The 52,829-nt window shown below is 74.3% G+C and carries 42 protein-coding genes; 24 read left to right on the top strand and 18 right to left on the bottom strand.

The genetic code is table 11. The features are described from left to right. The 11 genes from ACFP3R_RS33560 to ACFP3R_RS33510 form a co-directional block, all read left to right on the top strand. Positions 1–1,565: hypothetical protein (locus ACFP3R_RS33560; protein ID WP_380642266.1), on the top strand; the 1,565-nt coding region annotated here is incomplete at its 5' end. A 1-nt stretch (position 1,566) separates the two neighbouring features. Next, positions 1,567–4,416, top strand: coding sequence for an AAA family ATPase (locus ACFP3R_RS33555; protein ID WP_380642264.1), 2,850 nt, complete (start codon positions 1,567–1,569; stop codon positions 4,414–4,416). 384 nt (positions 4,417–4,800) lie between these two features. Further along, entirely contained in the window at positions 4,801–5,508 is a 708-nt protein-coding gene (locus tag ACFP3R_RS33550) for a helix-turn-helix transcriptional regulator (protein ID WP_380642262.1), read from the top strand. A gap of 196 nt (positions 5,509–5,704) precedes the next feature. Beyond that, positions 5,705–6,640: a 1-phosphofructokinase gene (pfkB, locus tag ACFP3R_RS33545; RefSeq protein WP_380642260.1), complete on the top strand. Its 936-nt coding sequence runs from the start codon at positions 5,705–5,707 to the stop codon at positions 6,638–6,640. 106 nt (positions 6,641–6,746) lie between these two features. Beyond that, positions 6,747–7,862 (top strand): mannitol-specific PTS transporter subunit IIC, encoded by a 1,116-nt coding sequence (gene mtlA / locus ACFP3R_RS33540; RefSeq protein ID WP_380642258.1) that lies wholly within the window; start codon positions 6,747–6,749, stop codon positions 7,860–7,862. A gap of 40 nt (positions 7,863–7,902) precedes the next feature. Next, positions 7,903–8,205, top strand: coding sequence for a PTS lactose transporter subunit IIB (locus tag ACFP3R_RS33535; protein WP_380642256.1), 303 nt, complete (start codon positions 7,903–7,905; stop codon positions 8,203–8,205). After that, positions 8,198–8,656 (top strand): PTS mannitol transporter subunit IIA, encoded by a 459-nt coding sequence (locus tag ACFP3R_RS33530; RefSeq protein ID WP_380642254.1) that lies wholly within the window; start codon positions 8,198–8,200, stop codon positions 8,654–8,656. The genes ACFP3R_RS33535 and ACFP3R_RS33530 overlap by 8 nt, the downstream gene beginning before the upstream one ends. Next, the gene (locus ACFP3R_RS33525) at positions 8,653–9,702 is read left to right on the top strand and encodes a zinc-dependent dehydrogenase (RefSeq protein ID WP_380642252.1); all 1,050 of its coding nucleotides are present in this window, start codon (positions 8,653–8,655) and stop codon (positions 9,700–9,702) included. Before ACFP3R_RS33530 ends, ACFP3R_RS33525 begins: the two co-directional genes overlap by 4 nt. A 50-nt stretch (positions 9,703–9,752) precedes the next feature. Beyond that, complete coding sequence (gene ptsP / locus ACFP3R_RS33520) at positions 9,753–11,423, top strand: phosphoenolpyruvate--protein phosphotransferase (RefSeq protein ID WP_380642250.1); 1,671 nt, start codon at positions 9,753–9,755, stop codon at positions 11,421–11,423. A 287-nt stretch (positions 11,424–11,710) separates the two neighbouring features. After that, entirely contained in the window at positions 11,711–12,664 is a 954-nt protein-coding gene (locus tag ACFP3R_RS33515; protein WP_380642248.1) for an HPr family phosphocarrier protein, read from the top strand. A 135-nt stretch (positions 12,665–12,799) separates the two neighbouring features. Next, entirely contained in the window at positions 12,800–13,009 is a 210-nt protein-coding gene (locus ACFP3R_RS33510; RefSeq protein ID WP_380642246.1) for a DUF5988 family protein, read from the top strand. Positions 13,010–13,137: 128 nt separating this feature from the next. Here ACFP3R_RS33510 and ACFP3R_RS33505 read toward each other — a convergent pair whose 3' ends face one another. Further along, the gene (locus ACFP3R_RS33505; RefSeq protein ID WP_380642244.1) at positions 13,138–13,806 is read right to left on the bottom strand and encodes an O-methyltransferase; all 669 of its coding nucleotides are present in this window, start codon (positions 13,804–13,806) and stop codon (positions 13,138–13,140) included. A gap of 215 nt (positions 13,807–14,021) precedes the next feature. After that, positions 14,022–14,891: an NAD(P)H-binding protein gene (locus ACFP3R_RS33500; protein WP_380642242.1), complete on the bottom strand. Its 870-nt coding sequence runs from the start codon at positions 14,889–14,891 to the stop codon at positions 14,022–14,024. Between the two features lie 305 nt (positions 14,892–15,196). On the opposite strand from ACFP3R_RS33500, the gene ACFP3R_RS33495 reads away from it, so the two are divergent. The 4 genes from ACFP3R_RS33495 to ACFP3R_RS33480 all read left to right on the top strand — a co-directional run bounded on the left by ACFP3R_RS33495 (position 15,197) and on the right by ACFP3R_RS33480 (position 19,990). Next, positions 15,197–16,087 (top strand): helix-turn-helix transcriptional regulator, encoded by an 891-nt coding sequence (locus ACFP3R_RS33495; RefSeq protein ID WP_380642240.1) that lies wholly within the window; start codon positions 15,197–15,199, stop codon positions 16,085–16,087. A gap of 80 nt (positions 16,088–16,167) precedes the next feature. After that, positions 16,168–17,358: an NAD(P)/FAD-dependent oxidoreductase gene (locus tag ACFP3R_RS33490; protein WP_380642238.1), complete on the top strand. Its 1,191-nt coding sequence runs from the start codon at positions 16,168–16,170 to the stop codon at positions 17,356–17,358. Positions 17,359–17,368: 10 nt separating this feature from the next. Next, complete coding sequence (locus tag ACFP3R_RS33485) at positions 17,369–18,319, top strand: sigma-70 family RNA polymerase sigma factor (protein WP_380642236.1); 951 nt, start codon at positions 17,369–17,371, stop codon at positions 18,317–18,319. A gap of 111 nt (positions 18,320–18,430) precedes the next feature. Next, positions 18,431–19,990, top strand: a complete 1,560-nt coding sequence (locus ACFP3R_RS33480; RefSeq protein ID WP_380642235.1) for an alkaline phosphatase D family protein — start codon at positions 18,431–18,433, stop codon at positions 19,988–19,990. A 34-nt stretch (positions 19,991–20,024) separates the two neighbouring features. Here the strand turns inward: ACFP3R_RS33480 and ACFP3R_RS33475 are convergent, their stop codons facing one another. The 3 genes from ACFP3R_RS33475 to ACFP3R_RS33465 all read right to left on the bottom strand — a co-directional run bounded on the left by ACFP3R_RS33475 (position 20,025) and on the right by ACFP3R_RS33465 (position 23,145). Then, positions 20,025–20,699, bottom strand: coding sequence for an HD domain-containing protein (locus ACFP3R_RS33475; protein ID WP_380642233.1), 675 nt, complete (start codon positions 20,697–20,699; stop codon positions 20,025–20,027). Positions 20,700–20,965: 266 nt separating this feature from the next. Next, a complete protein-coding gene (locus ACFP3R_RS33470; RefSeq protein WP_380642231.1) occupies positions 20,966–22,078 on the bottom strand; it encodes a fatty acid desaturase family protein in 1,113 nt (370 codons plus the stop codon). An 11-nt stretch (positions 22,079–22,089) separates the two neighbouring features. After that, the gene (locus tag ACFP3R_RS33465; RefSeq protein WP_380642229.1) at positions 22,090–23,145 is read right to left on the bottom strand and encodes a ferredoxin reductase; all 1,056 of its coding nucleotides are present in this window, start codon (positions 23,143–23,145) and stop codon (positions 22,090–22,092) included. Between the two features lie 83 nt (positions 23,146–23,228). Here ACFP3R_RS33465 and ACFP3R_RS33460 point away from each other — a divergent pair, with 83 nt between their 5' ends. Further along, the gene (locus tag ACFP3R_RS33460; protein WP_380642227.1) at positions 23,229–24,365 is read left to right on the top strand and encodes a PucR family transcriptional regulator; all 1,137 of its coding nucleotides are present in this window, start codon (positions 23,229–23,231) and stop codon (positions 24,363–24,365) included. Positions 24,366–24,503: 138 nt separating this feature from the next. Here the strand turns inward: ACFP3R_RS33460 and ACFP3R_RS33455 are convergent, their stop codons facing one another. Continuing rightward, positions 24,504–24,770 carry a GlsB/YeaQ/YmgE family stress response membrane protein gene (locus ACFP3R_RS33455; RefSeq protein WP_380642225.1) on the bottom strand — a complete coding sequence of 89 codons (267 nt, stop codon included), beginning with the start codon at positions 24,768–24,770 and terminating at the stop codon, positions 24,504–24,506. A 362-nt stretch (positions 24,771–25,132) separates the two neighbouring features. On the opposite strand from ACFP3R_RS33455, the gene rph reads away from it, so the two are divergent. After that, entirely contained in the window at positions 25,133–27,727 is a 2,595-nt protein-coding gene (gene rph / locus ACFP3R_RS33450) for a rifamycin-inactivating phosphotransferase (protein ID WP_380642223.1), read from the top strand. Positions 27,728–27,796: 69 nt separating this feature from the next. On the opposite strand, the gene ACFP3R_RS33445 is transcribed toward rph, so the two are convergent. Beyond that, complete coding sequence (locus ACFP3R_RS33445) at positions 27,797–28,942, bottom strand: alkaline phosphatase PhoX (protein ID WP_380642221.1); 1,146 nt, start codon at positions 28,940–28,942, stop codon at positions 27,797–27,799. Between the two features lie 204 nt (positions 28,943–29,146). Here ACFP3R_RS33445 and ACFP3R_RS33440 point away from each other — a divergent pair, with 204 nt between their 5' ends. After that, positions 29,147–30,463 (top strand): MFS transporter, encoded by a 1,317-nt coding sequence (locus tag ACFP3R_RS33440; RefSeq protein ID WP_380642219.1) that lies wholly within the window; start codon positions 29,147–29,149, stop codon positions 30,461–30,463. 18 nt (positions 30,464–30,481) lie between these two features. On the opposite strand, the gene ACFP3R_RS33435 is transcribed toward ACFP3R_RS33440, so the two are convergent. Next, positions 30,482–31,519 carry an NAD(P)-dependent alcohol dehydrogenase gene (locus tag ACFP3R_RS33435; RefSeq protein WP_380642217.1) on the bottom strand — a complete coding sequence of 346 codons (1,038 nt, stop codon included), beginning with the start codon at positions 31,517–31,519 and terminating at the stop codon, positions 30,482–30,484. Positions 31,520–31,610: 91 nt separating this feature from the next. Between ACFP3R_RS33435 and ACFP3R_RS33430 the strand changes: the two genes are divergently transcribed. Further along, entirely contained in the window at positions 31,611–32,210 is a 600-nt protein-coding gene (locus tag ACFP3R_RS33430; RefSeq protein WP_380642215.1) for a TetR/AcrR family transcriptional regulator, read from the top strand. A gap of 109 nt (positions 32,211–32,319) precedes the next feature. On the opposite strand, the gene ACFP3R_RS33425 is transcribed toward ACFP3R_RS33430, so the two are convergent. Then, positions 32,320–35,163 carry an ATP-binding protein gene (locus ACFP3R_RS33425; protein ID WP_380642213.1) on the bottom strand — a complete coding sequence of 948 codons (2,844 nt, stop codon included), beginning with the start codon at positions 35,161–35,163 and terminating at the stop codon, positions 32,320–32,322. Positions 35,164–35,377: 214 nt separating this feature from the next. Here ACFP3R_RS33425 and ACFP3R_RS33420 point away from each other — a divergent pair, with 214 nt between their 5' ends. Beyond that, positions 35,378–36,928 (top strand): S8 family peptidase, encoded by a 1,551-nt coding sequence (locus tag ACFP3R_RS33420; protein WP_380642211.1) that lies wholly within the window; start codon positions 35,378–35,380, stop codon positions 36,926–36,928. A 306-nt stretch (positions 36,929–37,234) separates the two neighbouring features. Here the strand turns inward: ACFP3R_RS33420 and ACFP3R_RS33415 are convergent, their stop codons facing one another. The 5 genes from ACFP3R_RS33415 to ACFP3R_RS33395 are packed head-to-tail and all read right to left on the bottom strand — an operon-like array spanning position 37,235 to position 43,315. Continuing rightward, positions 37,235–37,723, bottom strand: coding sequence for a DinB family protein (locus ACFP3R_RS33415; RefSeq protein ID WP_380642209.1), 489 nt, complete (start codon positions 37,721–37,723; stop codon positions 37,235–37,237). Between the two features lie 49 nt (positions 37,724–37,772). Then, positions 37,773–38,195, bottom strand: coding sequence for a hypothetical protein (locus tag ACFP3R_RS33410; RefSeq protein ID WP_380642207.1), 423 nt, complete (start codon positions 38,193–38,195; stop codon positions 37,773–37,775). Continuing rightward, the gene (locus ACFP3R_RS33405) at positions 38,192–42,556 is read right to left on the bottom strand and encodes a DUF6531 domain-containing protein (RefSeq protein WP_380642206.1); all 4,365 of its coding nucleotides are present in this window, start codon (positions 42,554–42,556) and stop codon (positions 38,192–38,194) included. The genes ACFP3R_RS33410 and ACFP3R_RS33405 overlap by 4 nt, the downstream gene beginning before the upstream one ends. After that, positions 42,553–42,861 (bottom strand): type VII secretion target, encoded by a 309-nt coding sequence (locus ACFP3R_RS33400; protein ID WP_380642204.1) that lies wholly within the window; start codon positions 42,859–42,861, stop codon positions 42,553–42,555. Before ACFP3R_RS33400 ends, ACFP3R_RS33405 begins: the two co-directional genes overlap by 4 nt. 4 nt (positions 42,862–42,865) lie before the next feature. Continuing rightward, a complete protein-coding gene (locus ACFP3R_RS33395) occupies positions 42,866–43,315 on the bottom strand; it encodes a YbaB/EbfC family nucleoid-associated protein (RefSeq protein ID WP_380642202.1) in 450 nt (149 codons plus the stop codon). A gap of 418 nt (positions 43,316–43,733) precedes the next feature. Here ACFP3R_RS33395 and ACFP3R_RS33390 point away from each other — a divergent pair, with 418 nt between their 5' ends. Then, the gene (locus tag ACFP3R_RS33390; RefSeq protein WP_380642200.1) at positions 43,734–45,206 is read left to right on the top strand and encodes a family 43 glycosylhydrolase; all 1,473 of its coding nucleotides are present in this window, start codon (positions 43,734–43,736) and stop codon (positions 45,204–45,206) included. 159 nt (positions 45,207–45,365) lie between these two features. Here ACFP3R_RS33390 and ACFP3R_RS33385 read toward each other — a convergent pair whose 3' ends face one another. Both ACFP3R_RS33385 and ACFP3R_RS33380 read right to left on the bottom strand, forming a co-directional pair. Further along, positions 45,366–46,169, bottom strand: a complete 804-nt coding sequence (locus ACFP3R_RS33385; RefSeq protein WP_380642198.1) for an AAC(3) family N-acetyltransferase — start codon at positions 46,167–46,169, stop codon at positions 45,366–45,368. Between the two features lie 491 nt (positions 46,170–46,660). Further along, positions 46,661–47,053: an SH3 domain-containing protein gene (locus ACFP3R_RS33380; RefSeq protein WP_380642196.1), complete on the bottom strand. Its 393-nt coding sequence runs from the start codon at positions 47,051–47,053 to the stop codon at positions 46,661–46,663. A 149-nt stretch (positions 47,054–47,202) separates the two neighbouring features. Between ACFP3R_RS33380 and ACFP3R_RS33375 the strand changes: the two genes are divergently transcribed. Together ACFP3R_RS33375 and ACFP3R_RS33370 are read left to right on the top strand one after the other, a co-directional pair. Further along, positions 47,203–48,156: an ArsR/SmtB family transcription factor gene (locus ACFP3R_RS33375; RefSeq protein WP_380642194.1), complete on the top strand. Its 954-nt coding sequence runs from the start codon at positions 47,203–47,205 to the stop codon at positions 48,154–48,156. Positions 48,157–48,729: 573 nt separating this feature from the next. Beyond that, positions 48,730–49,392, top strand: a complete 663-nt coding sequence (locus tag ACFP3R_RS33370; RefSeq protein ID WP_380642192.1) for a lytic polysaccharide monooxygenase auxiliary activity family 9 protein — start codon at positions 48,730–48,732, stop codon at positions 49,390–49,392. Between the two features lie 171 nt (positions 49,393–49,563). On the opposite strand, the gene ACFP3R_RS33365 is transcribed toward ACFP3R_RS33370, so the two are convergent. After that, positions 49,564–50,514, bottom strand: a complete 951-nt coding sequence (locus ACFP3R_RS33365) for a helix-turn-helix transcriptional regulator (protein ID WP_380642190.1) — start codon at positions 50,512–50,514, stop codon at positions 49,564–49,566. A 126-nt stretch (positions 50,515–50,640) separates the two neighbouring features. Between ACFP3R_RS33365 and ACFP3R_RS33360 the strand changes: the two genes are divergently transcribed. Next, complete coding sequence (locus ACFP3R_RS33360; protein WP_380642188.1) at positions 50,641–51,597, top strand: alpha/beta fold hydrolase; 957 nt, start codon at positions 50,641–50,643, stop codon at positions 51,595–51,597. Between the two features lie 7 nt (positions 51,598–51,604). On the opposite strand, the gene ACFP3R_RS33355 is transcribed toward ACFP3R_RS33360, so the two are convergent. Then, positions 51,605–52,582 carry a prenyltransferase/squalene oxidase repeat-containing protein gene (locus ACFP3R_RS33355; protein WP_380642186.1) on the bottom strand — a complete coding sequence of 326 codons (978 nt, stop codon included), beginning with the start codon at positions 52,580–52,582 and terminating at the stop codon, positions 51,605–51,607. Between the last annotated feature and the right edge of the window lie 247 nt (positions 52,583–52,829).

Genomic DNA, 52,829 nt, shown 5'->3' with positions numbered 1-52,829 from the left:
ACCGCGACCGGCTCGCCGCCGTGCTGCCGGCCGCGCCGCTGGTCGACGCCGAGTGGGCCGCCACCCTGCTGGTCCGGGTCACCGCCCGCCGCCGCGCCGCGGGGGACCACGCCGGGGCCGCGACCCTGCTGGCCGCGGCGCTGCGCGAGCCGATGAGCGCCGAGCGCAGGCTCGGCCTGCTGGTCGACCTGGGCGCGCTGGAGGTGGTCGACAACCCCCGCGCGGCCGACCGCAGGCTTCGCCAGGCCCTGCTGGAGACCGAGCCCGACGGGCCCACCGCGGTCCTGGCCGCCGACCTGCTGCACGCGCACGGCGACGCGCCGGCCGCCCGCCGCGTGATCGCCACCGCCCGCGCCCGCGGCGAGGCAGACGGCGCGGACACCACCGCCCTGGCCGCGATCGGCTGGCTGGCCGACAGCGACTGCACCCCCGACGCGCTGCACCCCGCCCGGACCTTCCCCGACCCGCCGACCGACTCGCCGGAGGTCGGCGAACCGGTCGGGGCCGGCGTCGCGGCCTGGTCGCTGGCGCTGCGGGGCGAGCACCGGCACCGGGCCCGCGCGCTGGCCCGGTGCGCCCTGGCCGGGCACGGGGAGGGACCCGCGCCGTTCGGGCACCGCCTGCACGCCTGCCGCGCGCTGCTGCACGCCGACGACATCGCCTCGGCGGTGGTCGGGCTGGACGCCCTGGTGGCCGACGCCCGCCGCCGGGGCGTGCCCGCGGTGGCCGCGGTCGCCCTGCTGCACCGCGGCTGGTGCGAGCTGCGCCGAGGCAACCTCGCCCAGGCGGGCGAGGACCTGGCGCAGGCCCGCGCGCAGCTGCCCGCCGGGTCGTGGCACCCGCGCCTCGCGCCCGCCGTGACCGCCCTGGCGGGGCAGGTGCTGCTGGCCCGCCACGAGGTCGACGACGCCGCGCGGGAGATGGCCGTGGCCCCGCCCGCCGAGGCCGACCGGGGCGCGGCGTGGGGGCTGTTGCAGTGCGCCCGGGGCGAGGCGGCGCTGGCGCTGGGCGACCCGACGACGGCGCTGCGCCGGTTCGACCGCTGCGGCCGGGTGCTGCTCGCCCGGGGCTGGGGCAACCCCGCGCTCGCGGCCTGGCGGTCCCTGGCCGCCGCCGCCCACGCCGCCCTGGGCGACCGCGACACCGCCCGCGCGCTCACCGCCGACGCCGTGGAGCGGGCCGTGCGCTGGGGCTCGCCGAGCACCCTGGCGCAGGTGTCCCTGTGGGCGTCCCGGGTGGACCGGGCGGGCGAGGCCGCCGGGATCGGTGCCGTCGGGCTCGGTGGAGGTACGGGGCCCGGAGGTACGGGGGCCGGCGGGGTCGGGGCCGCCGGGGTCGGGGCCGGGAGGGTCGGGGCCGGAAGGGTCGGGGTGGCCGGGATCGGCGCCGCCGGGACCGGGGTCGCCGGCACCGGGCCGGGCGCCGCGGCCGACCACAGCATCGCCGTGCTGGCGGGCGCGGGCCGCTCGGCGGGCGAGATCGCGCGGCTGCTGGACGTGCCGGTGGGCGCGGTGCACGGCAGGCTCTCCGCGTTCCCCACCCCCTCCTGGGCGTCGGGGCGTTGACGTGCTGGCCGAGCGGGAGGAGGCCCTCGACGCGGTCCGGCGGGGATTCGCCGCGGCGGTCACCGGTGAGCCGGGGCTGCTGCTGGTCACCGGCGTGCCGGGGGCCGGGCGGTCCGCCGTGCTGGCCGCGGCCGCGAACCTGGTGGAGGACGGGGCGCGACCGGCCCACGTGCTGCGCGCCGACGCGACGCCGGCCGAGTCGGGGTTCCCGTTCGGCGTGGTGCAGCAGCTCGTCCGACCCCTCGTCGCCGGCGCCGACCCGGCCGAGCACGACCGCTGGTTCACCGGTCCCGCCGAGGTGGTGCGACCGCTGTTCCTCGACGACGCCGCGCACACCGCGCCGCCCGCCGACGCCGTCCTGCCCGGCCTGCACGCCCTGGTCGCCCGGCTGGCCGAGGACCGCCCGCTGCTGCTCGCCGTGGACGACCTCCAGTGGGCCGACCGGTCCTCGCTGCGCTGCCTCGCCTACCTGGCCCGCCGGCTGGGCCGCGGCCGCGTGCTGCTGCTGGCCACGCTGGCCGACGGGTACGCGGTGGGCGAACAGGGCCTGGTGGACGACATCGCCACCTCCGCGCGCCGCGCGGTGCAGCTCGCCCCGCTGTCCGCGGCCGGTGTGCGCCGGGTGCTGGCCGCCGAGTTCGACGAGGAGGTCGACCCGGCGTTCGCCGCGGCCTGCCACGCGGTGACCGGTGGCAACCCGGCCGCGCTGCTGGCCGTGGCGCACGGCCTGCACGCCCGCTCGGTCCGCCCGACGGCGTCGGCCGCGGCGTCGGTGGCCGGGGCCAGCCACGGCCTGCTGCGCGAGCGCAGGCTGTTCCACCTGAGCACCCAGCCGCCGTCGGTGCGCGCGGCGGCGCGCGCGCTGGTCGTGCTCGGCGCCGACGGCGACACCGACACCGACCTGGTCGCCCGGGTCGCGGGCCTGGACGCGCTGGACTGCAAGAGCGCCGTGCACGCGATGGACCGCCTCGGCCTGCTGTCCTCCGTGGACCCGCCGCGCCTGGCCGATCCCGAGGTGGGCGTCGCGCTGGAGGCGACGATGCCGCTGCCGCAGCGGGAGGAGCTGCACCGGCACGCGGCCACCGTGCTGCACGACGCCGGCCACCCGGCCGAGCGCGTCGCCGAGCAGCTGCTCCGGATCACCCGCGGCTACCTGCGCTGGGAGGCCGACCTGCTGCGCGGCGCGGCGGCCTCGGCGCTGGCGCGCGGAGCGGGGGAGCGGGCCGTCCGGTACCTGCGCCGGGCCCTGCTGGCGGGACCGCCCGGCGGACCGGAGCGGGCCAGGCTGCTGGTGGACCTGGCCGCCGCCGAGCGCGGCACGGACCCGGCGTCCTCGGTCGGCCACGTCGCCCAGGCGCTGCCCGACCTGCCCGGCGTGCCGGAGGCGGCGGCCGCGGTGCTGTCGGTGCCGTTCGCGCTGGCCGCCCGCAGCCCGTCGGTGGCCGCCGTCCTGCGCACCCACGCCGCCGCGCCCGACCCGCGGCTGGCGGGCGCCAACCCGGACCTGGCGCTGCGCCTGGAGGCGCGGGGCCGCGCCCTGGACCGCTTCGGCAAGCAGGGCCTGACCGACGCGGTGGCCCGGCTGCGCGGGTTCGGCGTGGCCCGACCCCTGGACACCGGCGGGGGACGGGAGCTGCTCGCGGTCCTCGCCCACGCCGCCGCGGCCACCGCCGCGCTGCCCGCCACCGAGGTCGCCGCGCTCGGCTCGGCCCTGCTCGACCGCGAGCCGGCCGACCCCGCGCACGTGCACACCGCGTTGCCGCTCGCGGTGACCGCGGTGGTCGCCGCGGACGCCGGCGCGGTCACCGCGCCGTGGCTGGAGCGCGCGTGGGACGCGGCGCGGCGGCAGGAGTCCGCCGGGGTCAGGTCCGCGCTGGCCGCGCAGCGCGCCGCCGTGCTGGCCGCCACCGGCAACCCCGGCCGCGCCAGGGCCCTGGCGCTGGGCGTGCTCGACGGCGACGGCGCGGCGTGGCCGGAGGCCACCGCGACCGCGGTGCTCGCGCTGACCCCGATCGCCCTGCACACCCAGGACGGCGACCTGGCGCGCCGAGTGCTGGCCGCCGAGCACGACGCCTCGGACCCGCGGCTGGTCCTGTCGCACCTCGTGCTGCGCGGCCTGCTGGACGCCCTGCGCGGCGACGTCGTGGCGGCGCTGGACAAGCTGCTGGACTGCGGCGAGCGCGCCGCCCGCTTCGGCTGGACCAACCTCACCGCGCTGCCGTGGCGGGTGTGGGCGGCCGGGCTGCACCAGCGGCTCGGCGACCTGGACCGGGCCTTCGCCCTGGCCGAGCGCGAGTACGCGGCGGCCCTGGCCTGGGGCGCGCCGACGGCGGTCGGCCGCGCGCTGCGGTTGCGGGGCATGTTGCTGGGCGGCGCCGAGGGCATCGGCGCGCTGCGCGCGGTGGTCGAGCGGCTGCGCGCCGGCGGCGACCCGGTGGAGCTGGGGCGCGCCCAGGCGATGGTGGGCCGCCGGCTGGCGGGGCTGGGCGACCTGGCCGCGCTGCCGGTCGTCGAGGAGGCCGACCGGATCGCCCGCGCCGCCGGCGGGGTGTGGCTGGAGGGCAACGACGAGGCCGAGCTGAACGGGCCGGTGCTCCGGCTCCGCGCGTCCGGTGCCGCGGAGCTCACCCGCGCCGAGCAGTCGGTGGTCGCGATGGTCGTGCGCGGCTGGACGAACCAGCGCATCGCGGATTCGCTGGGCGTCACCCGGCGGGCCGTCGAGAAAAGCCTCACCGGTGCTTATCGGAAGCTGGGCGTCCGCGGTCGCTCGGTGTTGGTCGAGCAGTGGCGCGCGCTCGTGCCCGAGCTGCGGGCCGACGTGCTCGACGGGCGTGGAGAAGACGAGCGCTGAGGCCGAGCCTCGAAAGCTGTCAACAAATTGCGTTCATGTTGGTGTCACTGTGCGTGACAACATGCCGGGTTGACCTCACGTTCACAGTACAACCACGAGCTGTGTGGCCCGACAGCGCCGGTCGGGTTCGGTCCGCACGGCCGTTCGCCGGGTCCGTACCCGCTGACCGGGTGGTACCGAACCACTCCCTCGGACGAGTCGCCACCTCCGAACCGACCTGCCCGACCACCACGGTTTTAAGTCCGTATGGTTGTGGTTCTGTTGATTTCGGTGTGTGTGGTCCATATCATGTTACGTGTTGCTTTCCTCCGGTTTGTCTGCCGGTAAAGCCCTCGGCGCTTGCCGTCGATCTTCGTCTCGGAACTTGGGAGGAATGGTTTTCCGATGACCACGGATATGGCCGACATCGCGACCCAGGACGTGCCCGAGACGTTTCCGGAGTGGCCCTCGGACGGTGGCCGTCCCGACGGTGGCCGCGGCGTCTACCGGTCGTTCTTCGAGCGCTCGGGGATGTGCGTGGCCCACCTGAACCGCTCGCTGCGCATCCTGGAGGCCAACGCGGACTTCTACCGGCAGTTCGGCCGGGGCCCGGCGGAGCTGTCCGACCGGGAGTTCTGCGACCTGCTGCACCCGAGCGTCCGCGAGCGGCTGGGGCAGCAGCTGTCCCGGCTGGCCGACGGGCAGCGCCCGCGCTTCGCGGACCGGGTCGTGGCGCTGCGCCCCGGTGACAGCGCCCTGTCCGGGGAGCTGACCGGGTTCGCCGTGCACGGCGGGGCGGGCCGCGTCGACAGCGTCATGGTGCTCGTGCGCCCGGAGAAGTCCCCCGACGACGGGCACCTGGTGTCCGGCAAGGCCAAGGTGCTGACCGCGATGGACGCCCGCATCCTGGAGGGCGTGGCCGCCGGGGTGTCCACGGTGCAGCTGGCCGCGACGCTGTACCTCAGCCGCGGCGGCGTCGAGTACCACGTGTCCACCCTGCTGCGCAAGCTCAAGGTCAAGAACCGCCCGGCCCTGGTCTCCAAGGCGTACTCCATGGGCATCTTCGGCGTGGGCTCGTGGCCTCCCCGCGTGCTGCCCGACTACGTCAAGTAGCACTCCCGGCGCATGACGTGTGGGTTCCTGTGGCTTCGGGTCGGCGGTGTTGCGCCTGCGTAGCGGTGGTTTGGCTAGGGAAACCCCTAGCTTCTCCGCGGTGGTCCTTGTGTAAACAACACAAACGGATCTAAAGTCACTCAAACCAAACCGCCGAACTGGTGGCGGTGCCGGAGAGGCTTCGAGGTGGTGTGAAGTGTTCCTGACCGTGACGGCCAACCCCAGCGTGGACCGCACAGTCGAGGTCGACCGGCTGACCAGGGGCGACCTGCACCGCGCGTCCGGGGTGCACGTGCAGCCCGGCGGCAAGGGGATCAACGTCGCCCGCGCCCTGGTGCGCAACGGCTGCAAGGCCCGCGCGGTGGTACCGGCCGGTGGCGCGGAGGGCGACCAGCTCATCGGCCTGCTCACCGGCTACAGCATCGAGGTCGTGCGGGTCGCCGCACTCGGCCCGGTGCGCAGCAACATCACCATCGTCGAACCGGACGCCACGGTGACCAAGCTCAACGAGGCCGGAGCCCGGTTGAGCGGTCCCGAGCTGGAGGCGTTCTGCGACGCGGTGCTGGCCCACATGCCCGGCGTGGACTGGGTGGTCGCGGCCGGGAGTCTCCCGCCCGGCGTGCCCGACACCTTCTACGCCGACCTGATCAGCCGCCTCGCGCCGTCCGGCGCGAAGGTGGCGGTGGACACCAGCGGCCCCGCGCTGCTGGCCGCGGTGGAGGCCGGACCGACCCTGGTCAAGCCCAACCTGGAGGAGTTGGCCGAGGCGGTCGACCGTCCACTGCGGACTTTGCGGGAGGTCGTCGACGCGGCCGGGGAACTGCGTTCCCGGGGCGCGGAGGCGGTGTTGGCCAGTCTCGGCGGGCAAGGCGCCGTGCTGGTCGACGGCGAGGGCTCCTGGCACGCCGAGGCGCGGGCCGAGGCCCGCAGCTCGGTCGGCGCCGGGGACGCGCTGCTCGCCGGGTTCCTCTCCACAGGGGGAATTGGCCCTTCCGCACTGGCCACGGGCGTCGCTTGGGGAGCGGCGGCCGTTTCGTTGCCCGGCAGCACCATGCCGGGCCCGGAAGACGTGCGCGCACACCGGGTGGTGGTGCACCCGGACATCGAGTGGGACCGCCGGATCGACGTCTGATCCGCCGGCACCCGCCGGTCGCCGATGCCGGGCGAGGACGCCCGGCTCCCGCCGCCGCAGCGACGGCGTTCTCCCAGTCCCTCCAGCAGTAGTGGAAGTGTCAACGATGACGAGCAACGACACCCAGGCCCCCGAAGACACCCAATCCCGCGGCCAGCGCGCGCGGGTGGGCATCCAGCGCTTCGGTGGCCACCTCGCCGCCATGGTCATGCCCAACATCGGCGCGTTCATCGCGTGGGGCCTGATCACCGCGATGTTCATCCCCACGGGGTGGATCCCCAACGCCACGATCGGCGAACTCGTCGGTCCGATGATCACGTACCTGCTGCCGACCCTCATCGGCTACACCGGCGGCCGGCTGGTCCACGGCCAGCGCGGCGCGGTGGTCGGTTCGATCGCCACCTTCGGCGTGATCGTCGGCGCGGACATCCCCATGTTCCTCGGCGCGATGATCGTCGGCCCCCTCGGCGGCTACCTGATCAAGCTGTGGGACGAGAAGGTCGGCGTCAAGGTCGCGCCGGGCTTCAAGATGCTCGTCGACAACTTCAGCGCCGGCATCATCGGCGGCGCGCTCGCGGTCGGCAGCCTGTTCTCCATCGGCCCGGTCGTCGAGGGCATCACCAAGGCGCTCGGCAACGGCGTGCAGTGGATGCTCGACGCCGGCCTGCTGCCCCTCGTGTCGCTGATCGTCGAACCCGCCAAGATCCTGTTCCTCAACAACGCCATCAACCACGGCGTGCTGAGCCCGCTGGGCGTGGCCGAGGCGCTGGAGAACGGCAAGGCGATCCACTTCCTGATCGAGTCCAACCCCGGCCCGGGTCTGGGCGTGCTGGCCGCGCTGGCCGTGTTCGGCCCCCGCGCCGCCCGCGCCACCGCCCCCGGCGCGATCGTCATCCAGTTCCTCGGCGGCATCCACGAGATCTACTTCCCGTACATCCTGGCGAACCCGAAGCTGCTGCTCTCGGTCATCGGCGGCGGCGCGGCCGGTGTGCTCACCTTCAGCGTCTTCGACGCGGGCCTGGTCGCCACGCCGTCGCCCGGCAGCATCATCGCCCTGATGGCCGTGACGCCGAAGGGCGGGCACTTCTCGGTCATCGCGGGTGTGCTGGTCGCGGCGGTCGTGGCGTTCGTGGTGGCCGCGGCGCTGATGAAGTTCGGTCGGGACGCCCGCCGCGAGGAGCGGGAGCAGCAGATCGCCAACGGCGGCGAGGTCAAGGTCTGACCGACCAGGGCACGACGCCGGACGAGAGGAACAGGGACGCATGAGCATCCAGGGCAAGGACATCACCAAGGTCGTCATCGCCTGCGACGCGGGCATGGGCAGCAGCGTCATGGTGGCGTCGCAGATGGCGAAGCGGCTCAAGCCGTACAAGGTGGCCGTGCAGCACAGCCCGGTCAACGAGATCCCCGCCGACGCCCAGGTCGTGCTGTGCCAGCAGGGCCTGGTGCCCCGGGCGCAGAAGAACTCGTCGGGCGCGGTCGTCATCGGTTTCCAGAACTTCATGGGCGACCCGGTGTTCGACCGCGTCGAAGCCGCCATCCGGGACGGTGGGGAGCTTGGCTGAGCTGCTGACCGCCGAGTCCGTGCGGCTCGGCCGGACCGCCGCCGACCGCGCCGCGGCCATCGACCAGGTCGGGGCCGTGCTGCTGGAGCTGGGCGCGGTCGACCCCGAGTACCTGACCGCGATGCACGAGCGCGAAGCCTCGGTCTCGACCTACATCGGCGAGGGCGTGGCCATCCCGCACGGCACGGACGCCTCGCGCGCCCACGTCCGCCGGTCGGCGCTGACCGTGCTCCAGTTCCCCGAAGGGGTGGACTGGGGAGGTGAGGACGTGCGGCTGTGCGTCGGCATCGCCGCGCAGGGCAGCGAGCAGGTCGGCATCCTGTCCGCCCTGGCCCACGTGCTCATGGACCCCGAACGCGCGGCCGAGCTGCGCCAAGCCCCCGACACCGACACCGTCCTGCGCATCCTGCGGACGGTGGACACCGAGAAGGACGAGGAGACGACGCAGTGAAGGTGGCCCGGTTCTACGCGCCCGGCGACATCCGCATCGAGGACATGCCCGAGCCCACCGCGGGCCCGGCTGAGCTGAAGTTGCGGGTGCGCAACACCTCGACGTGCGGGACCGACCTGAAGATCTTCCGGCACGGCCACCACCACATCGACCCGCCGCGCGTGATCGGTCACGAGATCGCGGGCGAGGTCGTGGAGGTGGGCTCGGAGGTGGACGGCTGGGCCGCGGGGGACCGGGTCCAGGTCATCGCCGCCATCCCGTGCGGGGAGTGCCCCGACTGCCTGCGCGGGTGGATGACCATCTGCCCCAACCAGCTGTCGATGGGCTACCACTTCGAGGGTGGCTTCGCCGAGTACATGATCGTGCCGGCGAACGTCCTCAAGGTCGACGGCGTCAACCGCGTCCCGGACGGCGTGACCTACGCGGAGGCGTCGGTGGCCGAGCCGCTGGCGTGCGTGCTCAACGGCCAGGAGCTGGCCCGCGTCGGCGACGGCGACACGGTCGTGGTCGTCGGCGCCGGCCCGATCGGCTGCCTGCACGTGCGGCTGGCCCGTGCCCGCGGCGCCGAGAACGTCTACCTGGTGGAGCTCAACCGCGGCCGGCTCGACATGGCCGCGAACCTGGTCAAGCCGGACGCGGCGATCTGCGCGGCCGAGGTCGACCCGATCCAGGCGGTGCTGGACCTGACCGGTGGGCGCGGCGCGGACGTGGTCATCACCGCGTCGGCCGCGGGCAAGACGCAGGAGGACGCGCTGAAGATGGTCGCCCGCCGCGGCCGGATCAGCTTCTTCGGCGGCCTGCCGAAGGACAACCCGATCATCGCGTGCGACTCGAACCTCGTGCACTACCGCGAGCTGACCATCGTCGGCGCGAACGGGTCCAGCCCCGACCACAACAAGAAGGCGCTGGAGCTGATCGCGACGGGCGCCGTGCCGGTGGCCGACCTGATCACGCACCACCTGCCGCTGGAGAAGGTGCTGGAGGCCATCGACGTGGTGGCCGGTGGCACCGCCATCAAGGTGACGATCGAGCCCACCGCGGGCTGACATCGCGCACCACCCGCACGAACGGTCGACGAGGACGAGGAGGCGCGGAGTTGTCGCAGGTGGCTGAGGTCTCGCAGCAGCCGGTCGGGTCGAGGGAGCTGACCGGCAACCCGGCGAGCCCCGGACAGGCGGTGGGGGTGGTGGCCAGGACGGCCGCCGCGCCCGAGCTGCCCGCCGACGTGCCCGCGCCGGGACCGGCGCGGGACGAGGTGGACGCGGCCGTCTCCGCCCTCCGCGCGGTGGTCGAGGACCTGGGCCGGCGGGCCGAGGGCCTGACCGGCGAGGCCCGCGACATCCTCGACACCCAGATCGCCATGGCGGACGACCCCGCCCTGGTCGACGGCATCCGCGCCGCCGTCGACCGGGGTCGCCCGGCGGCCTGGGCCGTGCACGACGCGTTCGGCGTCCACCTGGAGGCGCTGGCCGCGCTCGGCGGGTACCTCGCCGAGCGGACCGGCGACCTCGCCGACCTGCGGGACCGGGCCGTCGCGGTGCTGCTGGGCGTGCCGACACCCGGCATCCCCGTGCGCGACGAGCCGTTCGTGCTGGTGGGCGTGGACCTCGCGCCCGCCGACACGGTCACCCTCGACCCGGCCAGGGTGGTGGCGATCGTCACCTCCAAGGGCGGGCCGACCAGCCACACCGCCATCCTCGCCCGCTCCCTCGGCATCCCGGCCGTGGTCGGGTGCGCCGGGGCCGACTCGCTGGCCGACGGCGAGCCGGTCGTGGTGGACGGCACCCGCGGCGTCGTGGTCACGTCCCCCGACGACGACGCCGCCTCCCGGGTGGCCGAGGCGGCGGCCGAGCGCGAGGCCGCGCTGGCCCGCTACCGCGGGCCCGGCGCCACCGCCGACGGCCACCCGGTGAAGCTGCTGCTCAACGTGGGCGGCGCGACCGACGGCGACGTGGACGCCGAGGGCGTGGGCCTGTTCCGCACCGAGTTCCTGTTCCTCGACCGCGCCGACGCACCCTCCCGCGAGGAGCAGCGCCGCGCCTACGGCGAGGTGTTCAAGGCGTTCGGCGCGCGACCGGTGGTCGTGCGCACGCTCGACGCGGGCGCGGACAAGCCGCTGCCGTTCGCCAACGCCGACGCCGAGCCCAACCCGGCGCTGGGCGTGCGCGGCTACCGCGTGGCGTGGCGCAAGCCGGACCTGCTGGCCGACCAGCTCGCCGCCATCGCCGACGCCGCCGCCGACCACGGCGCCGACGTGCGCGTGATGGCGCCCATGATCGCCACCCCGGCCGAGGCGCGGGACTTCGCCGCACTGGCCCGCGGCGCGGGCCTGACCAACGTCGGCGTGATGATCGAGATCCCGGCCGCGGCCCTGCGCGCCGCCGACGTCCTGGCCGAGGTCGACTTCGTCAGCCTCGGCACCAACGACCTGTCCCAGTACGCGTTCGGCGCCGACCGGGTGCTCGGCGAGCTGGGCTCGCTGCTCGACCCGTGGCAGCCCGCGCTGCTCGACCTGGTGGCCGTCGTGGCCGAGGCCGGTCGCGCGGCGGGCAAGCCGGTGGGCGTCTGCGGTGAGGCCGCGGGCGACCCCGGCCTGGCCCCGGTGCTCGTGGGCCTGGGCGTGACCAGCCTGTCCATGTCCGTGCCCGCCGTGCCCGCCGTCCGGGCCGCGCTGCGCGAGCGCACGCTGGACGACTGCACCGAGCTGGCCGAGCGCGTCCGCCGCGCCCCCGACCCGGCCACCGCGCGCTCGTACGCGCTGGGCTGAGGGAGGGGCGGGGCGACGATGTGGAGGAACCACCCGTGACCGTCCAGCCCCAGCCTCAGTCCCAGCCTCAGTCCCAGCCCCAGCGCCCGACCCAGCCCCAGCGCCCGACCCAGCCCCAGCGCCCGACCCAGCTCCAACCTCAGCCCCAACCCCAGCTCCAATGCCCGACCCGCGGCCGGCGGCCCGCGAACGCCGCCGCGCCGCGTGCGGTTGTGCCGCACCCCGCTGTGCCGAACTCCGCTGTGCCGAACTCCGCTGTCCCGAACTCCGCTGTCCCGAACTCCGCTGTGCCGCACCCGGTCGTGGCGCACCCCGCCGGCTCGCGCTCGGTCGTGGCGCACCCGGCCGCGCCACGACCGGTCGGTCCGAACGCCGTCGGGCCGCGTCCCGGGACGAACCCCGTTGCGCCGGCCCGTGTTCCGCCCGACCAGGAGGCCGCGTGCCGCTGGTACGCGCGCCGCTTCGGCTGGCGCGTGGTGCCCGGGTCGGCGGGGATCAGGCTCGTGCTCGGCGGCGGCACGGTGGGGTTCCTCGTGCCCGCCGACCTCGCGGCGGTCGTGCTCTCCCGCTTCGACGCGGTCGGCGTGCCCGCTCCCGCCGTCGTGCGACCGGACGGCCGCGTGGTCTTCCTGACCGACGCCAACGACCGCTGGTGGAGCCAGAACGACATGCCCGCGGACGTGGTGTTCCTGCGCACGCCGGCGGAGGTGCCGCTGCCGCCGACACCCGTGCGCGGCGGCCGGGTGCGCTGGGCACGCCCGATCGAGGCCGGCGAGCGCTGGCTGCCCGTCGCGGAGGGCGTGCTGTCCGTCGTCCGCTCCGCGCTGGACCCCGTGCGCCGACCCGTCACGCCGTGGTTCGCGCGCGACATCGAGTTGTCGACCGGTCGGTTCCCCCGGCCGGTCCGGCGGGAACGGGCCGAACGCGCGTTCCCGCACCGTCAGGAGGAGGCAGAGTTGCCCAGTACACGAGTCACCATCGGTTCGTCGGTCGGCCTGCACGCCCGGCCCGCCAAGCTCCTGGTCGAGGCGGCCCGCAAGCAGGGCGGCAAGGTCCGCATCGGCCGCAGCGAGGACGCGCTGGTCGACGCGGCCAGCATCCTCGCGGTCATGTCGCTGGGGGTGAAGGGCGGTGAGGAGGTCCTGCTCACCGTCGAGGGGGACCAGGCCGACACCGCGCTGGCCGAGCTGTCCGAGCTGCTGTCGACAGACCACGACGCGGCTCCCACGACCGGGGGCTGAGCGCGGGACCGGAGCGCCGGACCGGAGCGGATTCCAGAGTATTCCCCAGTTCTGCCCGGCCATACTCGGTGTGTGCACTTCGGACGGTCCGCCGCCGCGCCACGCGGCGGCGACCCCGGTGAAAGGGCGAACATCGTGCAGCAGAACAGGAAGGCGTTGCTGGTCGGGGGTCCCGGGACGTTCGACGGCGAGGTCGTGGAACTGACCGACGGCGTCGACGTGAAGGTCCGCATCCCCCACGCCTCGGGACACGAGCACTTCACGCGCAGCGAGGAGAGCAGGCTGGTCGACGGTGAGCACCTGCCGGTGTTCACCTGGTCCTACCGGACGAAGATCGCCGAATGAGCCCCGCCGCCCACCCGGTTCCCTCCCCCGGTTCCCGGTAGGGCGGCGTGAGAGGAGCGGTGGACGGGCCACCCCCGGTGCCCGTCCACCGCTTCCTCGTCGGGAGGACCACCCGCGCGCCGGCCGTGTCAGCGGGGGCGACGGCGGAGCAGCGTGGTCCCGTCGGCGGCGGGCAGCAGCGAGAGGTCCACCCGGGGATCGGTGAGCAGGGAGGCGTTGAACGCCCTGATGGCCACCGTGTCCGCGTCCTGCACGGCCGGGTCCGCCACCCGCCCGAAGAACAGCGTGTTGTCCACGACGATCAGCCCGCCGTCGCGCACCAGGTCCACCGCGGCCTCGAAGTAGGCGGCGTAGCCGACCTTGTCGGCGTCGATGAACACCAGGTCCACCCAGCCCGAGCCGTGCTCCCGGGCCAGCGCCGCCAGGGTGCCCGCGGCCGGACCCACCCTCAGGTCGATCCGGTCCGCCACACCGGCGCGCTCCCAGTACGGCCGCCCCACCGCGGGCCACCGCTGCGTGATGTCGCACGTGACGACCTTCCCCCCCGCGCCGACGGCCCGCGCCAGGCACAGCGTCGCGTACCCGGTGTAGGTGCCCAACTCCACCACGGTGCCCGCGCCCACCAACCCCGTCAGCAGGTGCAGCAGCTGTCCCTGCTCGGGCGTCACCTGCATCGCCGATCCGGCGGGGAGCAGGGCGGTTTCCTCCCGCAGTTCCCGCAGCACGTCGTCCTCGCGCAGGGAGACGGCGCGGATGTAGTCGTCCAGTTCCCTCGTCACCGCAACTTGGTTCGCCATCCCGCGGACGCTAGCCGCGAGTCCACCGTGGAACGCCCAGAGTTCGGCCCGATGCCCGGCACCACCGCCTCCCCGCCGCAGCTCCTCTGCCGGCCGGCCCGCCTCCCCGCCGCAGCTCCTCTGCCGGCCGGCCCGCCTCCCGAGTGCTCCCCGCCGCACGCCGAGGCCGTGCCGACCCGTGACCACGCGGCCGACCCCGTGCCGGGGGCGCCACGTCAAGTCGTCCCGGCAGGCCCGTCCTCCGCCCACTCGGCCGCGTGCTCCTCGACGAACTCGGCGAAGGTGCGGGCCGGCCGACCGGTCAGGTCCGGCACCGCGGTGCTGACCCGGTCCTCCCGACCGGCCCTGATGCCGTCCTCCACGGCGGCGAGGGCGGCGGCGAACTCGGCGGGCATACCGGCGGCCAGGTTGGCGGCCACCTGGTCGGCGGTCCCGACGGGCACCACCCGGACCGGTCGTCCGGTGCGGGCGGTGATGATCGCCGCCGCGTCGTGGCAGCTCAGTGCCTCCGGCCCGGTGAGGAGGTGGTCTCGCCGGTCGTCCGGCCCGGCCCCGGGGTCGGTCAGCAGGGCGGCGGCCACGGCCGCGATGTCCCGCGCGTCGATCCAGCCCACCCGGCCGTCGCCGGCGGCGGTGCGGATCTCACCGTGCCGCCGGATGCGCTCGCCCACCGGGTGCGGGCTCAGGAAGTTCTGCATGAACCCGGACGCGCGCAGCACGACCCACCCCGGCCGGGCCGACACCCGCGCGGCCATCTCCAGCGCGCCGGGGGCCTTCGGCAGGACGACGGCGGAGCCCAGGAGCACCACCCGGCGCACGCCCCGGCGTCGCGCCTCGGCCAGGAACGGTCCGACGAGCGGCATCGGGTCGGTGGTCCGCACCGGGGGTACCAGGAAGACCTGGTCCACCCCACGCAGCGCGGCCGGGAACGTGGCCGGGTCGGTCCAGTCGAACCGGACCGGGTCGGGGTCGCCGGCGGGCGGGTTGCGGGCGGCCACCCGGACCGGCACGTCCTCGTCCCGCAGCAGTGCCACCAGCGCGCTCCCGGTCTTCCCGGTGCCGCCGGTCACGAGCACGCCGTTCATCGGGCGGCGTCCGCGCGCACCGGGTCGGGGAGTTCGGCCGGGCGGTGCCGGCGATCCCGGTGGTGGGTGATCGGTCCGTCCTGGGGGGTGCCCGGCACGGTGTCCTCCGGTGTTCGACGGGGTGTGACCGGTCCAGGTTGGGCGGCCGGGCCCTTGGCCGGGAACGGCCGGCCAAGCCCCGGACCGCCGGGCCTCCCGCCGCCGGGCCCCCGACCGCCAAGCCCCCAGCCGCCAAGCCCCCGACCGCCAAGCCCCGGACCACCGGTCCGTGGCCGGGGCGGGGGACCCCTGCCACCATGAGCCGGGTGAGCAGAGGCGAACTGGCGGACTTCCTGCGCCGACGGCGGGAGGCGCTGCGCCCGGACCAGGTGCCGGCCACCGCCACCCACCCGCCCGGCCGGCGCGCCCGGCGCACCCCCGGGCTGCGCCGCGAGGAGGTGGCCGCGCTGGCGGGGGTGTCGGTCGGCTACTACGAGCGGCTGGAGCAGGCCCGTGCGCCGCGCCCGTCCCCGGAGGTGCTGGCCGCGCTGGGCACGGCGCTGCGCCTCACCCCCGCGGAGCGCGAGCACCTGGCCCGGCTGGCCGGGCAGGCGCCACCCGTGGCGGACGCCGACCGGGGGCAGGTGCCCGCCGACGCCCGGCGGCTGCTGGACCGCCTCGGACCGGCGCCCGCCTACCTGGTCGACGAGCGGCAGGACGTCCTCGCCTGGAACCGCGCCGCGGCCGCGTTGATCACCGACTTCGGCCTGCTGCCCGTCGAGGAGCGCACCGTGGTGCGGCTGTCGATCCGCCTGGGCGGCACCCTCTGCTCGGCGCCGGCGGGCGCGGAGGGCGAGTTCGCCCGCCGGTTGGCCGCCCCGCTGCGCGTGGCCCGGGTCCGCCGCCCGACCGACCACGTCCTGGGCGAGCTGGTCGACGAGTTCGCCGCGCACAGCCCGGACTTCGCCGCCGGCTGGCGCGACCACGACGTGCGCCCCGTGCCGACGCTGCGCAAGCGCCTGCGCCACCCCGACCTGGGCGAGCTGGAGCTCGACCGCCACACCCTGCTGCTGCCCGGCACCGACCTCCAGGTGGTGTTCTGCACGGCGGAACCGGGCAGCCCGAGCGCCGCCGCGCTCACCCGGCTCGACACCCGCCGGGCACAACCGGGCGGGGCGGACCGCGCCCGCCTGCCGGAGCGGTCCGGTCGAGGGTGACCCACGTCATGGTCGAACCCCGTCAGGAATCGGGGCGCTGTCCCGTTCAGGGTGCGGTCGAACCAGACAGGAGCAAGGACATGCCGCACCGCATCACCGTCCTCGGGGCCGGGTACGCCGGGGCGTACGCCGCCGGACGACTCGCCCGCCACCTGCACCCCGACGACGTCGAGATCACCGTCGTCAACGCCGAACCCGACTTCGTGGAACGGCTGCGCCTGCACCAGCTCGCCGCCGGACCGGACCTGCGCCGGTACGAGCTGGCGGAGCTGTTCGCGGGCACCGGGATCCGCCTGCGACCGGCGCGGGTCACCGCGGTCGACGCCGAGCGCCGGACGGTCACCGTGACCGGCGACGGGGGTCCCGACCGGCTCGACCACGACACCCTGCTCTACGCGCTCGGCAGCACCGTCGCCGACCACGGCGTGCCGGGCGTGGCCGAGCACGCCTTCCACGTCGCCGGCCGGCCGTCGGCGCTGCGCCTGCGCCGGCGGCTGGACGAGCCGGCCGGGAACGGGTCGGTGCTGGTCGTCGGCGGCAACCTGACCGGGATCGAGGTCGCCACCGAGATCGCCGAGTCCCGGCCGGGGCTCGACGTCACCCTGGTCACCAGCGGCGAGCTGGGCGGTTGGCTCGGCCCGCGGGCCCGCCGCCACCTGCTGCGGGCCTTCGACCGGTTCGGCATCGCGGTCCACGAGCACACCACCGTCGAGCGGGTGGGGGCGACGGGGGTCGTCGCCGCCGACGGCACCGCCTTCGCGTCCGACGTCACCGTCTGGGCGGCGGGTTTCGCCGTCCACCCCATCGCCGCCGCGAGCGGCCTCGCCGTCGCCGACGACGGTCGGGTCCTGGTGGACCGCCTGATGCGGTCGGTCTCGCACCCCGGCGTCTACGCGGTGGGCGACAGCGCCCACGCCATCGGCCGGAACGGCCGGCCGCTGCCGATGTCCTGCGCCTCGGCGGGTGCCACCGCGATGCAGGCGGTGTCCGCGATCGTCGGTGACCTGACCGGTCGCAGGATCCCGAAGACCACGCTGGCCCACCTCGGCAACCACCTGAGCCTCGGCCGCCGGGACGCGATCTACCAGCTGGTCGACGGCGAGGAGCGGTCGCGGAGCTGGGCCCTGTGCGGCCGGCCGGCCGCGCGCGCCAAGGCGGCCGTCCTCCGGGTGGCCGCGTTCGGCATGGCCCACCCGACCTTCGGGATGCCGACCCGCAGGTACCGCCTGGCCGCCGAACCCGACCGCGCCACCGAGGTGGTCGCGGCCTAGCCCGGCGATCGTGGACACCGCGACCCTCGCGCGTTTCGAGGCCGGCCGGGATCGGCTGGCCTCGCTCGCGTACCGCCTGCTCGGCTCGGCCGCCGACGCCGAGGACGTGGTGCAGGACGCGTTCCTGCGCTGGCAGGCCGCCGACCGGGACCACATCGAGGTGCCCGAGGCGTGGCTGACCAGGGTGGTCACCAACCTGGCCCTGGACCGGCTGCGCTCGGCGAGGGCGCGGCGCGAGCACGCGGTGGGCACCTGGCTGCCCGAACCGCTGCTGGCCGGCGATCCGATGCTGGGCCCGGCGGACACCGCCGAGCAGCGCGACTCGGTGAGCCTGGCGGTGCTGACCCTCCTGGAACGCCTGACCCCGGTCGAGCGGGCCGTCTACGTCCTGCGCGAGGCGTTCTCCCACAGCCACGCCGAGATCGCCGGGATCCTCGACATCAGCGAGTCCGCGAGCCAGCAGCACGCGCACCGGGCCCGGCGCCGCGTCGCCACGTCGCGCCCGGGTCCCGACCGCCGCGTCACCGAGGTCGACCGCGCCACCGCGCGCCGCATCGCCGGGGCGTTCCTCGCCGCCGCCGCCTCGGGCCGCACCGAACAGCTGGTCGCGCTGCTGACCGACGACGCGACCGCGATCTCCGACGGCGCCGGGTTGAGCGCGAGGCTGGTGCTGGTCTCGGGTCCCGAGCGGATCGCCGCCACCCTCCGCGCCGCCTACCGGCCGACCCCGGCGAAGCGGAAGCTGGTCGGCGGCTCCCCGGCGTTCCACGCCGCCGTGGTCAACGGCTGCCCCGCCGTGATCGCCGTGCTGGACGACCGGGTGGTGGGCCTGGTGGTCCTGGAGGTCCGCGACGACCGGATCGCCACCCTGCGCGGCACGGCCGCGCCGGCCCGGCTCGGCCGCCTCACCCGGGAGTGGCGGCGGGGCGACCACGGCGACCTCCTGGTGGAGTCGTGGTGAGCCGGGGGGCGGACGTACGCCCACGGGGCGAGGACGGAGGAGAGCCGAACTCCAGGACCTGTTCACCCGGCGCTCGCCCACCAACCATCGGCGCGGGTTAGACATGGCGCCGTGACGACCTCCATGGGGAGGCGGCGGTTCCTCTCCGCGCTCTCGACCGCCGCCGGCGCGGCCGCGCTGTCCCAGGTACCCGCCGACCACGCGGCGGCGGCACCGCGACCCGGCGGCGGGAACCACCCGTTCCAGCTCGGCGTGGCCAGCGGCGACCCGACGGCGACCGGGGCGGTGCTGTGGACGAGGCTCGTCCCGGAACCGTTCGAGCCCGGCGGCGGCATGCCGCGCACCAGGGTGCCGGTCCAGTGGCAGGTCGCCGGGGACGAGGGGTTCCGCCGGATCGTCGCCGGCGGCACCACCTGGGCGCTGCCGGAGCCGGCGCACTCGGTCCACGTCGAGGTCGACGGCCCGGCGCCGGACCGGGAGTGGTTCTACCGCTTCCGCTACCAGGGCGAGACCTCGCCGGTCGGGCGCACGCGCACCGCGCCGGCCGCCGGCGCCCCGGGAGGGTCGCTGGCCTTCGCGTTCGCGTCGTGCCAGGACTGGGCGGGCGGCTACTACCCGTCGTACCGGCACATGGCGGACGACGACCTCGACCTGGTGGTGCACCTGGGCGACTACGTGTACGAGGGCGGCATCCCGGCGGACGGGGGCCTCCGGCGGACCGGGACGCCGGACGTGCTCAGGTCGGCGCCGCGGGACCTGGAGCGCTGGCGGATGCAGTACGCCCTCTACAAGGCGGACCCGGACCTCCAGGCGGCCCACGCCAGGTTCCCCTGGGCCGTCACGTGGGACGACCACGAGGTGAAGAACGACTACGCGGGCACCCGCCAGGAGCACGCCGGCGACATCACCGCGCTGCGGGCCGCGGCCTACCAGGCGTGGTACGAGCACCAGCCCGTCCGCCGGGCCGCGCTCGACCGCGCCCGGATCTACCGGCGCCTGCGCTGGGGCAGGCTCGCGCAGCTCGACGTCCTCGACGGCAGGCAGTACCGGAGCGCCCCTCCCTGCGGCTGGGGCGAGGCCGACGCGTGCACCGGCGGCTACGACCCGGCCGTGACGATGCTGGGCTTCCCGCAGGAGAAGTGGCTCTTCGACGGGCTGGCCGCCTCCGAGGCCCGGTGGAACCTCCTGGGCGGCAACGTGATGCTGGGCAGGCTGGACCACGACGGCCCGGCGGGCGACCGGTTGTGGCACGACGCCTGGGACGGCTACCCGGCCGCGCGCAAGCGGCTGACCGACACCTGGGTCCGGCACCGGGTCGACAACCCGGTGGTGATCACGGGTGACTGGCACTCGTCCTTCGTCAACGACATCCACCGCGACTTCGACCGCCCGTCCTCGCCGGTCGTCGGCACGGAGTTCGTCGGCACGTCGATCTCGTCCAACGGGGACGGTGAGGTGTACGGGCCCTACTACGGGCCGATGATCAGGCACAACCCGCACATCAAGTTCTTCGACGGCGACCGCCGCGGGTACGTCCGCTGCCACGTGGGCGGTTCGCGGATGAGGGCGGAGCTCAGGACCGTCCCGACGGTGAGCCGCCGTGACGTGCCCGAGTCCGTCCTCGCGTCGTTCGTCGTCGAATCCGGTCGGCCGGGCGCGCACCGGGTGTGATCGCGGCGGTGGACCGGCCCGACCGGGCCCGGGTTCAGTCGGGGAACGGCGCCGCCAGCACCACGTCCTCGACGGTCGGCACCGCGAAGTCCGGGATGTGGCGGCGGCCGACCTCGGCGAACGGGTGGGTGAAGTAGGCGGTGGGCTTGCGGCGGCAGTGGTCGAGCACGGTGTCGACCGCGTCGCGCTTGAAGCCCGTCCGCGGGTAGGCGGCGAGCACCTCGGCGACGTCGGCGGGGTCCAGGTCCTCCAGGCCGCGCCCGCCCACGTCGACCCCGGCGCCGGCGGCCACCGCGGCGATCTCCGGGCGCTTGCGGGCCGCGATGGTGGCGTTGGTGTGCAACGCGATCGCGTCCCAGACCACCTCGACGCGGTCGTTCGCCACCCCCCGTTGCCGCAGGAAGCGGCGGGCGGCGTCGGCGCCGTCCAGTTCGAAGCGCTCGGTCGGGCTCGTGAAGCGCTCGACCAGGCCGAGGTCGTGCAGGACGCTGCCGATGAACAGCAGCTCCCGGTCGTAGCGGGCGCCGGCGCGGTCCAGCAGCAGGGCGCCGAAGTGGTAGGACCGCATGACGTGGTTGAACAGGATCTCCGAGGACTCGTCGCGCGCGAACCGCATCGCCTGGCGGGCCAGGGCCGTGTCCGGGGGTCGAAGTCCGGCGACGGGGTGGGGGAGTGAGGGGGTGGCGGCCGCGGTGGGGGTGTTGTCCATGGCTTGAGGTTAGGGAGGCCGCGGTGGCGGCGGGAGCGGCTGGATTGCCACGTGCCAACGGATTCGCGCCAGGCGTTCCGGCGTCACCGACTGCCCGGCGGTGACCGCTCCGGCCCCCACCCCGATGTCGGGGTGGGGGCCGGGACCAGGCCGGAACCGGCGCGCACGGGGGGTTTCGTCGTCACGGCCTCGGCGTGGACCCGGCCGAGCTCCGTGCCTCGCCGCGGGGGTGATGTGTGCGATCGCCCGCGGCCCGCCCCGGGGCATCACGCCGCGACGCGTTCCTCCAGGCGGGGAGTCGTCTTGGCCGGCTTGTTCGGCAGCGACAGCCGGAAGACCTTGCGCCACGCCGAGAACAGCTGCCTGGGCAGCGATCCGGTGACGTACTCCAGGCCGTAGCGGTCGAACAGCTCCCGGACCTTCGGCGCGATCTCGCCGTAGCGGTTGCTCGGCAGGTCGGGGAACAGGTGGTGCTCGACCTGGTGCGAGAGGTTGCCGGTCATGATGTGCAGCAGCTTGCCGCCGCTGATGTTGGCCGAGCCGAGCATCTGCCGCAGGTACCACTGGCCCCGGGTCTCGCCGACGATCGAGCGGCGCTCGAAGGTCTGCACGCCCTCGGGGAAGTGACCGCACATGATCACCGAGTGGCTCCACAGGTTGCGGACCAGGTTCGCGGTGAAGGTGGCGGCCAGCGTGGTGAGGAAGGACGGCCCCGACAGCAGCGGGTGGATGACGTAGTCCTTCAGCACCTGCTTGCGGATCTTCTTGCCGACCTCGCGCGCCCGCGCCCGGAACTCCGGGTTGTTGCGGTGGCGCTTCTGGAGGTTCCGGCCCAGCTCCAGGTCGTACGCGGCGATGCCGTACTCGAAGAAGCAGGCGTTGATGAAGTTCCACAGCGGCTGTCCCAGGTGGAACGGCTGCCACCGCTGGTCCTCGTCGACGCGCATGATGCCGTAGCCGAGGTCGTTGTCCTTGCCGATCACGTTGGTGTAGGTGTGGTGCAGCTCGTTGTGGGAGTGCTTCCACTGCGCGGCCGGGGAGACGTGGTCCCACTCCCAGGACGTGGAGTGGATCTTCGGGTCGCGCATCCAGTCCCACTGCCCGTGCAGGATGTTGTGGCCGATCTCCATGTTCTCCAGGATCTTGGCCACGGACAGGCCCGCGGTGCCGACCAGCCAGGCCGGCGGGAAGAGGGAGAACAGCAGCACGCCCCGGCTGCTCATCTCCAGCTTGCGCTGCACCGAGATGACCTTGCGGATGTAGGCCGCGTCGCGTTCGCCGCGGTCGGCGATCACCTCGTCGCGCAACGCGTCGAGCTCGCGGCCGAGCTGCTCGATCTGCTCGTCGGACAGGTGGGCGGTGGGGTCGGTGGCGGTCATGCTGCTCGCTCCTAGCGTTCGATCTCGCAGGCGCCCGCCGCGGCGGACACGCAGGTCTGGATGAGGACGCCGGGCTCGGCCGTGGTGACCTGGCCCGTGCGCAGGTCGCGGACGGCGCCCGCGCGCAGTGGCGTGACGCAGCCGAAGCAGATGCCCATGCGGCAGCCGGACGGCATCAGCACGCCCGCCTGCTCGCCGACGTCGAGCAGCGGCGTGGACCCGTCGGCCTCGGCGGTCCGGCCGGTGGTGGTGAACGTGACCGCGCCGCCCTCGCCCGTCACCAGCACGGTGGGGCGGAACCGCTCGGTGTGCAGGCGGTCGGCGACGCCGTGCCGCGCCCAGTGCTCCTCGGCGGCGTCGAGCAGGCCCGTCGGGCCGCAGGCCCAGGTCTCGCGCTCGGCCCAGTCGGGCACGTGCTCGTCGAGGCGGGCGAGGTCGAGCACGCCCTCGGTGTCGGTGTGCCGCTCGATCAACCGGATCGCGCGGTCGGCGGCCAGGTCGTGCAGGTCGGCGCGGAAGATGATGTCCGCCCCGGTCGGCGCGGAGTGCAGCACGACCACGTCGGCCAGTTCGGCGTCGCGCAACATGCCCATCGCGGGCGTGATGCCGCTGCCCGCCGTCAGGTAGAGCACCTTCGCGGGCCTGGTCGCGGGCAGCACGAAGTCGCCGGCGGCCTGGTCGAGGTGGATGACCGTGCCCGGCCGGGCACGGCGGACCAGGTGGTTGCTGACCTTGCCGTCCGGCATCGCCTTCACCGTGATGGTGATGCGGCCGTCGGCCCGGTTGGTGGGCGAGGTGACGGAGTAGGCCCGCCACAGGCGCACGCCGTCGACGTCCACGCCGACCCGGACGTACTGCCCGGCGACGTGGCCCCGCCAGCCGCGGCCGGGCCTGATCACGAGGGTGGCCGCGTCGCCGGTCTCGGGGTGGACCGCCTCGATGCGTCCCCGCAGCTCGGCGCCCGCGCGCAGCGGGTCGACCAGGTCGAGGTAGTCCGACGGCAGCAGCGGCGTCGTGACCATCTCCAGCAGCCTCAACGCCCTGGTGCGGAGGGCGACGCGTGTCATGTGTCCAGCATGATGTGGCCCCGGGCGTAAAGTCCTGACCGCAGGACGTGAATAACGCTCCGGAATTTGTACCGGGAGAACAAATGAGCCGCGCTGCCGGAGGTGCCGCCGAGGTGGGCCTCGACCACGCCACGATCACGGCGCTGCGGGCGTTGCTGCCGGTCACGGCCGGCGAGGTGGTCCAGGCGGTGATCGACGAGGTGCCCAGCTACGAGGGCGCGCTGTCGGGCCGGATGGGCGGCACGATCCGCCGCGCCGTGCGCACCGCGCTGGGCCACTTCCTGGACGTCGCGGACGGTGCGGACACGCGGGGTGTCGCCACCGAGGCGGCCTACGAGCTGGGCCGCGGCGAGGCGCGCGACGGCCGCTCGATGGACGCCCTGCTCAGCGCCTACCGGGTCGGTGCGCGGGTGGCGTGGCGGGGGCTCGCCGCCGAGGCCGTGTCGTCCGGTCTGCCCGCCGAGGGGCTGGCCGAGTTCGCCGAGCTGCTGTTCGCCTACATCGACGAGCTGTCCGCGGCCAGCGCCGCCGGGCACGCCGAGGAGCTGGCCGTCCGGGGCCGGGTGCGGGAGCGCTACCTGGAGCAGCTCTGCCGCGACCTGATCGCGGGCGAGGGCGAGGACGTGCTGCTCGCGGGCGCCGAGCGGGCGGGCTGGGCGCCCCCCGGCTCGCTGACGGCCGTGCTGCTGCCGTCCTCGCAGGCCCGCTCGGCGCGCCGGCTGCTCGACCCCCGCACGCTGCTGCTGGAGGACCTGCCGGACTCGACCACCGCGCTCCTGGTGCCGGACGCGGACCGCGGGCACGTGCTGCGGCTGCTGGCGGACCGCTCCGCCGTGGTCGGCCCGGCCCGGCCGTGGACGCGGGTGGTGTCGTCGTTCGATCGGGCGACCCGGGCCCGCGCGCTGTCCGCGGACACCCTCGACACCGAGCAGTTCCTGGTCGACCTGGTGCTCAACGCCGACGCGGAGGCGTACGCCGACCTCCGGGCCCGGGTGCTGGCGCCGTTGCGCGACCAGCGGCCGGCGACCGCGCGGCGGCTGGAGGAGACGCTGCGGGCCTGGCTGCTGCACCACGGGCGGCGGGACGAGGTGGCGGCGTCGCTGTTCGTGCACCCGCAGACCGTGCGGTACCGGATGGGTCAGCTGCGAGACCTGTTCGGCGACCTCACCTCGCCGGAGCGGGTCCTCGAACTCACCCTGGCGCTGGCCCGGCACCCCTGATCCGGCACCCCTGATCCGGCACCCCGATTTGGTACCCCGAATTTGGTACCCCCGACCCGGCGGCGCCCGAGGTGCCCCGGACAGCGAGAAGACCCCGTCACCGGCCGGTGACGGGGTCTTCCCACGTGGTGTCGGTGGTTACCGGACGCCGGTGTGGTGGCGGCGGCCGGCGACGGCCTCCGCGACGCCGATGAGCAGCACCGAGGCGATCACGGCCAGGATGAAGCCCAGCACGTTCAGCTCGAAGATGTCGCCGGTGCCGAGCAGGTTCGCGATGGTGCCGCCGATGACGGAACCGACGAGACCCAGCAGCAGCGTCGCCACGATGCCGAGGTTCTGCTTGCCGGGCTTGATCAGGCGGGCGAGCGCGCCGATGATCAACCCCGCGACGATGAACCCGATCACGTCACCCTCCTGGTGGTCGATGTCCTGTAGTGATCGGCTACCCGATCAGGTCAGCTTTCACGCGCTCGCGTCGCGGAGATCACCCCGTTCGGCGCCGGACGGGAGTACCGGTGTGGCTCGCGCGGAAGAACGCGGAAGAAAACCGGGAGAAATGCGACAAAAGGCGAGGGCGAGGGGGCAACCCACTCCCCGCCACCTTGAACATATAACACGACCCGCGTCTTGTGGCAAGACCCGGGTCGTGGTGCAAAATGCCCCGCCGAAGCCAGGACCTGCGGAAACGGCAGGCCGGTGACAAACCTGTCGGCACCGGGGAACGAGTTCGACCCCGGGCCGGCGGTGCGAACGGGAAAGGCGAACGGATGGGCAGCTACGTGCTCGACCTCCAGGAGGTCGACCGGGCGCGGGTCGCCGCCGTCGGCGGCAAGGGCGCGCACCTGGGGGAGCTCTCGCGGATCGAGGGCATCCGCGTGCCGGCGGGGTTCTGCGTGACGACGGACGCCTTCCGGGAGGTCGTGCGGGGCGCGCCGTCGATCGACGACCGGCTGGACCGGCTGTCGCGCCTGGACCCGGACGACCGGGAGGCGATCCGCACGGGCAGCGCGGAGGTCCGGCGGATCATCGAGGCCGCCGCCGTCCCCGACGACGTGGCGGCGGCGATCACCGGCGCGCCGGCCCGGTTCGGGGACCGGACCGCCTGGGCGGTCCGGTCGAGCGCGACGGCGGAGGACCTGCCCACGGCCTCCTTCGCGGGCCAGCAGGACACGTACCTGAACGTCGTGGGGCCGGCGGAGGTCCTCCGGCACGTCAGCCGGTGCTGGGCCTCGCTGTTCACCGAGCGGGCCGTGGCCTACCGGCTGCGCGACGGCTTCGACCACCGCGCGGTCCACATGGCCGTGGTCGTGCAGCGGATGGTCTTCCCGGACGCGGCCGGCGTCCTGTTCACCGCCGACCCGGTCACCTCCAACCGGGAGGTGGCCTCCGTGGAGGCGACCTTCGGCCTCGGCGAGGCCCTGGTCTCCGGCCTGGTCAACGCGGACTCCTACCGGGTGCGGGACGGTGGGGTCGTGGCCAGGGCGGTCGTGGCCAAGGAGCGCGCCGTGCACGCCTCACCGGGCGGCGGGACGCGGGAACGGGAGGTCGAGCCCGCGCGGCGGGAGCAGCCGGCGTTGACCGACGAGCAGGTCCTGCGGCTCGTGCGGCTCGGCCGCCGGGTCGAGGCGCACCTCGGCCGTCCCCAGGACATCGAGTGGTGCCTGGTCGACGACGACTTCCTGTTCGTCCAGAGCCGGCCGATCACCACGCTGTTCCCCGTCCCCGAGGCCGGCGACCGGGAGAACCACGTCTACGTCTCCGTCGGGCACCAGCAGATGATGACCGACCCCATGAAGCCCCTGGGCCTCTCCGTGTGGCAGCTGACCACACCCCAACCCGTGGCCGAGGCCGGGGGGAGGTTGTTCGTCGACGTCACCCGGGTGCTGGCGTCGGCCACGAGCCGCGCCGGCTTCCTGGAGCTGGTGGGCAGGTCCGATCCGCTGATGTGGGACGCGCTGCGGACCGTCGTCGACCGCGAGGGCTTCCTCCCGGCGCTCCCGGACGACGCGCCCGGCAAGCCGGTCCCCGGCGTCGCGCCGGCCACCGTCGAGACCGACCCGGCCCTCGTCACCGAGCTGATCGGGATCGGCGAGGCTTCCGTGGCCGCGCTGGCGCGCGACATCCGGGGGAGGTCCGGGGTGGAGCTGCTCGATTTCATCCTCGCGGATTTCCGGGAGCTGAGGCGGGTCCTGTTCGACCCGCGCAGCCACCAGGTGATCATGGCGGCGATGCAGACGACGTGGTGGCTCAACGAGCGGCTGCGGGACTGGCTGGGCGAGAAGAACGCGGCCGACACGCTCACCCGGTCCGCCCCCCACAACGTCACGTCGGAGATGGGGCTGGCGCTCCTCGACGTCGCGGACGTGATCCGCCCGCACCCGGAGGTCGTCGCCTTCCTGCGCGACGTCGAGGGCGAGGGCTTCCTGGACGAGCTGCCCCGGCTCGCGGGCGGGCGGGAGGCCCGGGACGCCATCCGGGCCTACCTCGACCGGTACGGGATGCGCTGCGTCGGCGAGATCGACATCACCAGGCCGCGGTGGGGCGAGCGCCCGACCGCGCTCCTGCCCGTGCTCCTCGCCAACGTCGGGAACTTCGAGCACGGCGCCGGCGCGCGCCGCTTCGAGCAGGGGCGGCAGGAGGCGCGGCAGGAGGAGCGGGAACTGCTGGAGCGCCTGCGGGCCCTGCCGGACGGGGCGCGGAAGGCCCAGGAGACGAAGGAGAAGATCGACCGCGTCCGGACGTTCATCGGGTACCGGGAGTACCCGAAGTACTTCATGGTCAGCCGCTACTCGGTGTACAAGCGGGCCCTGCTGGAGGAGGCCGGGCGCCTGGTGCGGGCCGGCGTGCTCGGTGAGCCGGAGGACGTCTTCCACCTGACCTTCGGGGAGTTCCACGAGGTCGTGCGCGCGAACCGGGTGGACGACGAACTCCTCCGCCGGCGCAAGGAGGAGTTCAGGTCCTACGCGGCGCTCACGCCACCCCGGGTGCTCACGTCGGAGGGCGAGGCCGTCACCGGGGCGTACCGGCGCGACGACCTGCCGGCCGGCGCGCTGGTCGGCCTGCCGGTCTCCGTCGGCACCGTCGAGGGGCGGGCCCGGGTCGTCCTGGACGTCGAGCGGGCCGACCTCGAACCGGGCGACATCCTGGTCACGGCGCACACGGACCCCAGTTGGTCGCCGCTGTTCGTCACGGCCGCGGGCCTGGTGACGGAGGTCGGGGGACTGATGACCCACGGCGCGGTGGTCGCGCGGGAGTACGGCCTGCCCGCCGTCGTCGGGGTGGAGGGCGCCACGCGCGCGATCCGGGACGGGCAGCGGATCCGCCTGAACGGGACGGACGGGTACGTCGAGATCCTCCCGTGACGGTGACGGTGACGGTGACGGTGACGGTGACGCCGAGCCCGGCGCCGCGGGGCACCGGCCGGGATCGTCTCACCGGGAGCCGCGGAAGGGGCCGGTGACCTCGTAGGTGATGCCACCGCCGCTGGAGCCGCGCTGGGAGGAGAAGTACAGCCGGTCGCCCGCGGGGTTGAAGGCGACCCCGCACAGTTCGGAGGAGCCCTGGCCGGCGACGCGGGCGAACGGCGCCACGACGTCGTCCGGCGTGATGACGCAGATCTCCATGTTGCCGCCGTCCTCGGCGACGTAGAGGTCACCGACCGGGGTGCCGGTGATGTTGTCCACGCCGGTCAGCGGCGGGGTGCCGGTGAGGTTGTCGTCGTAGGCGACGGCGATGGTGTTGTCGACCGCGTTGTAGGCCCAGACCCTGTTGTCGCCCTTGGTGGTGAAGAAGCAGGTGCCGTTGCGGTAGTAGCAGCCCTCACCGCCGTTGAAGACCTTCATGCCGGCGACCTGGCGGCGGGTGCGGGTGGGGCTGCCGTCGGGGTCGGGGACGGTGGCCCAGGACAGCGCGCCGCCGGTCTCCCTGAGCACCTGGAGGGTGCCGGAGGACAGGTCCCCCCAGGTGGTGGGGACGAAGCGGTAGAAGCCGCCGTTCGTCTCGTCCTCGGTCAGGTAGACCACCCTGCGGTCGGGGTCGCACGCGGCGGCTTCGTGCGTGAACCGGCCCATCGCGTCGTGGCGCACGGCGGGCTCGACCCCGAACGGGTCGGTCTCGAAGACGTAGCCGCGGTCGGTCTCCTCGCACGACAGCCAGGTGCGCCACGGCGTCGCGCCGCCGGCGCAGTTGCGGGTGGTGCCGGACAGGATGCCGTAGGCGCCGGTCACCGCCCCGGTGGCGGAGAACCTGATGGCGCTCGCGCCACCCGCACCGGTGCCCAGTTCGGCGTTGGAGACGTAGATCCAGCCGGTCCCGTCGGCGAAGCAGGCGCCGCCGTCCGGGGCGCCGTGCCAGGTGAAGCCCGTGCCGGGCACCACCCGTCCCGACCGGGCGATCACCCGGCTGGTGAAACCTTTGGGCAGCAGGACCCCGTTGGCGTCCGCGGCCTGCAACGCCCCGTACGGGCTGGGCCCGGTCCGCGCCGGGTACCCCACCGCCTCCGGCCACAGGGTGAACCCGAACGCGACCGACGTGCCCGCACCCACGACGGCCGTGCGCAGGAATGTGCGACGTTCCACGCTGTTCTCCTTCACCCGCAACGGTGTCGGTCCCCGTCGGCGGCACGGTTCCCGGTGGTCCGGGGATCGAGTGAAGCCGGCGCGGGTGAACGCGGCGGGCACCGGGGCGTGAACCCGAACGCAACGGTTGGCCAAGGTCGTCACGCGCCGGTCGTGCCGGGCATCATCGGCGGGAGCGGCGCCACCCGGAACGGAGAGGTCCCGATGTCCGAACCAGTCCACGAGGACACCACCGCGCGCGGTTCCGCGAGGACCCGGGAGGAGCGCCGGGTCCTCGCGAGCACCCTCGCCGGCACCACCGTCGAGTGGTACGACTTCTTCATCTACGCCCAGGCCGCGAGCCTGGTCTTCGCCCCGCTGTTCTTCACCCCGCTGGGCGAGGAGGCCGGCGGGCTCGCCGGGATCATCTCGCTGGCCACCATCGGCATCAGCTTCCTGTTCCGCCCGCTCGGCGCGGTCGTCGCCGGCCGGTTCGGCGACCGGCTCGGCCGCAAGAGGATGCTGGTCCTCACGCTGCTGCTGATGGGCGGGGCGACCGTGCTGATCGGCCTGCTGCCGACCTACGACCACATCGGGGTCGCGGCGCCGGTCCTGCTGGTGGTGCTGCGCATCGTGCAGGGCTTCTCGGCGGGCGGCGAGTGGGGTGGCGCGGCGCTGATGGCCGTCGAGCACGCGCCGACGCACAAGCGCGGCCTGTTCGGCGCCTACCCGCAGGTCGGCGTCCCGCTCGGGCTGATCCTGGCCACCGGCGTGCTGTGGCTGATCAGCACGCTCACCACCGACGCCCAGTTCCTGTCCTGGGGCTGGCGCATCCCGTTCCTGCTCTCCCTCCTGCTGATCGTCTGCGGTTACGCCATCCGGCGGATCGTCGAGGAGAGCCCGGTCTTCCGGGAGATGCTGACGCGCCGGGAGCACTCGTCGACCCCGCTGCGCGACCTGTTCCGCTCGCACACCCGCAACGTGGTCCTGACCGCGCTGATCTTCGTGGCGCAGAACGCCGCCGGCTACCTGCTCATCGCCTACTTCATCGGCTACGGCACGTCCCTGGGCATGTCCCGCCCCAGCGTGCTGGCCGCCACGGTCGCGGGCGCCGCCGGGTGGCTGGTCTTCACCCTGTGGAGCGGCGGGCTGTCCGACCGGATCGGCCGCGTGCGCACCTTCCAGATCGGCTACGCGGCGCTGTTCGCGTGGATGATCCCCCTGTTCCTGCTCATGCGGACCGCCGACCCCGTGCTGTTCGCGCTGGCGGTCGTCGTGCTGTCGTTCGGCCTGGGCCTGTCCTACGGGCCGATGTCGGCGCTCTACGCCGAGATGTTCCCGACCAGTGTCCGCTACTCCGGCGTCTCCATCGGCTACGCCCTGGGCGCCATCCTGGGCGGCGCGTTCGCCCCGACGATCGCGCAGGCGCTGGTGCGGTCGACCGGCACGGTCCTCTCGGTCGGCGTGTACGTCATGGCGCTGTCGGTGGTCTCGCTGGTGGCGGTGTCGCTGGTGCGCGAGACGCGGGGGGTGGACCTGTAGACCCCGGCAGGGGCCCGGTCAGCCCAGGTCGGACAGGTCGAGGACGAAGCGGTGGCGGACGTCGTTGCGGTCGAGGCGGTCGAGGGCGTCCGCCACCCGGGCCGACGGGAGGACCTCGACGTCGGCCGTGATGCCGCGGGCGGCGCAGAAGTCGAGCATGGCGGCGGTGGCGGGGAGGCCCCCGCTGCCCGCGGAGCTGAGCTTCTTGCGGCCGATGAGCAGGTCCATCGTCTCGACGGTGACGGTGCCGAGGTGACCGAGGTGGCTGAGCGTGCCGTCCACGGCGACCAGGCGCAGGTGGGGGCCGAGGTCGTGGGGGACGGGGATGGTGTCGATCAGCACGTCGAACCGGTCCCGGGCCGCGGCCATCCGGTCGGGGTCGGTGGAGACGACGAGGTCGTGGGCGCCCAACCGGGCCGCCTCGGTCGCGCGGTCCGCCGACCGACTGATGACCGAGACCTCGGCGCCGAGGGCCGCGGCGAACTTGACCGCGAGGTGGCCCAGCCCGCCCAGGCCGCTCACCGCCACGCGGGTGCCCGGTCCCACGCCGAGGGCGCGCAGCGGTTCCCACACGGTGATGCCGGCGCACATCAGGGGCGCCGCCGCGGCCGGGTCCAGCCCGGCGGGCAGGAGGTGGGCGAACCGGTCGCGCAGGACGTACTCGCGGGAGTACCCGCCCAGCGTCGTGGACCCGTCGTGGCGGTCGGCGCCGCCGTAGGTGAGGGTCGGGAACCCGCGGCAGAAGTTCTCCTGGCCCGCCGCGCACGCGGCGCACGTGCCGCAGGAGTCGACGATGTTGCCGACGGCGACGGGGTCGCCGACGCGGAAGCGGGTCACGTCCGGGCCGGTGTCGGTCACCACGCCGGTGAACTCGTGGCCCGGCACGAGCGGCTCCTCGCCGCGGTGGGCGCGGATGGCGTGCAGGTCGCTGTGGCAGACGCCGCAGTGGTCCACGCGCACCGCGATGTCGTCGCGGCGGAGGTCGCGCCGGGGGATCGTCACCCGGCGCAACCGGGTCGTGGGGCCGTGCGCCTGCCAGGCGGTGGTGGTCCTCATGGCACTCCTCAAACAGACTGTTCGGTCTGTTTGACGGTAGGCGAGCGGCCGTCGCAAAGCAAACCGACTGTTCTGTAGGTAGGCTTCGGTCGTGCCCGACGACCAGCAGTTGACGGCCCGCGGCGCGGCCACGCGCCGGCGCATCATCGACGTGGCCACCCGCGAGTTCGCCGAGCACGGCCTCGCCGGCGCCCGCATCGAACGCGTCGTGGCCTCGGCGCGCACCAACAAAGCCCAGCTCTACGCCTACTTCGGCAGCAAGGAGGGGCTGTTCGACGCCATCTTCTCCGGTTCCCTGGAGCGGATCGTCAACGTCGTCCCGATCGACGCCACCGACCTGGCGGACTGGGCCGTGCGCCTCTACGACGAGTACCTGCGGCGCCCCGACCTCATCCGGCTCGCCACCTGGGCCCGCCTGGAGCGGCGGCCCACCGGCCACCTCGTCGAGGACGCCGACCGCCTCGACGACGGCAAGCTGCGGGCCATCGCCGAGGCGCAGGCGGCGGGCCTGGTCCGCGCCGGCGACCCGTTCGACCTGATGGCCGTGGTCATCGCCATGTCGATGGCCTGGTCACCGGTCAGCAACGTCTACGCGGCCACCGCCGAGGAACCCGCCGCCGCCCACGACCGCCGCCGGGCCCTGCTGCGCGACAGCGTCCGCCGCGCCGTGGCGCCCGACCCGACCCCCTGACGGCTCGGCGCCCGCCGGTCCGACCGCACCGCGTGGACCAGCCCGTACCCGCTGCGGGCGTCAACGGCACCGGCGACGACGCCGGTCGGTGGTCCTGCCGCGTCCCGCACTACAGGCGCCGAGGCCCCGTCCCGTCCGCGGCGCCGTGGCCGTCGCGCAGGGCGGTGCGCGAGGTGATCCCCAGCTTGCGCATCGCCCGGGACACGTGGTTGTCCACCGTGCGCTGCGACAGGAACAGCGCCTCGGCGATCTGGCGGTTGGTCAGCCCCGAACCGACGAGGGCGGCCACCTCGTGCTCGCGCGGCGACAGGACCTGTCCGTAACCGCGCCGGCCGCGCCGCGCGCTGCCCCGGTAACCGCGCAACGCCCGTTCGCACCGCCGCACGTCGCGCGGCAGGCCGAGCCCGGTGAAGCCGGTGATCGCCGAGGTGACGCGTTCCGCCGCCGCCTCGCGGTCGCCCGCCTGCGCGCAGTGGCGGGCCGACGCCTCGGCGGCCGCGGCGGCGGTGTGCGGGCGGGGCAGGGCGGCGAAGCGGTGCGCGGCCTCGTGGAACCGGCGCGCGGCCTCCTCGTGCTCGCCCCGCGCGGCGGCCAGTTCGCCGCGGCACAGGTCCAGCCCGGCCGCGGCGAGCGGCGCGTCCCGGCCCGCGATGCCCTCGGCGTACTCGGCGGTGACGGCGACGGCGTCCGCGGCGCGGCGGGCCCGCAGGTGGGCGCGGACGAGGACGGGCGCCAGCTCGGCCGCCCACACCCAGTTGCCCTTGCGCCGGGACTTGGCCAGGGCGCGGTCGGCCTCGTGGCACGCCGCGGTCACCGCGCCCAGCACCAGGTGCGCCGCCGCCCGCCCGGCCATCGCCGAGGCCACCGCCGGCGCGTTGTCGGGCGCCGCGGCCAGCGCCGTGCCGAAGTGCCGGGCCGCCAGCGGCGCGTCGCCGCGGTCCAGCGCGAGCCTGCCCAGCGCCAGCCACCCGTCGACCGCGAGGAACGCCATGTCACCGGCCTGCTCGGTGAACCGGTGGACGTCGGCTTCGAGGCCGTCCCACCCGCCCGTGGCGGCGCGCAGCCGCAGCGCGGTGCCGTCGCTGAGCGCGGCCAGGTAGGGCACGTCGGAGTCGGCGGCCATGCGCGTGCCGCGGTCGAGGAACTCCCGGGCCCGGTCGTAGTGGCCGAGCCACGTCGCCGCGTCGGCGAGGTTGTGGTAGGTCCGGGTGAGCTGGCGGCGGACCCGCACCGAGGCGGCGTGCGCGGGCAGCGCGGCCACCGCGTCCCACGCGGCGGGGTCGGCGGTCTGGAGGAGGGTGGAGACGCGGTTCGCCCGCACGGCGGCCACCAGCTCCTCGTCACCGCTGTCGCCGATGACGCGCTCGGCCTCGCCCAGCCACCGCAGGTGCTCGGTCACGGGGGCGTCGCCGAAACCGGGCAGCGACAGCGCGGCCATGCCCCGGGCGGCCAGCGCGGGCCGCCGGCTCAGGTCGGGCACGGCCAGCTCGATCTCGGCGCGCCCCGCCGCGACCGAGCCGACCTGGTTGATCAACAGGATGCCCAGGTTGAGCCGCGCCTCGCCGCGGGCCGTGCGGCTCATCGCCCGGTCGGCCACCACCGCGCGCAGGCACCGGACCGTGCCGTCGTGCACGATGCTCTGGAGGGCCAGCTTGCTCAACCGCACGGCGAACGCGTCCTTCGCGTCGCGCGGCAGCTCGGGGTCGCCCAGGGCGTCCTCCAGCAGCCGCAGCGCCAGGGCGGTGTCGCCGACCAGGGCGGCGTGCTCCACCGCGGCGGCCGTCGAGTGCACCCACGCGTCCAGCTCGCCGGCGCGGCGGTGGTGGTGGGCGAGGCGGACCAGCGGCGGGTCGGGCAGCGCGGCCAGCGCGGCGGCGGCCCTGGCGTGCGAGGCCCGGCGCAGGGGACCGGGCAGCGGCGCGTAGACCGCCTGCCGGGCCAGCGGGTGGCGCAGCGCGTAGCGGCCCGGCGACACCTCGTGCAGCAGCCCGGCGCGCAGCCCGCTGACCAGCGCCTCCGCCGCGTCGGTCGCGGGCAGCCCGGCCACCGCGGTGATCACGTCCTCGGTCTCCGGCGCGTCGAGCACGGCCGCCGCCCGCACCACGCGGGCGACCCCGGGGCCGGCCCGGTCCAGGCGGTCGGCGAGGGTGTCGCGCAGCAGCAGCGGCACGGGTACCCGGTCGCCCGAGCCCGGCCGCAGCGAGTCGAGGTCGGCGGTGCCCTCGCGGATCTCGCGCAGCACCTCCTCCACCGCGAACGGGATGCCGGCCGTGCGGCGGTGCAGCTCGACGGCGAAGTTTTCGGGCACCTTCGGCACGCGCAGCAGCCCCGCGGCCAGCTCGCGCACGTGCGCGGGCGCCAGCGGGGCCAGCCCCAGGACGTGGTCGGCCAACCGCGTCGGCGGCAGGCGGTCCTCCCGGCGGCAGGTCAGCACGAGCGGCACCTCGCGCGGCGGGTGGGCCAGGTAGCGCAGCAGGTCGTGGGTGCCCTCGTCCGCCCAGTGCACGTCCTCCAGCACCAGCACCGCCGGTCCGGCCACCACGAGCAGGTCGCGCACCGCCCGGAACAGCCGGTGCCGCTCGGTGCCGGCGTCGGCCCTGGGCAGCGGGTCGGGCAGCAGCGGCGCGAGCTCCGGCAGCAGCGGGTGCAGCGCGCCGGTGATCGGCGGCAGCGCGGCGGCGAGCGGCACCTCGCGCAGGTGGCGCAGCGCGTCCACGACCGGCCCGTAGGGCAGGGGGGAGCGCAGCGGGTGGCAGCGCCCCAGCAGTACGGTCCGGCCCGCCGCGGCCGGGTGCCGGAGCAGCTCGCGCACCAGGCGCGTCTTGCCCACGCCCGCCTCGCCCTCGACCAGCACCACGGCGGGCGACCCGCGCACCGCCCGGACCAGCACGTCCAGCTCGGCGGCCCGGCCCACGAAGACGTCCGCGACGGGCGACGTCGTGTGGTGGGACATGCGAGCACCGTACCTCGCTCGGACGTGTCGTCACCACCACTCGCAGTAGTCACGGGTGGGCGTTTATTAGGTATACCCCCTCTTTGTCGCACGCATTGTCCGGGGAAGGGCGGGGGTGCATGTTCAGGTGGTCGCCGACCGCGGACCCCGACCGGGCCGAGTCGGCGGACCCCATCCCTGCACGACCGGCCACCAGGCCGGTTCCGGAGGAACCATGCACGTCACATCACGCTTCCTGGGCGTGGTCGCGGCGGCGGGCGTCACCGCCGCCCTCGTCACCGCCCCACCGGCCACCGCCCAGGTCTCGCCGAAGCTGCTCGCTCACCCGCCCGGCGCGACCGTGGTCACGGACCGTTACATCGTCGTCCTGGACGACACCACCGCCCGGACCGCGGTCCCCGACCTGGCGGCGCGCTACGCCGGGAAGGTCAACCGGATCTACGACTCGGCGCTGCGCGGGTTCTCGGTCGAGCTGGACGCCCGGCAGGCCGCCCGGCTGGCCCGGGACCCGGCCGTGCGCCACGTCGAACCGGTCGTCGTGGGCCGGGCCTCGGACACCCAGCAGAACCCGCCGTCCTGGGGCCTGGACCGGGTGGACCAGCGGTCCCTGCCGCTGAGCAACTCCTACACCTACAACACCACCGCCTCGAACGTCACCGCCTACGTCGTGGACAGCGGCATCCGGATGACCCACCAGTCGTTCGGCGGCCGGGCCAAGAGCGGCTACGACTTCGTCGACGACGACACCGACGCGAGCGACTGCCTCGGCCACGGCACGCACGTGGCCGGCACCATCGGCGGTTCGGCGTACGGCGTGGCCAAGGGCGTCAAGCTGGTGTCGGTGCGGGTGCTGGACTGCAACGACAGCGCCACCACCGAGGACACCCTGGCCGGGATCGACTGGGTCACCCGCAACGCGGTCAAGCCCGCCGTGGCCAACTTCAGCCTCTACTTCGGCAGCTCCGCGCCCAGCGTGGAGAACGCGATCAAGAGCTCCATCTCCTCCGGCGTGGTGTGGACGCTGTCGGGCAACAACCAGGGCACCGACGCCTGCCGGACCTCGCCCGCGAAGCTGCCCGAGGCCATCACCGTCGGCAACACCACCACCACCGACGCCCGCAGCTCCACCTCCAACTACGGCTCGTGCCTGGACATCTGGGCGCCCGGCACGAACATCGTCTCGGCGAGCCACCAGAACGACACCGGCACCCGCACCATGACCGGCACGTCCATGGCCGCGCCGCACGTCGCCGGGGCCGCCGCCCTGCACCTCGCGGGCAACCCCTCCGCGAGCGCCCAGCAGGTCCGCGACGCCCTGGTGGGGCAGGCCAGCGCGGTCACCATCGGCGACGCCGGGCCCGGCTCGCCGAACAGGCTGCTCAACACCCTCGGCGGCGGCACCACCCCGCCCCCGGTCTGCGGCCCCTTCACCAACCCCGCCGACGTCGCGATCCCCGACGCCGGCGCGGCGGTGACCAGCCCCCTGTCGGTCACGAACTGCCGGGGCAACGCGCCCGCCACGACGAAGGTCGACGTCGACATCCGCCACACCTGGCGCGGTGACCTCGTCGTCGACCTGGTGGCGCCCGACGGCACGGTCTACCCGCTCAAGCCGCGCAACGACAACGACAGCGCCGACAACGTCATCGCCACCTACACCGTCGACGCCTCCGCCGAACCCGCCAACGGCACGTGGCAGCTGCGGGCGCGGGACGTGGTCCGCAACGACACCGGCACCATCAACTCGTGGAGCCTGACCTTCTGATCCCCTCCCGCCCGACCTGATCCCCTCCCGCCCGACGGCGCGGCCCGGTCACCGCCGGCGCCGCGCCGCCGGACGGGGGTCGTCCACGCGGCCCGTGGACCCGGGCGGCGCGCTCGGCCCGCCGGACCGCCACGACCGCTGACCACCACGGCGACCAGCACCCCGATCGCGGCGACGACCACGACCAGCGCCGGCACCCGCCGGCGCGCCCCCCTCGGTCGGGCAGTCCGCTGTGGGGCCCGGGAAGTCCCGTCACCGACCGCCTCGACCGCGCCGGGAACCCGTCCGAACGGCCGGCAGCGGCCGTCAGCGACCCGGCGTCGCGGCCCTGAGCAGGCGCAACTGCCCGATCTCGGTCACGTTCTTCATCAGCTCGGCGTTCACCCAGGCCGCGGTGTGCCCGACCGTGCGGTCCGGCCACGGGAAGGTGGACGGCGCGGACAGGTCCAGGGTCGGCAGCAGCTCCACCCACTCGTCGCGCAGGCCGCGCAGCCACTCCACCACCCGGTCCGGACCGGGCCAGGTGATCTCCACCCGGTCGCGCGGGGTGCGCTCCCGCGCGTGGTCGATCGCGACCGACCACCACCAGCCCAGGTGCCAGGAGACCCAGGCGATGGTGGGCACGGGCACCGGGTCGGGCTCGGTGTCGGCCCAGTCCGGCACCCCGTCCCGGACCGTCCACACCGAGCCGGTCGGTTCCCACAGGTGGTCCCCGGGCACCAGCCGTTCCAGGTGGTACTCGAACAGGGCCCAGGTCAGGTCGAACTGCCAGCGGAGCAGGTCGTGGTCGGACATGCGGTGGAGTGTGCCCGGCCGCGCGGCGGGTCCCACACGCACATCGGGTTCAGCCGCCGGTCGGCAGCGCCTCGTCCGGGTGGTCGAGGGGGAGGCTGAGCGACAACCCGGACGTCGAGGTCGCGATCAGGGTCGACGACTCGACCGCCAGCTCCCCGAACGGGTTGGACTCGGACAGGTAGCAGACCCAGACCAGCGAGCGGTCCTCGGCCAGCCGGGCGAAGAAGCCCTCCGAGCCGTGCGAGCCCTCGCCGGCGCACGCGTAGCCGCCGGGAACGCTGATCTCCCTGGTGATGTCGATCGAGGTCAGCCACTCGGGGTCCTCGGCCAGCAGCTCGCCCAGGTCGAACGCCTCGACGAGGCGCAGCCCCGCACCCGCGACCTCGACCGCGTACGAGCGGCCGTCGGCGAAGTAGAGGCCGTCCTCGATGGGCAGGCGCGCCGCCGACCAGAGGGTGGTGATCTCGCTCATCCGCGTCTCCTCCGCCGTCCTCCGCCGCAGCCCGGGGGCAGGGAGGCCGGTCGTTCGCTCAATCCGGTGTTGGGGACCGGCTCGCCGTTGAGCCTGTTGCGCGGGTCGCGGAAGCGTTCCTGGAACTTCTCGGCCCACGTCTTGCCGGTCGTCGAGTCGGGGTGCGGGGCGTTGGGGTCGACCCGCTGGACACCGACCGGCACGCCCGCCTCCCGCGCGGCGTCGAGGCGGCGGTTGTCGTAGCTGACCAGCTGCCCGTCGATCTCCATGACGTGCACCGGCGACCGGTCCCAGTCCCACTGGCCGTTGCGCATCGCGTCCGCGTACTCGTTCTGGGTGATGCTGCGCTGGGAGAAGTTGATGTCGTGGGGATCGAGGAACTCGATGTCCCTGGTCTCGGTGAGGCCGAGCGCGTCGCTCCACCCGGTGGGGTTGTGCACGTACCCGTGCGGCGACGGCCCGCCGAACAGCCCCAGCGGGTCGGGGCTGGTGTAGCGGGCGGCGAGCGGGTCGTAGTAGCGCAGGTAGTTGTAGTGCAGCCCGGTTTCGGCGTCGTGGTACTGGCCGGGGAACCGCAGCGGCGTGTCCGCGGTGCCGGTGCGGGCACCCGCGGGCAGGCCCCACAGCGTCGACTCCCGCCGCCAGGCGGGCACCCCGCGTTCGTCGACCAGTTCCGTGGGCGTGCCGACGATGTCGGTGACGATGGCGTAGAACTGCCGGTCGACCCACTCCTGGCCGACGCGCGACCGCTCGGTCTGGGTGAGCGGCCGGAAGCTGTCCGGGGCGAACTCCCAGGTCGTGCCGTGCCCGGCGGAGTGGGTCTGCTCGGCGAGGACCGAGCCGTCCCAGGCGAAGTCGACCCGCTCGGCCACCGATCCGTCGGGCGCGAGGCGCAGCTTGGCGATGCGGCGGCCCAGCGGGTCGTACCGGTAGGACCACCGCGTGCCGTCCGGGGTGGTCACCGCGACGAGGCGGTCATCGGCGTCCCACCGGTAGTGCCACGTGTCGGGCTTGCGGGACAACCGCTTGCGCTGCCGCAGCACGACGCGGCCCTGCGCGTCGTGCTCGTAGCGCGCGTCGCCCGAGGTGCGCACCAGGGTGCCCTCGTGCGTGGAGTCGGGCGTGGTGACGTTGCCCGCCGCGTCGTAGGCGTACCGCTCCCGCCACCCCGGTCCCTCGACGCCGGTGACCCGCCCGAGGGGGTCGACGCGGTAGCCGCGCGACGGGCCGGCCGAGTCGTGGACCGCGGTGAGGTTGTCGTCCGCCTGGTACTCGTACCGGCGGTGCGCCACCTCGTGGCCGCCGGCGAGCAGCACCTGCCCGGTCAGCCGGTGGTTGGTGTCCCACGCCTGGGCGAGGACCAGGTTGCCCGTCGACCGGCTGACCTCGTGGCCCGCCGCGTCGTGGTCGAACGCCACGACCCGGCTGCCCGCGGTGAGCCGGGTCGGCCGGGAGTTCCCGTCGTACTCCCAGGAGGTGGTGGCGCCGGTCGGGGTCCGCCTGCGCACGCGCCGACCGACCGCGTCGTACGCCGAGGCGACGGTGCGCCCGTTGACGGTCTCGGCCAGCACCCGGCCCAGCGGGTCCCGGGTGTAGGACAGCTCCGCGTCGCCGTTGCGGGCGCGGGTGATCCGGCCGAGCTCGTCGTACTCGACGGTGGTCACCGCGTCGCCGCACCGCCGCTCGACGATGTTGCCCAGGGCGTCGCGGGTGAACGTGGCCGTCTGCCCCGCACCGTTGACCCGTTCGACGAGCCGGCCCGCCGCGTCGTGCCGGTAGGTCAGCACGCGGCCGTTGAAGTCGGTCTCCCGGACCAGGTTGCCCGCCGCGTCGTACTCGTAGCGCCAGACCAGGCCCTGGGCGGTGGTGACCGAGGTCAGCCGCAGGGTGCGGTCGTAGCCGAACTCGAACCGGCTCCCGTCGGGGCGGATCTCGACCGAGGGCAGGTTGAAGTGCGTGGTGGCGACCCTGCGCACCCGGCCGAGGGGGTCGACGTGCTCGACCTCGTTGCCCTCGGCGTCGTAGCGCCACCACTCGGTGGCCCCGTCGGGACGGGTGCGGGCCAGCGGTCTGCCCTCGACGGTCCAGGCGTACTCGGTGCGCCCGCCGAGCGGGTCGACCACCGCGGCGGCGCGGCCGAACGCGTCGCGGACGTACCGGGTCGTCGCGCCCGTGGCGTCGGTGACCGCGACCGGGATGCCCGCGTCGTCGGTCTCGATGCGCCGCACCGCGCCGAGGGCGTCGGTGACCGCGCGCCGGTGGCCGCGGTCGTCGTAGGCGTAGCTGGTGACCGCCCCCGCCGGGTCGGTCTCGGCCAGCAGGTTGCCGCGCTCGTCGAAGACCTGCCGCCACACCCCGCCGTCGGGGGCGACGAACGTGGTGACCAGGCCGTGCTCGTCGTACCCGGCGATGGCCTGGGTGCCGTCGGGCCGGGTGGTGGTGGTCAGGTCGCCCGCCTCGTCGTAGGCGAAGCGGGTGGTGTGCCCGAGCTCGTCCGTGCGGGCGACCAACCGGTTGAACTCGTCCCACTCCTGGGTGACGGTGTGGCCCAGGGGGTCGGTCCTGGCGGTCAGGCGTCGCCGGTCGTCGAACCGGTACGTCGTGGTCGCGCCGAGCGCGTCGGTGAACCTGGTCGTGCCCTCCTCGTACTCGAACGCGCCGTCGAGGAACCCGCCCGAGCCCTCGTTGCCGACGCACCGGCCCCGCGCGTCGTAGTGGTAGCGGTACCACTCGCCGTTGCGGTCGGTCCACTGCGTGATGCGGCCCGCGTGGTCGTAGTCGAACCGCATCGGCCTGCCGGAGGAGTTGACCACCTCGGTCAGCTCGTCGCCGTCGTAGCGGAACCCGGCGACCACGACGTCGGCGCCGCGCAGCCGCAGTTCGGTCACCAGACCCCGGTCGCTGCGCACGTCGACGTGGTAACCGCCGCTGTGCCGCACCGCGGTGACCGTGCCCGCCGCGTCGCGGTCGAACTCGATCCGGTTGTCGTTGCGGTCGGTCACCGCCGCCAGCGGGCCCTCCGCGCCGAACCACAGCGTGCGGCCGGTGCCGCGCTGGGTGATCGCGTAGCCGTCGCCGACGCGCGACAGCGGCCACCGGGCTCCCACCTCGGGCAGCACGGGCTGCCCGGCGGGCTCCGGGTAGACCAGCACCACGCCGTCCTCGGCCAGGAACAGCACACCGCGCGCGTCGAACTCCAGCCGCTGGTCCAGCGTGGACGCCCAGGACGGCCCGAACGAGCGGCCCGCGCGGTAGGACGAGACGTGGGTCCGGCCCAGCACCAGCGGCAGCACGCCCGGCAGGTCGAGGTCGGTGTGGGCGAGGACCATCTCGCCGCTGACGACGTCGATCGGGTCGTTCTCGCACACCCGGTCCGGTTCGGGCGTCCTGGTGTCGTTCGGGTCCGCGGGCCGGTGCGGGCTGGTGTCGGGGGAGGTCCCGCTCGGGGACGTCGTCCCGGAGGGCGAGGTGACGCCTGAGGGGGACGTGCCGTCGGGGGTGGTGCCGGAGGGCGTGGTGGGCGCGTCGGCGTCGCGGATCGTCGGGACGTCGGTCCTGGGGGTGCTCGGGGCGCTGGAGGGAGTGGTGGTGCCGGGTCCTCCGGGTCCGTCGGCTTTGCGGCCGAGTTTGCCGAGCTTCTCCATGATCTCGCCGAGTTTGTCCAGGACCTGGCGGATGCGCGGGGTGACGTTGCCGATGGTCTTGACCAGCTTGCGGACCAGGTCGGAGATGCGGTTGCAGACCCGGGCGATGGTGGAGGTGGCCTGGGCGACGATGAGCGGGGTGGCCAGGCCGAGGGTGGCGACGGCCTCCAGGGCCCAGGTGATGAGCTTGCCGACGACTTCGGCGACGAGGTCGCGGATGATCTCGCGGACGGCGGCGACGACCTCGCCCATGACCATCACCCCGACGCCGATGCCCTCGGCGAGGGTGGCGGCGCCGGCGATGGCGGCGGCGGTCTGGGCGGCGTGGCCGCGGTAGGTGTCGGCGGCGGCGCCCTGCCAGCCGGGGGCGTCCTGCTGCCCCAGTTCGCCGGCGATGCGGCCGACCTCGGCGGCGACGTTGCCCCAGGTCTCGCTGAAGGAGCGGATCACCGGCGGGTCCCCGGCGAACCAGTCCAGCGCCTCCTTGAGCGGCTGGACGTGCTCGATGAGCCAGCCGACGCCGTAGGAGGCCACGGTGCCGACGGGGTCGATCACCATCGACAGCACTTCCAGCCCGACGCCGACGCCGCCGAGCCCGGCCTCGACCCAGCTGCCGTCGGAGATACCGCTCGCCAGGCCCTGCGCCGACTCGGCGATACCGATACCGGTCAGCGCGGTGGTGTCGCTCTGCGGCGCGGCGATCAACGGGTTGCTCACCGGTGCAACCCGTCCATCCGCGCCGACTCGTCGGTCTCGCGCTGGTCGTAGGCGCGCGAGGTGTCGCGCAGGCCCGCCGCGTTGTCGGCCACCGTCTCCGCCGCCTTGACCAGCGCCTCCACGCCCATGTCCTCGAAGGGCTGCAACAGCATCGCGAAGGGTTGGCAGACCACGCCGTAGGCGGAGTCGTTCATCGCCACCGTCCGCGCCGCGTCCGCCGCCGCGCGCAACCGCTCCGACAACCCCTCCACCCGTCCCGCCAACGCGCCGATCTCACCCGTCAGGGCCTGGTAACCGCCGGTCATCACATCACCCCAGGTAGCTCTCGCCGCTGAAATCACCGTCGTCGTCCCCGCGCGGGCGACGCGGCGGTCCGGGCGGCGGGGACTCCGGCTCGACCGGCGGGAAGTTGCGCTCCGCGGTGGCCACGATGTGCCGCCCCGACTCGGTCCCGCCCACGGTCTGGTCCACGATCCGCGCCAACTCCGCCGGGTAGGCGGCCTGCGCCGCGCGCATCGCCTCCATCACCGCCGCCGCGACCTGCTCCGGCCGCAACCGCGACACGCCCTCGGTCATGACCACCGCGCTCGGGATCCCGTTCGAACCGACGGTCACGCTCACCGCCCCGCCCGCCGCCGAGCGGGTGATCGAGATCCGCTCGACCTCCTGCCGCATCGCCTCGTACCGTGCCGCCTTCTCCTGCGCGTTGCGCTCCCAGTCGTCCACCAGGCGCTGCACGTTCGCCAACGGATCGGTCATCGGTTCCCCCTCCGGTGACGGTCAAGACCGCGCCACGCTACTGCGACTGGGACGACCGCGGAGGCGAGTACGTTCCCAAGATGACCGGTTCGGGCGAACCGCTTGACCCGAACCGCCGCACTCGCCGCACACGGCGCGGGACCGCCAACGCCCGCCCGCCCCGTGGCGGCCACCGGTAGGAGAGGTGACCGGTGACGCCTTCGGGCCCGATCTGTTAACGCTAACAGCATCGATCCTCAGATAGGGGGGAAGGCTGAGGAGGCGTACCTTGACATGATCGTGGCCTGTGTCACACACTGGTTGGGCATCTGATGTTAACGCAAACATCTTCGGTTCCCCGAGCGGGGCATCCCCTCCACCGAGGAGATCGACACCGGTCCGGTCCGACCCTCCCACCCCCTGTCACCGGGAGCGCGCAATGCCGTCAGCACACCGCGGGAGGCGGCTCCTGCCGCTCGTCGCCGCCCTCCTCACCGCCCTGTCCCCGACCACGGCGGTCCAGCCCCGGGCCGAGGCCGCGCCCGGTCCGTCGTTCACCAACCCGGTCGTGCCCGCGCCCAACAGCGCGGACCCGACGCTGGTGCAGCACAACGGCAACTACTACTACGTCGCCACGACGTGGAGCTCCGACATCCTGATGCGCCGGTCCTCCACGATCGCCGGCCTGCGCGGCGCGCCCGAGACGCGGATCTTCACCGCGACGCAGAACGAGGGCTGCTGCACCATGTGGGCCCCGCACCTGGAGCAGATCAACAACCGCTGGTACGTCTACTACTCGGTGGAACCCCGCTCCGGCTACGGTCAGCGCCGCACCCACGTGCTGGAGAGCGCCGCCAACGACCCGGCGGGCCCCTACACCTACCGCGGTGTGCTCGACCTGATGCCCGGCAACGGCTGGGCCATCGACGGCGCGGTGCTCAAGCTCAACGGCGCCCTGTACTTCCACTACTCGGCCTTCCACACCGACGGGCTCCAGTCGATCTACATCGCGCCGATGAGCTCCCCGACCGCGGTGTCCGCCCGCGGCACCCGGATCTCGGCGCCGACGCTGGCCTGGGAGCGGCAGGGCCAGCCGGTCAACGAGGGCTCGTTCGCCCTCCAGCGCAACGACCGCACGTTCCTGACCTACTCGGCCAGCTACTGCGGCACCGCGGACTACAAGCTGGGCACGCTGGAGTACCGCGGCGGCGACCCGCTGGCGGTCTCGTCCTGGTACAAGTTCCCGAACCCGATCTTCCAGCGCAACGACGCCAACGGCGTGTTCGGTCCCGGCCACCACTCGTTCTTCACCTCGCCGGACGGCACGGAGACCTGGATCGCCTACCACGCCAACTCCTCGGCCTCGCAGGGCTGCGGCACCACCCGCACCACCCGCGTGCAGAAGGTCTCGTGGAACGCCGACGGCACGCCCAACCTCGGTGTCCCGGTCCCCACCTCGACCGTCCTGCCGGGCCCCTCGGGCGAGAGCGGCGGGTCGACCACGCGGGTGCGCGTCCGCAACCAGCACAGCGGCCTGTGCCTGGACGACTACGAGTTCGGCACCGCGCCCGGTGCGGAGGTCCGGCAGTGGACGTGCAACGGGGCCACCGTGCAGGACTGGTACCTGGCCCCGACCGGCGACGGCTACCACACCCTGACCAACGGCCACAGCGGTCTGTGCCTGGACAACAAGGACTGGGGCACCGCGGCAGGTTCGGTCGTGCAGCAGTGGACCTGCAACGGGCTGGCCGTGCAGCAGTGGCGGCTGACCACCACCAGCGGCACCACCACCCTGGTCAACCGGCACAGCGGCCTGTGCCTGGACGACTACGACTTCGCCACCGAGCCCGGCGCCGAGGTCCGGCAGTGGACCTGCACCGGGCAGGCCAACCAGCGGTGGCTGGTCGGCTGACCGCCGGGTAGGCGGTGGCCCACGTCCGCGACGCGCTCTACCTCGCCTGCCGGCGCGGGGCCGGCTGTACCGGGCCGACATCAGGCGGCGAGGCTCGGGAGGACAACCCCGCCCGCCCCCCTGTGCTCGCTCATCCCCGTCCGCTCACCCCCCGTCCGCTCACCCCTGCCCGGCGCGGTGCTCGGCCAGCCAGACCTCGGCGTACGCGACGGCCTCGGCCAGCGGGAACAACCGCGTGCCCGCCGCACCCACCCGGCCGTGGTGGACCGGCCGCTCCCCGACGAACGCCGCGCCCAGCTCCGCGAAGTCGTCGCCGTCGACGGCGACGTCGCGGACGGTCGTCCAGACCCGACCGCGCGGTGTCGTGATCGCGAAGGAGTTGTCGGCCCTCTGCGGAACCGGGAGGCGGTACTCGGCCAGGTGGAATGCGGTGCAGGAGTCGAAGCCGACGCCCAGCAGCAGGACCCGCGCCCCCAGCGCCTCCAGTCGCGCGAGCGGACTGCGCTCACCGAGTTGGCTGTCCAGGGCGTGGTCCGCCACCACCTCGGCGGCGCGCGGCCCGATCGCGGTGAACGAGGTCTGCGGGTGGGCGCTGCGCAGCGCCCCCGGCCAGGTCCGCACCACCTCGGGGACCACGCCCATGCCGTTCGACGGGGTCGTGCGTGGGTCGTAGGGCGGCATCGAGGCGCGGATGTCGGCCCACCACGACTCGGGCACGGGCGGGTTCCGCCACCGCGCCGGGTCGGAGTTGTCGCCGCACTGCGTGGGCACCACCAGCGTCCCGTCCGGGCCCAGGACGCCGAGCAGCGCCGACACGACGGCCCCGGCCCCGCCGCAGACCCAGCCGAGCGAGCTCAACGAGGAGTGCACGAGGACGGTGTCACCGGCGCGCAGGCCCGCCTCGCCGAGTTGGGCGGCGAGGGAGTCCCGCGTGCACAGGGGGCCGGTGAGTGGTTTCGACACCGCCGCAGGATAGGGACCGCCACGTCCGACCCGCCACGGCATTTCGGCCGCCGCCTTTCCCCGGGGTTCTCCTGGGCGCCGAGGTCGAGGGGAACGTGCGGCACCGACAGCGGCAGTGGCACCGGCAGCGGCACCGGCCGCTGCGACACCGATACCGACACCGGCCGCTGCCGCTGCCACTACCTCAGCGCGGCGGCGAAGCGCTTGTGGCCGTGGTCGCTGCCGGCCGGGCCCGCCGGGTTGGTCGGCAGCGGCCACCCGAGCCACCTCGTCGGCCACCCGCGCCAGCCACCCGGGCCACCCGGGCCACCCGCGCCAGCCCCCCGAGCCACCCGGGCCACCCGCGTCGGACACCGAGCCCCCGAGCCACCCCCGTCGGCCGCCTCCCCAGGCCACCCCGAGTCCGGTTCGGACACCGGCCATCGGTGACCCAGGCGCGAGCCGGACGCCGCGGCCGTAGAGCCGCGGCGTCCGGTCGTGCTCCCGGTGCGTCAGTTCGGGCAGGCGTAGTTGCTGCCGTTGCCCGGCAGCAGGTCGTCGCGGACCCAGCCCCGCCTGTTGGTGGTGACGTTCCGCAGGTAGGTCCACGTGGCGCCGTCGTTCCCGAGCGTCCAGCAGTGGTAGTCCAGCTGGTTGGAGGGCTCGACGGTGCCGACCGCCGTGCAGGACGTCGACGAGCCGGTGCGGATGCGCGCACCGGAGGTGCCGCCCGTCGTCGCCGAGATCGGGTCCGAGTTCGGCGGCACCACCGAGCTGTTGCAGGCGTAGTGCCGGGTCGCCACGTCGTCGCCCCCGGTCGGCCCCGCTTGCGCCGGAGCCGCGAGCAGCACCCCCGGCAGCGCCATTCCCGCGACCGCCGCCGCCAGCCTCAACGTTCCCCTCATGTCGTCCCCCTCTTTCGGTGTTCCTGTCGGTGTTTCCCCAGGCAGAAGCGACTGTCCTCCCGACGGGTGAACTTCACAAGAGTGTTGCGCCAGGGCGAAAAAGTCCGGTCATCATGTCCCCAGGGGACTTCAACCAGGGGGGAAAAACCTTGCTGCGCATCCATTTCACGATCGACGACCTCGTGCGCACGACCGTCGCGCCGACCGCCGACCCGCTGTGGGAGGTGGTGCTCGCCGGCGACCGCTTGCGCGACCACGTTCAGCCACGGGTATTCCACGACTGGGTGAACGCGGTGCGGAAGCGGCTCGACCGCCGCGACCCGGCGCCGCGCCTGCTGCACGTGCTGGCGCCGGTGTCGGACCTGCTCACGCCACCGGAGTCGGCCGACGGGCTGGAGGCGGGGCTGGCGGCGCTGCGCGCGACCCCGCCGCACCGGCTGGCGGCGGAGCTGGGGCGCCTGGGACCGCTGCCGGCGTGGGTCGACCCGCTGCTGGGCGGGCCGAGGGGCCCGGCCGTGCTCGCGGACGTGGTGCGGCACCTGTACTCGGTGCTCGTCGAGCCGCACGCCGAGGTGGTCCGGGAGAGCGTCAACGCCGACCGCGCCCGCCGCGCCCGCGACCTCGTGGACGCCGGCGTGCCGGGCCTGCTCGCGGGTCTGCGCCCGCACGCCCGGTGGGACGGCTCCGTGCTGGAGGTCGACTCCCCGCAGGACCGGGACCTGCACCCGCGCGGCCGGGGGCTGCGCCTGGTGCCCTCGTACTTCGCCCGCCGGCCGGGCACGCCCGCCGACCCCGACCTGCCGCCGGTGCTCGTGTACCCCATCTCGGACGCCGACCGGTGGACCGGGGCCGCGCCGGGCGGGCTGGACGAGCTGCTCGGCCCGACCCGCAGCGCCGTGCTGGAGTGCGCCCGCACCGGCGCGGGCACCACCGAGCTGGCCCGCCGCGTCGGCACGTCGCCCGCGTCGGTGAGCCGGCACACCGGGGTGCTGCGCGGCGCCGGCCTGATCCGGACGACCAGGCACGGCACGCGGACCGTGCACTCGCTGACCACGCTGGGGGAGGCCCTGGTGACCGGACGCGTGCCGGCGGCCGGGGGGTGAGCGCGGTGGCGGTGGACCGCGGTCGGGCGCCACCGCCGCGCACCGCCGCGCGGTCAGGGCCACGCGCACCCCTGGCCGACCACCGCGCGTGCCCCGCCGCCACCTCCGGCGAAGACCGGTCCGGGGGCACCCGCGGCGACAGGCCGCGGCCCCGCCGCCCGCGCGCACCCGGCCGCCCGCCACCTGCCCGGCGACACGGCGCGGGCCGCCGCCGACGTGGTCCGGTAGGCGGGCTCCGCCGCCGCTGGTCGTGGGAAGCGGTCGCGGGGCCGGACGGTCGACCCGCTCACCGCCGAACGGCTCATCCCCGTGCGGCGGGCCCGGTGCCGGCCGTGCTCCCGACCGAGCCGATCCTGCCGGGGGTGGCCGCCGCCTCGCGCTGTCGTGCTCTCATCGGCGCAGGTCAGCGCACGGATGGAGGGGAGGTCGCCGCCCAGGTTGGTGTACCGGTCGCGAGCTTGCCCAAAGTTTCGTTGAAGTTTCGCTGAGTGACGTATACGCTACTGCTTGTTTCTGGGAGCGCTCCCATATCGATCACCGCCGCTCAATCACTCCAAGAGTGGAGGCTCAACCATGCGTATGCGCAGTACCTCCGGGTCCGCCAACCGTCGGCGGGGCATCATCGCGTTGGTCATCGGCATGCTGGCCACCATGTTCGTCTGGACCCCGACGGCCTCGGCGCACGGCACGATCGTCGGCCCCGCCACCCGTGCCTACCAGTGTTGGCAGAGTTGGGGCAGCCAGCACACGAACCCGGCCATGCAGCAGCAGGACCCCATGTGCTACCAGGCGTTCCAGTCCAACGCCGACACCATGTGGAACTGGATGAGCGCGCTGCGGGACGGGCTCGGCGGCAACTTCCAGGGCGCGACCCCCAACGGGCAGCTCTGCAGCAACAACCTCTCGCGCAACAGTGCCCTGAACAACCCCGGCAAGTGGCGGACCACCAGCGTCGGCAGCAACTTCCAGGTGCACCTGTACGACCAGGCCAGCCACGGTGCCGACTACTTCCGGGTCTACGTCAGCAAGAACAGCTACGACCCCAGCACCCAGCGGCTCGGGTGGGGCGACCTCGACCTGGTCACCACGACCGGTCGTTACGCCCCGGCGAAGGACATCAAGTTCAACGTCCAGACCAACGGCTCCTACCGGGGTCACCACGTCGTGTTCACCATCTGGCAGGCTTCGCACCTGGACCAGGCTTACATGTGGTGCAGTGACGTGAACTTCGGCTGACCAGCCGGCTGAACCGAAGAACTGTGCAGTGCCCAGCCCGGCGCCGGCGGTATCGGCGTCGGGCCGGGCTTTTCTCCACCGGTGACGTCCCCGGGGTGCTCTGGACGCCCGCCGAGGGCGCCGGTCCCTGACGCCGAACACGCCGTGGGGACGACCGACGACGGGCCGGTCTCAGCCGTACCGTTCGACGAGTGCGCTGCCGATCGAGGCCAGGTGGTCCCGCACACCCGCGGGTCCGGTCACCTCCAGCCACTCGACCAGCCCGGCGAGCTCGCCGGCGAGCGCGTACTCGTTGTAGCCGCGGATCACGACCTCGACGCGGCCGTCGGTCGTGGGACCCCCGATCTCAAGCCGGTCGCCGAGCACCATCCGGAGCCGGGCCGTCCCGTCGGGCGCGCAGGTCGCCCGGACCTCCAGGGGCGTCCGCCTGCGGTCGACCTCGTCGGCGATCTCGCGCCAGCTCTCGGCGAGGTCGAAGTCGTCGGGTCGGCGCACGGGGTCGCCGGTCGGTTCGGCGGACGACACGCGGTCGACCCGGAAGGTCCGCCGGCCGGCGTCGGTGTCGCAGACGAGGTACCACGACGGGCCCTTGGCGACGATGCCCAGCGGGTGCACGGTCCTCCCGGTCTCGGCGCCGTTGCCGTCGACGTAGCCGAGCCGCACCTGCACGCCGCGGATCACCGCGTCCTGGAGCTCGTCGAGGAAGCGGGGCGGCGGCCGGTGCCGGACCCGGTCCGACCCCCACCGCTGCGGGTCCACGACCAACGACGACGCCGCCGCCTCGGCCTGCGCCCGAAAAGGTTCCGGCAGGGCGCGGACGAGCTTGCGCAGCGCCGCTTTCACGGCCGGCGCCGCGGCCGAGGCCGGGCCGGCGACCAGGAACAGGGCGCGGGCCTCACCCGCGGTCAACCCGGACAGGTCGGTGCGGGCGCCGCCCACGAGGCGCCAGCCGCCGCCCCGGCCCTGGATGGAGTACACGGGCACCCCGGCCACGGCCAGGGCGTCGAAGTCGCGGCGGGCGGTGCGCTCGGACACCTCCAGCTCCCGGGCGACCTCCGCCGCGGTCAGCTGCTCGCGCTGTTGCAGCAGCAGGAGGAGGGCCATCAGCCGGTCGGCTCGCACACCGGCAACACTCCCACGGAAAACCGGTCACGGGGTGACCTGTTTCGGTCGGCACCATGGCGACCCGACCGCATCGGCCGCCGGCCGCGCCGACGCCGACGCCGACGAACCACAGGGAGAAACGCGATGTCCGATCCGACCGACTTCCCCGAACCCACCACGGTTTCCGTCAACGGTGTGGAGCTGGAGGTCTTCGAAGCGGGCCGGGAGAACGCGAAGCCCATCGTGCTCTGCCACGGCTGGCCGGAGCACGCCTTCTCCTGGCGCCACCAGGTGCCGGCCCTGGCCGCGGCGGGCTACCACGTCATCGTCCCGAACCAGCGGGGCTACGGCAACTCGTCCCGCCCGGCCGAGGTGACGGCCTACGACATCGAGCACCTGTCGGGTGACCTCGTCGCACTCCTCGACCACCACGGCTACGAGGACGCCACCTTCGTCGGCCACGACTGGGGCGCGTTCGTCGTCTGGGGCCTGGCCCTGCTGCACCCGGACCGGGTGAACGGCGTGGTGGCGCTGAGCCTGCCCTACCAGGAGCGCGGAGAGGTGCCCTGGATCGACTCCATGGAGGCCGTGCTCGGCCCCGACTTCTACTTCGTCCACTTCAACCGGCAGCCGGGCGTCGCGGACGCCGTGCTCGACGAGCACACGGCCCAGTTCCTGCGCAACGCGTTCCGGAAGGACGAGCCCTCGAAACCGCCTCGGCCCGGTATGGCGATGATCGACCTCGCCAGGGCGGAAACACCCCTCGGCGAGCCCGTCATGAGCGAGGACGAACTGGCCGTCTTCGTCTCCGCCTTCGCCTCGACGGGCTTCACGAGCAGCATCAACTGGTACCGGAACCTCGACCGCAACTGGCGCCTGCTGGCCGACGTCGACCCGGTCGTCCGGCAGCCCGCACTCATGATCTACGGCGACCGCGACACGATCCCGAGGTCCGAACGACTGGCGGAGTTCGTGCCCGACGTGGAGGTGACCGGTCTGGACTGCGGTCACTGGATCCAGCAGGAGAAGCCGGACGAGACGAACCGGGCGATCCTGACGTGGCTGGACCAGCGGGCCGCCGCCCGCCCGGCGACCCGCTGAACGCGCCTCAGGACCGCGAGTCCCACCAGTCGAGCACCCGCGTCCCGGACAGGGTGAGCCACTTCGACGGCTCACCCGCCGGCACGTCGACCTCGAACCACACCCGGCCGGGGTGGCGGCGGGCCTGGAGCCAGGTGCCGTCCGGTTGCCGCGCGGCGCGCACGAGCCCGATCGCGTCGGCCATGCGCGGGTCGGGGGGAGTGCCGTCGAGCAGTGCGGCCTCGCGGAAGTGGTCGGCCGCGTTGAGCACGCTGTAGAACCAGCGGAACGGGTAGGCGAAGCGGTCCACCCACGGCGCGACCGGCTCGCCCGTGGACAGGCGGAGGAAGAGGCCGCGCCGCAGCAGGTACTCCTCACCGGCGCGGCGGGCGGCGCGGGTGGCGTCCGTGCCGCCGGTCGCGACCTCGTGGGCGAGCAACCCCTTGAGCGAGTTGAGGGTCGAGTGGAACGAGGAGCGCGTCGAGCCCTCGACCCACTCGCAGTTCCAGCCCCCGTCGGACAGCCGGTGCTCCACGAACCAGTCGACGACGCCGGTGACGTCCGCCCCGAGCCACACCCCGTTCGCGACGGTCCACGCGTTGATGCAGCAGTCGACCTCACCGCCCCAGTACGGCAGGTCGTCGTACTCCCAGCGGCTGTTCTCGGCGAGCAGCTCGACCGTGCGGCGCCCGCGCAGCACCTCGGCGTCCACACCCCACTCGCGCAACGCGTTCAGCGCCCACGTCGTCGCCGTCCACGGCTGGCCCGCGCCCTCCGCCGCTTCGGGACCGTTGAAGTCGAAGCCGGTGGGGAAGAACGCGCCGCCCGCCCACTGGCCGTCCGGGTCCTGGAGCGCGAGGAGGCGGGCGCCGAAGCCCTCGGTGGCGACCCTCACCCGCGTCGCCCCCCACACCTCCGGCGGCTCGCCGAGGAGGTCGCGCTCCACCTGCCAGCGCAGCGCCGGGTCGGAGTCGAGCAGCCAGGTGGTCGAGGCCGTGGTCACCATGGGGTGCGACGGTAGTCGACCGGTTCCCGGGCGGTGGCCGGAATGCCCTCGGTCGGCGCTGCTGTGCGCCCTGAGGAACCTCCACCGGTCCTGGCGCAGGTGGCTGAGGCGGCACTCGCGTGTGCCCGAGCCGGCGGCTCGGGCACACGCGAGCGGTTCGCGGGTGAAGGTCATCCCGCGTAGTGCACGTCCGGCCACGGTGGGGTGGTCATGCCGTTGCCGATGTGGAAGGAGGGGTGTGGGGGTT

The organism is Saccharothrix lopnurensis (assembly GCF_042658445.1).
GTDB classification, from domain to species: Bacteria; Actinomycetota; Actinomycetes; order Mycobacteriales; family Pseudonocardiaceae; genus Actinosynnema; species Actinosynnema lopnurensis.
Note: the sequence above shows the minus strand (reverse complement) of the source record. Positions and strands in the feature narration are given on the sequence as shown.

Excerpts from the sequence above, each read along its gene's own strand:
- ACFP3R_RS33550 (WP_380642262.1), top strand. The coding sequence starts at position 4,801 with ATGACCACGGATATGGCCGACATCGCGACCCAGGACGTGCCCGAGACG.
- mtlA (WP_380642258.1), top strand. The coding sequence starts at position 6,747 with ATGACGAGCAACGACACCCAGGCCCCCGAAGACACCCAATCCCGCGGC.
- ACFP3R_RS33535 (WP_380642256.1), top strand. The coding sequence starts at position 7,903 with ATGAGCATCCAGGGCAAGGACATCACCAAGGTCGTCATCGCCTGCGAC.
- ACFP3R_RS33505 (WP_380642244.1), bottom strand. The coding sequence starts at position 13,806 with ATGGCGAACCAAGTTGCGGTGACGAGGGAACTGGACGACTACATCCGC.
- ACFP3R_RS33500 (WP_380642242.1), bottom strand. The coding sequence starts at position 14,891 with ATGAACGGCGTGCTCGTGACCGGCGGCACCGGGAAGACCGGGAGCGCG.
- ACFP3R_RS33490 (WP_380642238.1), top strand. The coding sequence starts at position 16,168 with ATGCCGCACCGCATCACCGTCCTCGGGGCCGGGTACGCCGGGGCGTAC.
- ACFP3R_RS33475 (WP_380642233.1), bottom strand. The coding sequence starts at position 20,699 with ATGGACAACACCCCCACCGCGGCCGCCACCCCCTCACTCCCCCACCCC.
- ACFP3R_RS33470 (WP_380642231.1), bottom strand. The coding sequence starts at position 22,078 with ATGACCGCCACCGACCCCACCGCCCACCTGTCCGACGAGCAGATCGAG.
- ACFP3R_RS33465 (WP_380642229.1), bottom strand. The coding sequence starts at position 23,145 with ATGACACGCGTCGCCCTCCGCACCAGGGCGTTGAGGCTGCTGGAGATG.
- ACFP3R_RS33460 (WP_380642227.1), top strand. The coding sequence starts at position 23,229 with ATGAGCCGCGCTGCCGGAGGTGCCGCCGAGGTGGGCCTCGACCACGCC.
- rph (WP_380642223.1), top strand. The coding sequence starts at position 25,133 with ATGGGCAGCTACGTGCTCGACCTCCAGGAGGTCGACCGGGCGCGGGTC.
- ACFP3R_RS33440 (WP_380642219.1), top strand. The coding sequence starts at position 29,147 with ATGTCCGAACCAGTCCACGAGGACACCACCGCGCGCGGTTCCGCGAGG.
- ACFP3R_RS33435 (WP_380642217.1), bottom strand. The coding sequence starts at position 31,519 with ATGAGGACCACCACCGCCTGGCAGGCGCACGGCCCCACGACCCGGTTG.
- ACFP3R_RS33425 (WP_380642213.1), bottom strand. The coding sequence starts at position 35,163 with ATGTCCCACCACACGACGTCGCCCGTCGCGGACGTCTTCGTGGGCCGG.
- ACFP3R_RS33420 (WP_380642211.1), top strand. The coding sequence starts at position 35,378 with ATGCACGTCACATCACGCTTCCTGGGCGTGGTCGCGGCGGCGGGCGTC.
- ACFP3R_RS33415 (WP_380642209.1), bottom strand. The coding sequence starts at position 37,723 with ATGTCCGACCACGACCTGCTCCGCTGGCAGTTCGACCTGACCTGGGCC.
- ACFP3R_RS33410 (WP_380642207.1), bottom strand. The coding sequence starts at position 38,195 with ATGAGCGAGATCACCACCCTCTGGTCGGCGGCGCGCCTGCCCATCGAG.
- ACFP3R_RS33400 (WP_380642204.1), bottom strand. The coding sequence starts at position 42,861 with ATGACCGGCGGTTACCAGGCCCTGACGGGTGAGATCGGCGCGTTGGCG.
- ACFP3R_RS33395 (WP_380642202.1), bottom strand. The coding sequence starts at position 43,315 with ATGACCGATCCGTTGGCGAACGTGCAGCGCCTGGTGGACGACTGGGAG.
- ACFP3R_RS33390 (WP_380642200.1), top strand. The coding sequence starts at position 43,734 with ATGCCGTCAGCACACCGCGGGAGGCGGCTCCTGCCGCTCGTCGCCGCC.
- ACFP3R_RS33380 (WP_380642196.1), bottom strand. The coding sequence starts at position 47,053 with ATGAGGGGAACGTTGAGGCTGGCGGCGGCGGTCGCGGGAATGGCGCTG.
- ACFP3R_RS33370 (WP_380642192.1), top strand. The coding sequence starts at position 48,730 with ATGCGTATGCGCAGTACCTCCGGGTCCGCCAACCGTCGGCGGGGCATC.
- ACFP3R_RS33360 (WP_380642188.1), top strand. The coding sequence starts at position 50,641 with ATGTCCGATCCGACCGACTTCCCCGAACCCACCACGGTTTCCGTCAAC.
- ACFP3R_RS33355 (WP_380642186.1), bottom strand. The coding sequence starts at position 52,582 with ATGGTGACCACGGCCTCGACCACCTGGCTGCTCGACTCCGACCCGGCG.